Source organism: Leisingera sp., assembly GCF_982940295.1.
The window spans coordinates 1-54,611 of the sequence record NZ_CEYXRG010000016.1 but is presented as its reverse complement, the minus strand read 5'-3'; the positions used below and the strand labels follow the sequence as shown (position 1 = coordinate 54,611).

Below are 54,611 nucleotides of genomic sequence, written 5' to 3'. Positions count from 1 at the left end.
CACAGCTCAGCCCCCACCGGGCAGCGGAAGAACAGCTTGGAATGGCCGCGCAGGCTGCCTTCGGTCTCCAGCCCGTAAAGCCCGTCCGACTTGCCGGTCTTGCCCCATTTGCTGCCCTGGTCGGTGGCCACCCACAGCCGCCCCGCTGCGTCCATCGCGCTATTGTCGGGGGAGCCGAACCAGCCGTGCTGCGACGTCTCCGGGTGCCACTCGGCACCCACTGCAGCAATCTCCGGGTTGCCGCATTTCACCAGGACCGACCAGCGCCCGCTTGCAGCCGCATGGTCGCCGCCGTCCTCCCGGATCTCGATGATATGGCCGAACCGCGACTCCGGCCTCGGGTTGGCGGCATCGGTCTGGCCGGCCTTGCGCTTGGAATTGTTGGTCAGCATCACATAGGCTGTGCCGTCTCCGCGCGGCGAGGCATCCTCGGGCCGGTCCATCGGAGTGGCCCCCAGCGCATCCGCCGCAAGCCGCGCATCAATCAGCACATCCGCCTGGCTGGCAAAGCCGTTTTCTGCCGTCAGCGGGCCCTGGCCATGCACCAGCGGCAGCCAGCGGCAGGTGCCGTCTGCCTCAAACCGGGCCACGTAAAGCGTGCCTTCGCTCAGCAGCCGGGAGTTGGCCGCGCGGTCCTCTGACATCGTGCCTTGGGAGAGGTATTTGTAAACATACTCAAACCGCGCATCGTCCCCCATGTAGATCACCAGCCGGCCGTCCTGGGACAGGGTGGTTTCCGCGCCCTCATGCGCGAAACGGCCCAGGGCGGTGTGCTTCACCGGTTTGGAGAGCGGGTCCATCGGGTCGACCTCAACAACCCAGCCGAAGCGGTTGGCTTCATTGGGTTCTTTGCCGGTATTGAAGCGGTCGTGGTACTTGCCCCAGGCGTACCACATGCCGGGCACGCCGTAGCGCGCCATTTGCGCCGCCTCCGGCTGGCCGGAAAGGTCCGGCTCACCTTCGGCGTCGAGGCTGTCGGTCCAGAAATAGCCGTGAAAATTCTCCTCGGCCATCAGCCAGGTGCCCCAGGGTGTCATGCCGCCGGCGCAGTTGTTGAGGGTGCCGATAACCTCGCGCCCGCTGGGATCGGCGCTGGTCTGCATTCGCGGATGGCCTGCGGCGGGGCCGTCGATAGCCATCACCGTGTTCAAAGGCGAGATCCGGCGGTTCATCGCGCCGTCGCGCACAACGGCCCAGTTTCCTTCCGGGTCCCGGGTGATCTCCACAACGGAGCCTCCATGCGCCGCCATCTCGATCTCGGCCAGCTCGCGGGTCATGCCGGCGAACTCCGCCTTGTCCTGGCGGCCGAGGCCTGGGAACATGACCTCCTCGTTGGTGTATTCGTGGTTCACGCAGAGCAGGCCGCGGGTTCCCTCAGCGTTGAGCGGCACAAAGCCGACGTAGTCGTTGTTATAGCCGAACTGCTGCAGTTGGGCCTCTGCCGTCTGGTTCATCACGTCGAACTCCGGCGCGCCGGCCATGATCGGATCGCCCCAGCGCAGCAGGATGTCCGCGTCATAGCCCGGCGCTACATGGTGCGTTTCGTCATTGCCCGATGCCAGCTCGTCAAAGGCATAGCGGCTTCGGGCCGCAGGTGACGCAGCGCTGGCCTGGCGCGGAGCGGTCAGGGCGGAGGTGCCGAACAGCGCGGTTGCGGCAGAGGTGCCCAGCATGCCTTTCAGCATTGCGCGGCGGCCATAGCGGGCTGCGATCACATCACCGATGGTGCGGCTGGGGGCCGGGTTCACCGGAATGTCGTCGGAGGCTTCAAAAGCTTCCGCCTTGTTTCCGTTTTGCGGGTCTTTGATGATCTGCTCACGGTTCACGGGGGTCTCCGGAGTGTTAAGGGGCGTCTATGCGGTGGATGCAGGGCGGATACACCCGGATGTCTTAGGAATGGCGTGTAACACGTATGTAATCGTTAATGAAAATTAACCAAGACGTCACATTCGCGCGGGCAATCTGAAACCCCGGCCTGTCCCCGCGGGGACAGCGGATTATTCTGCCGGCCGGAAGCCTTCGATCAGCTGCCGCAGCCCGATGGCGGCGCCGGCAAAGATCGCCAGCATGGTGACCGGTGCCGAAACCGCCAGAAGAGAAAACGCACTAAGGCCCTGGCCGACGGTGCAGCCCATCGCAATCACCGCGCCCGCGCCCATGATCGCGGCGCCGATAATCTGGCGGCGCAGTTCGCGCGGGTCCTCGCAGGCCTCCCAGCGGAAATGGCCCTTGATCAGCGAGCCGAGGAAGGCGCCGGTCCAGACCCCGGCGATGGAGCCGACGGCAAAGGACAGCGGGCGCAGGGAACCGGTCATGGTCCACAGGATCGTCTCGCCCAACGGCGCGGAGAAGGAGTGGGAAACCACCGGCAGCGCCTCGAACCCTGCGGTGTTCACAAAGGTGGTTCCGGCCCATCCGGAGGTTACGGCAAGCCCCACAACCGCGGACCAGAACAGCGCCTGCCTGTCGCGGCGCAGTTCGGCATTGGCGAGGGAGAGCAGCAGGATCAGCAGGCCCGCGGCGGTGCCGATGGCGGCCAGCGGCATCCCGCTCCAGGCGGCGGCGTAATGGGCGAGGCCCGGCGGGATTTCATTGGTGACGTCCTGCTGGGCAAAGAAATAGTTCCGCACGGGGGCGAGGGGGCCTGCCAGGACGACATAGGTGGAAACGCCCGTCACCAGCACGATCACAAAGCTGCGCAGGTCGCCGCCGCCCAGCCGGGCAATTGCGCCAAAACCGCAGTTGCCGCTGAGCGCCATGCCATAGCCGAACATCAGGCCGCCCAGGATCGAGGCGGCGGGCATCCAGCGGATCGACAGGTAAAAGGACTGGCCCGCATCCACCAGGCCCAGCCCGATCAGCGCAAAGCTGGAGGCAACCGCCACACCGATGGCCACGCCCCACATCCGCATCCGCAGGGACGAGCCGCCATACAGCAGGTCTTCGATAGCTCCCAAAGTGCAGAACCGCCCCAGCCGGGCGGCAAGCCCCAGCAGCACACCGCCCAGCAGCCCGATGCAGGCGGCCAGCTGGTGTTCTGTCAGGATGTCAAACATGTCAGGATTTCAATCGGGCGTCAGCCGTCGTCCTTGCAGAACAGGTCATAGACCACTTCCAGCATCCGGCGGGGCTTGTCGTCGGCCAGCCGGTAGAAAATCGCCTTGCCTTCCCGGCGGGGAATGACCAGCCCTTCCAGACGCAGGCGGGAGAGCTGCTGGGAGACGGCGGCCTGGCGGGCCGACAACAGCTCTTCCAGCTCAGTCACGGATTTCTCGCCGGAGACCAGATGGCACAGGATCATCAGCCGTCCCTCGTGGCTGATCGCCTTGAGGAAATTGGACGCCTTGGTCGCGTTTTCGACCATCCGGTCCATCTCCTCCGGGTCCATGTCAGCGGTAAACTGTGGTAGTGCCATGTGCCGTCTCCTGAGCGGCACCGCGGTGCCGCACTCCTATCACTTGCCCCAACAGGGCGGTCAGCTGCCGCCCTTTGAGTTCGTATTATCAACAAACCCTGTATGGGCGCTTAGCAAATCTGCAAGCAAAGGCCAAAAAAAATCTTCACCCGGGTAGCCTTCGAGGCGGGCGCGCTCCTGTCCGTCTTCGACCACCAGGAAGGTCGGTGTGAACATGACCCTGCGGGTAACTTGCAGATCATCGGGCAGGGCGCGCAGATCCACCCGGCGCAAGGGCGCGTATTTGCCCTCAGCCGTTTTGGGGTAGATCGGGGCGATCTCCGCGTTCCAGCGGGCGCACCACTCGCAGCCCGGCTGTTCGACCATAACCAGTTCCGCCGCCCAGGCGGGCAGCGTTGCAAAGGCTATGGCCGCAGCTGCAGCCAAATGCCGGAAGGAGCGCATGCGTTTCATTCCATCTGTTGACGGTACCGTTAGAAACAACATAATTCGAATATGTGAATGACACAAGCCGGGCCCGGATAACGTTCGCGTAGGGCCTTTTGGGGGTGCGATGCTCGAAATTACCCTGTTTGGCGCCTTGATCGCAGGTTTGCTGAGCTTTTTCACCCCCTGCATTTTGCCGATGGTGCCGTTTTACCTGTCCTACATGGGCGGGTTGTCGATGGCAGAGCTGCGCGGAGACGGCGCGATCGCCGTGGGTGCGCAGCGGCGGCTGCTGGTGTCGGCTGTGTGTTTTGCCGCCGGGGTCACGACCGTGTTCATGCTGATGGGCATGGGGGCAACCGCGCTGGGGCAATTGTTCGGGCAGTATCTGGAGGTTCTGTCCTACGGCGCGGCGGCGCTGCTGCTGCTGTTCGGGCTGCATTTTCTGGGCGTGGTGAAGATCCCGCTTCTGTACCGCGAGGCGCGGATGGAGAGCAGCGCGGAGCCGTCCACAGTTTTGGGTGCCTATCTGATGGGACTGGCGTTCGGGTTCGGCTGGACGCCTTGCGTCGGGCCGGCGCTGGCGTCGATCCTGATGATCGCCTCCGGCATGGGTGACATCTGGCGCGGCGGGGTGCTGCTGCTGGTCTACGGGCTGGGCATGACGGCGCCCTTTGTGGTCGCGGCGCTGTTTGCCAAACCGTTCCTGGGTTGGGTCGCGCGCCACCGCAGCGCCTTTGCCTGGGTGGAAAAGGGCATGGGCGCGATGCTGGTTCTGTTTGCGGTGCTGATCGCCACCGGCGGGGTGCGGCTGATCGCTGAGGCGATGATCCGCTGGGTGCCGGGGTTCAGCGCAATCGGTTAAGTGAGGTTTGGAGGTCAACATGCTGAGAAATATTGCGAAAGTGTTAATGGCCGTGGTTCTGGCCGGGCCGCTGGCAGCGGCGGAGCTGGGCGACGACGGGCTGCACAAGACGTCGTGGATGCGGGACACCTTCAAGGACCTGCGCGAGGACCTGGAGGAGGCCAACGGCGAGGGCAAACGGCTGGCGCTGATCTTTGAGCAGCGCGGTTGCGTCTACTGCACCAAGATGCATGAGGAGATCTTTCCCCGGCCGGAGATCAACCAGTATATTGAGGACAATTTCTTTGTCGTGCAGCTGAACCTTTACGGCGACGTGGAGGTCACCGACTTTGATGGCGAGACGCTGGCGGAGAAGGACATGGCCCGCAAATGGGGGGTGCTGTTCACGCCGACGATTCTGTTCCTGCCCGAAGAGGTGGGGGACAATGCCACTGCACCCGAGGCCGCGGTGGCGATCATGCCTGGCGCATTTGGCGCGGGAACCACGCAGGACATGTTTACATGGGTCAATGAAAAGCGCTATGCGCTTGATAACGGGGAAGATTTCCAGCGCTATCACGCGCGCCGCATTCAGGAGCGCAACAATGGGTCCACAGACTGACGATTTGCGCATCATCTACAAAAATTCACAATAATGAATTTGTTGTTGCGTAGCGGGGGCGCTGTGCCCTACGGTATGCAAAGCTAAGCAAGCCGCCCGGTAAAAGCGGCAGCCAATGGGAGGAAACATGAAGCTTACATCTCTGACACTGGCGCTAAGCCTGGCCGGGACTGCGGCTTTGGCCGGGGAGGTTGCTCCGAAGGCGGTGGAGTATGGCGAGTCGGGTGAGGTTGCTGCCTCGCTGACCGGCGTGGCTGGCGATGCGGCCAGCGGGGCGGTGATTGCCGGCACCAAGTCCAAGGGCAACTGTGTGGCCTGCCACCAGGTGACAGCCCTGGCGGATGTGCCGTTCCATGGCGAAATCGGCCCGTCGCTGGATGGCGCCGGCGACCGCTGGACCGAGGAAGAGCTGCGCGGCCTGATCGCCAATGCAAAGATGACATTCGAGGACACGATGATGCCGGCCTTCTACAAGGTCGAAGGCTTCATCCGCCCGGGCGATGCCTATACCGGCGAGGCCGGGACTGAGCCGCTGCCGCCGATCCTGACGGCGCAGGAGATCGAGGATGTGGTCGCGTTCCTCGCGACGCTGAAAGAAGAGTAAGGCACGGGCGGGGGGCGTCCCGCGCTCCGCACCGATGTGAATTCAAAGGAGAGATATGATGGAGTTCTCACGCCGTGAGACCCTGGCGATGGGCCTGGGCGCTGCCGTGGTTACCGTGCTGCCGTTCCGTGCGACTGCGGCGGCGGATGACCGGATCGCCGCCTTTACCGGCGGTGCCGATATGGCCGAAGGGGGCGTGACCCTGACCGCGCCCGAGATTGCCGAAAACGGCAACACCGTTCCCGTTTCGGTCGAGGCGCCGGGCGCCACCGCGATCCTGGTGCTGGCCACCGGCAACCCGGAACCGGGTGTGGCCACCTTCAACTTCGGCCCTGGCGCAGCGCAGCAGTCGGCCTCGACCCGGATCCGCCTGGCAGGCACCCAGGACGTGGTTGCGGTTGCCAAGATGGCAGACGGCTCCTTTGCCAAGGCCAGCGCCACCGTCAAAGTCACCATCGGCGGCTGCGGCGGCTGAGGCCGCCCGCTCCCTGAACGGAATTCCTAAGGAGAATTAAAGACATGGCATCCGGTGTTAAACCCCGCGTCAAGGTCCCGAAAACCGCTGCCGCCGGTGAGGCGGTCACCATCAAGACGCTGATCAGCCACAAGATGGAAAGCGGCCAGCGCAAGGACAAGGAAGGCAACCTGATCCCGCGCTCGATCATCAACCGCTTCACCTGCGAGTTCAACGGCACCATGGTGCTGGACGTCGCGATGGAGCCCGCGATCTCCACCAACCCGTATTTCGAGTTCGACGCGACCGTGCCGGAAGCGGGCGAGTTCGTCTTTACCTGGTATGACGACGACGGCTCCGTCTACGACACCAAGAAGAAAATCGCCATCGGCTGATCCGTTCCGGATCTTCAGGCACGCGTCCTGTCCGGTTCGCGCCGGGCAGGGCAGGCACCCAAGGGAGGAAAAGGAATGAACAAAAAGGCAATCACAGCAATTGCCGCGGTGCTGGCGCTGCCGGTGGCAGCGGGCGCAGGCCCCGATGACGACAAGCTGGTGGTCAACGAGGAAATCGAGATGGTCACCAAGGCAGCGGCGCCCGCCCATGTGGCGGATGTGCTGGATGAGGTGATGTCGGGCTGGCACTTCCGCTCCGACGAGACGCAGGCCCTGCAGATGGATGACTTCGAGAACCCGGCGATGGTGTTTGTCGATCAGGCGCAGGAAGCCTGGGACACTGCCGACGGCTCCGAGGGCAAGTCCTGCGCGTCGTGCCACGGCGATGTCGAAGAAAGCATGGCGGGCGTCCGCGCGGTCTATCCCAAGTGGAACGAAGAGGCAGGCGAAGTCCGCACCTTGAACATGCAGATCAACGACTGCCGCGAAAACCAGATGGGCGCCGAGAAGTGGAAATACTCCGGCGGCAAGATGGCCGCGATGGAAGCTTTGATTTCGGTCCAGTCCCGCGGGATGCCGGTGAACGTGGCCATCGACGGCCCGGTCCAGGCGACCTGGGAGAAGGGCAAGGAGATGTATTACACGCGCACCGGCCAGCTGGAGCTGTCCTGCGCGAATTGCCATGAGGACAACTATGGCAACATGATCCGCGCCGACCACCTGAGCCAGGGCCAGATCAACGGCTTCCCGGTGTACCGTCTGAAGAACACCAAGCTGAACACCGCGCATGCGCGCTTTAAGGGCTGCGTGCGCGACACCCGCGCCGAGACCTACAAGCCGGGCTCTGCGGAATTTGTCGCGCTGGAACTCTATGTCGCCTCGCGCGGCAACGGGCTGTCGGTCGAAGCTCCTTCCGTCCGCAACTGATCTTTGCGCCCCGCGCCTGTTTCCAGGTGCGGGGCGTGTCTCTTCTAAAACATTCATTCACGTGAATATGTCGCGTGAGCATACAGGATACCGGTACACATGATCTCGCGCCGCGATTTTCTGCAGGTTTCCATGGCCGCCTCGGCCATGGTGGGGGCGTCAGGCTTTGGCAATTGGGCGCGGCTGGCTGCGCAGCAGTCGCTGAGCCAGGACCAGCTGCTGGAGTTTGACACCTTTGGCAACATCAGCCTGATCCATGTGACCGATATTCACGGGCAGCTTAAGCCGATCTATTTCCGCGAGCCGTCGATCAATCTGGGGGTTGGCGAGAACAAGGGCCATGTGCCCCACATCACCGGCGCCGACTTCCGCAAGGCCTATGGCGTCGCTGACGGCAGCCCCTCGGCCTATGCGCTGACCTATGATGATTTCTCGGCGCTGGCCGCCATGTACGGCCGAGTCGGCGGGATGGACCGGGTGGCGACGATCATCAACGCCATCCGTGCCGACCGTCCCGATGCGCTGCTGTTTGACGGCGGCGATACCTGGCATGGCTCCTACACCTGCCATCACACGCAAGGCCAGGACATGGTCAACGTGATGAACGCGCTGAAGCCGGATGCGATGACCTTTCACTGGGAGTTCACGCTGGGCAGCGACCGGGTGAACGAGATTGTCGAGGGCCTGCCCTTTGCCGCGCTTGGCCAGAACATCTTTGATGCGGAATGGGATGAGCCGGCAGAGCTGTTTAAGCCCTACAAGTTCTTTGAGCGCGGCGGCGCCAAGGTGGCGGTGATCGGCCAGGCCTTCCCCTATATGCCGATCGCCAACCCGCGCTGGATGTTCCCGGAGTACTCCTTCGGCATCCGTGACGAGAACATGCAGATGATGGTGGATGAGGTCCGCGCCGCGGGCGCGGATCTGGTGGTGGTGCTGAGCCACAACGGTTTCGACGTCGACAAGAAGATGGCCGGCAAGGTGCAGGGCATCGACGTAATCCTGTCGGGCCACACCCACGACGCGCTGCCGGAGCCGGTGCTGGTGGGCAAAACCCATATCATCGCGTCCGGTTCCAATGGCAAGTTCGTCTCCCGCGTCGATCTGGATGTGCGTGACGGCCAGCTGATGGGGCTGCGGCACAAGCTGATCCCGGTGTTCTCGGACGTGATTGCGCCGGACCCGGCGGTGGCGCAGCTGATCGAGGCCGAACGCGCGCCCTACAAGACGCAGCTGGAGGAGGTGATAGGCCAGACCGATACGCTGCTGTACCGCCGCGGCAACTTCAACGGCACCTGGGACGACCTGATCTGCGATGCGCTGCTGAGCGAGCGCGAAGCGGATATCGCCATGTCGCCCGGCGTGCGCTGGGGCCCGTCGCTGGTGCCGGGGGACGACATCACCCGCGAGGATATCTGGAACGTGACCTCGATGTCCTACGGCGAGGCCTACCGGAGCGAGATGACAGGCGAGTTCATCAAGGTGATCCTGGAGGACGTTGCCGACAACATCTTCAACCCCGATCCCTATTACCAGCAGGGCGGCGACATGGTGCGGATCGGCGGCATGGGCTACCGGATCGACATCACCAAGCCGCAGGGCGAGCGGATCAGCGAGATGACGCTGCTGAAAACGGGCGAGGCGATCGACCCGGCGAAGTCCTATGTGGTGGCCGGCTGGGCCAGTGTGAATGAAGGCACCGAGGGACCGATGATCTGGGACGTGGTCGAGGACCATATCCGCAAGCTGGGCACCGTGAGCCTGAATCCGAATACCTCCGTGCAGGTGGCGGGCGCCTAATCAGCGCCTGCCCCGGCAGGGGCAGATCACACCCGCCCTGGCGGCGGGCAGACCGAAAAAATTTTGCGCAGTTGAATTCACGAACGTGAATTTATCTATGTAAGGAGGCAAAGAAAAATGAGTGACGACGCCAAGAGCCTGGCGCCTTCGCGCCGCCAGTTCCTGACCGGGGCGGCAGCGGCTGGCGCAGGGGCAGTGGCGGCCGGGGCTGCTAAGGCAGCAACACCCGATCCGCTGATCACCGAAGTGCAGGAGTGGGCCAGCGGTCTGGGCGAGGGGGTGGATGCCACGCCCTATGGCCTTCCGATCAAATACGAAAGCGACGTGGTGCGCCGCAACGTGGAGTGGCTGACGGCGGACACCATCAGTTCGATCAATTTCACCCCGATCCATGCGCTGGACGGGACGATCACGCCGCAGGGGTGTGCGTTCGAGCGTCATCATTCGGGCGCCATCGAGCTGCGCAAGGAAGACTATCGGCTGATGATCAATGGTCTGGTCGATACGCCGCTGGTGTTCACTTACGAAGACCTGGAGCGTTTCCCGCGTGAGAACCGCGTCTATTTCTGCGAATGCGCGGCGAATTCCGGCATGGAGTGGGCCGGCGCGCAGCTCAATGGCGCGCAGTTCACCCACGGGATGATCCACAATATGGAATACTCCGGCGTGTCCCTGCGGACGCTGCTGGAGGAAGCAGGCGTCAAGCCCGAGGGCAAATGGGTCTATGTGGAAGGCGCGGATGCGTCCTCCAACGGCCGTTCGATCCCGCTGGAGAAGGCGATGGACGACGTGCTGGTCGCCTTCAAGGCCAATGGCGAGGCGCTGCGCAAGGAGCATGGCTATCCCGTCCGCCTGGTGGTGCCGGGCTGGGAAGGCAACATGTGGGTCAAATGGCTGCGCCGGGTCGAGGTCATGGACCAGCCGGTCGAAAGCCGCGAGGAGACCTCGAAGTACACCGACACGCTGGCCAATGGCGTCAGCCGCAAGTGGACCTGGGAGATGGATGCGAAATCCGTCGTCACCAGCCCCAGCCCGCAGGCGCCCATCAAGCATGGCGCGGGGCCGCTGGTGATCACCGGTCTGGCCTGGTCGGGCCGCGGCACGATCACCGGAGTGGATGTGTCGCTGGACGGCGGCAAAACCTGGGCCGAGGCGCGGCTGGCGGCGCCGGGAACGGACAAGGCGCTGACCCGGTTCTACCTGGATATCAACTGGGACGGCTCCGAGATGCTGCTGCAGAGCCGGGCCAAGGATTCTTCCGGCTATGTGCAGCCCACCAAGGCGCAGCTGCGCGAGGTGCGGGGCTTGAATTCGATCTATCACAACAACGCCATCCAGACCTGGTGGGTCAAGGCAAACGGGGAGGCGGAAAATGTCGAGGTTTCCTAACAGGCTGAACAACCGAGCAGAGGGCAGCGCCCGGCCGCGGGCGGAAAGCGAAGCGCCCGCCCATGGGGGCGGACAGGCGCTGCCCGGCCTGCCGGCCGGGCGGAACTTTCTATTGGCTGTATCGCTGGCGGCTCTGGGTGCTGGGCCTGTTGCGGCGGAGAAATTCGGCCTGGGCCGTCCGGCCTTGCCGGAGGAAATCGCGGCCTGGGATCTGGACGTGGCGCCGGATGGCACCGGCTTGCCTGCGGGCTCGGGCGATGTGTTCACCGGCGAGGAGGTCTTTGCCGAGAAATGCGCGGTCTGCCATGGCGATTTTGCCGAGGGCGTGGGCAACTGGCCCAAGCTGGCAGGCGGGCAGGGCACGCTGGACCATGAGGACCCGCTGAAGACGGTGGGCAGCTACTGGCCCTACTTGTCGACTACCTGGGATTACGTGAACCGGTCGATGCCTTTCGGCGATGCGCAGTCGCTGACGCCGGACGAGGTCTATGCCATCGTGGCCTATATCCTCTATTCCAACGATCTGGTGGATGACGAGTTCGTTCTTTCGGACGAGACCTTCATGCAGGTCGAGCTTCCGAATGCGGATGGTTTCATTCTGGATGACCGGCTGGAGGCGGAGAAGCACTTCTGGAACCCGGAGCCTTGCATGGAGAACTGCAAGGAAAACGTCGAGATCACCATGCGCGCCCTGGTGCTGGATGTGACGCCGGAGGAGGAAAGCGCAGAAGCGCCTGCCGGAGCGGCGGCCGCACAGGAAGCAGCAGCGGAAGAGGCGGTTGAAGAACCTGTTGAAACTGCTGCGGTTCTTGACCCGGAGCTGGTGGCCAAGGGTGAGAAGACCTTCAAGAAGTGCAAGGCCTGCCACCAGGTCGGCGAGGGCGCCAAGTCCAAGACCGGGCCGATCCTGAACGGCATTGTCGGTGCGCCGGCGGGGCATGAGGAAGGCTTCCGCTATTCCAAGGCGATGAAGGCCGCGGCGGAAGGTGGGCTGGTCTGGGATGAAGCTGAGCTGGCGGCCTTTCTGGCCAAGCCCAAGAAGTACATGAAGGGCACCAAGATGTCCTTTGCCGGGCTGAAAAAGGAAAGCGATATCGAGGCGGTGATCGCCTATCTGCAGTCCTATTCACAGTAAGCAGCAGCCCTGAAGGGTGTTGAAAAAGGGCGCTAAAGGCGCCCTTTTTCACTTGGGAGCCGGACCTTTTATTGCTGCGGCGGGAACACAAGGACGCTTGCGCCCTTGAAACGTTCCAGCCGGGCTTGCGGCTGCGGCTCCGGCGCGGGGCTGCGCAGGTCTGGCGGCAGATGGGCGCAGGTTTCGGGAGCTGTCCCGCAGAGGGAGACTTGGCGCCCGGTCAGAAGCTCCAGCCGGCTGGCCAGGCTGCTGGCCCGGTGAAGGCCTGCCTTGCGCGCTGCCGGGTGGTCCAGAATGCTGCCAGTGGCGTAGACCGGCCCCGGTTGCGCGGCAATGGCGGCGGCCATCGCGCGGGTCTCGTGCTGCCAGTCGCGAAAACGGGTGAATTGCACCGCGGTCTGCACCAGGTAGCTGAGCGCAACCAGCAGCACCGCATTGCGCGCCAGCCGCCCCGGCAGGCCAGGGCCGCGGCTGAGTTCCTGCGCGGCGCGCACGATCAGAACCGCATAGAGGATCCAAGTGAAATGAAAGGCCCGCACCGGGATTGTCACGCCCAGTTTCAGCACCTGCAGGGCCATCAGGGCCATCCCTGCCGCAAGCGCGGTCCAGAGGTACAGCGCTTCGAGCGGCTGGCGGCGCAGCAGCACTGCTGTGGCAGCACTCATCAGGCACAGGTGAAACAGCAGAACCGGCGTGGACTGGAAGCTGAGCTTGCCGAGCAGGACCGACAGTGTTTCTTGCAGCAGCGGCAGATGCGGCCACATCCCTGCCAGATCCCGCGCCGGGTCGGGGCTGCGGGCGGGGTCCAGCGGGATGCCAAAGACACCGTGAGCCTGCCAGTTCAGGGTATAGACCGCCAGCACGGCAGCGGCGAAACTGGCCCCGAACAGGATCACCAGACCGGTGAGATCCCGCAGCGAGCGCTGACGGGTGCTGATCAGGCAGATCGCGAACAGGATCAGCGGGAAGGTGGTGTAGGCGGTGAACGCAAGCAGCGTGAACGGCGGCAGCAGCCAGCGCAGCGCGGCTTGTGACAGCACAAGGGCGAGGCAGGCAAACAGCGCCAGCACCGCAAACCCGGGGATGAGAGTGCTGGACCAGGGCGCCATCAGAAACACCGGTGGAGCGGGCAGCAGAGTCAGAGCCAGGACAATGGTAAACCATCTGCGGTTGCCGGGCGGGGTTGCGGCGGTGGCAATAGCGGCGGCGGTCACACCCCACAGGATTTGGAACAGAACGAAATTCAGCCAGGCCGGCGTGACGACGCCGCGCAGGTGCCACAGGTAGTTGAGCCAGCGGCCTTCGGTCAGAGTTTTCTGCCAAAACCCTTCGGGCTGGGCCAACAGGGCTGGATAGTCGTCGTAACGGACTATCGGGTCCGCAAGGTTCCCCGCCGACACGGCGAGCAGCACCGGGACCGCCACGGCACCAGCAGTTAAGAACGTGCTTATGCTGCTGCCCGCCGCGCGTCTGTCTTGCGGCAGGTCGGTGACTGGGAAACGGCGCATGGAATACCTGATTGGTTAATGAAATTAAGTCGCTCCGTTTCCTGAAATGGGTGGAGGGGGAGCGGGGTTATTAAAGGGCAGCTAAAAAGTACTATCCGGCCGATCCGGCTGCTGGGGGCTTGTGCCGGACTGCAGATTCCAGCAGGTGTGGTGTCTTCTTCTTGATCTCCTTTGGCGTGTGGCTGGGGATAGAGGAAAAATCAGGCAAATATGTGGCTGGTGCTACCGTGGATTGAGAACGCAAGTAAGCGTTGCACCGCGGCATCACTGCAGTGCGCCGCCGGGGCGGGGCGCCTCAAGCTCAGCCGTTTCTTCGGGCAGAACGGCGCTCAGCTCCAGCCCTTGCGGAAGAAATGCGGGGAAGCGCCGAACTTGCGCTTGAACTGGCGCGAGAAATGGGTGGCGGAGTTGAAGCCCGAGGCCAGCGCGATTTCGGTGACGGACATCGAGGTTTCATTCATCAGCGCAAAGGCGTGGCTCAGGCGCATGTCGAAATAGACGTGCATCGGGCTTTGGTTCAGATAGCGTGAGAACAGCCGTTCCAGCTGGCGGCGGGAGATGTCGAGCCGGTCGCACAGCTCGCCGATGGACAGCGGTTCCTCGATCGATTCCTGCATCAGCTGCAGCGCATTCAGCAGGCGCTGGTTGCGGCTGCCGATGGCCACCGCATAGTTCGATTTCTGCGGCGCCGCCTGGCCGCCGGAGCGCACGTGCAGGCACATGTCGGCGACGATGATCGCCAGCTGCTTGCCGTGGCGCTCTTCGATCAGGTGCAGCATCATGTCGGTTGCGGCATTGCCGCCGCCGCAGGTCATCAGTGGGCCGGAGATTTCGAAGATATTGGGCGAGGGCTCCAGGTTCGGATAGCTTTCCAGAAAGCCCGGCTGGTTTTCCCAGTGCAGGGTGAACTTGTGATTCTTGATCAGCCCGGCCTGGGCCAGCGCAAAGGCGCCGGTGCAGATGCCGCCGATGGAGCGGCCAAAGCGGCTCTCGCGGCGCAGCCAGTTCAGGGTGACCTCGCTGGCGGCGGCGTGCGGCTCGACGCCCGCACAGACAAAACCCAGCGAATCCGAAGGCAGCGGTTGCAGCGGGGTGTCCGGCGTCACCACCATGCCGTTGGAGCAGCGCACCGGCTGGCCGTCCTCTGTCATGATGTACCAGCGGTACAGCCTGGTGCCGGTCACCTGGTTGGCGATGCGCAAAGGTTCGATGGCAGCGGCCACGGGCAGCATCGTCGCCTTGGGCAGCAGCAGGAAATAGAAATCCTGCGGCTCGCCCTCGAACGGGATGGCGAGATTGGCGGCGGCGCCTTTCTGAACGAAACTGTCATCGGCCATGACGGGACCCCAGCGCAGCACCCGGGCAGCACAGCAGCCGGGTGGAATTCGGACTTGGTTTTGCTACCTAAGGCGCTGCCGCTGGCCGCAGCCCGAGAATAGCGACAGCGTTCCTGCGGATTGCGACACCGCACGCAGGTTTGCGGCAGCGTAAAATGCCCGCCGCCCCTTGCAGGTCAAATGGGGCGATACTAAGACTCGGGTAACACTCTGTCGGGTATGGTGCCGGACATAATTCAAAGCAGGCAGGTCGAAATGATTGATCCCAGAGAAACATACATGAACACCCTGGTCCCGATGGTGGTTGAGCAGACCAGCCGGGGCGAGCGGGCCTATGACATCTTTTCCCGCCTGCTGAAGGAGCGGATCATCTTTGTGAACGGGCCGGTTCACGATGGCATGAGCTCTTTGATCGTGGCGCAGCTGCTGCATCTTGAGGCGGAAAACCCGTCCAAGGAAATCTCGATGTACATCAACTCGCCCGGCGGCGTTGTGACCTCCGGCCTGTCGATCTATGACACCATGCAGTACATCAAGCCCAAGGTCTCGACCCTGGTGATCGGCCAGGCGGCGTCGATGGGTTCGCTGCTGCTGACCGCCGGCGAAAAGGGCATGCGCTTCAGCTTGCCGAACTCCCGCGTGATGGTGCACCAGCCCTCCGGCGGCTTCCAGGGCCAGGCGACCGATATCATGATCCACGCCGAAGAGACCCTGAAGCTGAAGAAGCGCCTGAACGAGATCTACGTCAAGCACACCGGCCAGGACTATGACACCGTGGTGAACGCGCTGGAGCGCGACAATTTCATGTCGCCGGAAGAGGCCAAGGAATTCGGTCTGATCGACGAGATCGTTGAAAACCGAGCCAAAGGCGATGACGAGCAGGCCTGACGCCTGATCTTGTGAACAGCGGTGCGCCCCGCGGTGAATTTGGGGCGCACTTTCACATTGTGGCGGCCTAAGCACTGGCTTAAGCTGGCAGAAAGATGAAATGCCCCGCAGCGCGGGTGCAGCGGACCGGGCGGACTGAAAGGTAGACCATGGCGACGAATTCAGGCGGCGACAGCAAAAACACCCTCTACTGCAGCTTCTGCGGCAAGAGCCAGCATGAAGTGCGCAAGCTGATCGCAGGCCCCACCGTATTCATTTGCGATGAATGCGTTGAACTGTGCATGGATATCATCCGTGAAGAGACCAAGGCCTCCGGGCTGAAAGCCACCGACGGGGTGCCTTCGCCCAAGGACATCTGCCAGGTGCTGGATGATTACGTGATCGGCCAAGCCACCGCTAAGCGGGTGCTGTCTGTTGCCGTGCACAACCATTACAAGCGTCTGAATCATGCGCAAAAAGCGGGTTCGGACATTGAACTGGCAAAGTCGAACATCCTGCTGATCGGCCCCACCGGCTGCGGCAAAACCCTGCTGGCCCAAACGCTGGCGCGGATCCTGGATGTGCCCTTTACCATGGCGGATGCCACCACGCTCACTGAGGCCGGTTACGTGGGTGAGGACGTGGAGAACATCATCCTGAAGCTGCTGCAGGCGTCGGAATACAACGTCGAGCGCGCGCAGCGCGGCATCGTCTATATCGACGAGGTCGACAAGATCACCCGCAAGTCGGAAAACCCCTCGATCACCCGCGACGTGTCGGGCGAGGGTGTGCAGCAGGCACTGCTGAAGCTGATGGAAGGCACAGTGGCTTCCGTTCCGCCGCAGGGCGGGCGCAAGCATCCGCAGCAGGAGTTCCTGCAGGTGGACACAACCAACATCCTGTTCATCTGCGGCGGCGCCTTTGCCGGCCTCGACAAAATCATCGCGCAGCGCGGCAAGGGCTCGGCGATGGGCTTTGGCGCGGATGTGCGCGACAACGACGACCGCGGCGTTGGTGAGATCTTCCAGGACCTGGAGCCGGAAGACCTGCTGAAATTCGGCCTGATCCCGGAATTCGTCGGCCGTCTGCCGGTTCTGGCGACGCTGGAGGACCTGGACGAGGACGCGCTGGTCACCATCCTGACCCAGCCGAAAAACGCCCTGGTCAAGCAGTACCAGCGCCTGTTCGAACTGGAAGACACCGAGCTGGACTTTACCGACGAGGCGCTGAAGGCGATTGCCCGCAAGGCGATCGAACGCAAGACCGGCGCCCGCGGCCTGCGCTCGATCATGGAGGACATCCTGCTGGATACAATGTTCGATCTGCCGGGCATGGACAGCGTGACCAAGGTGGTCGTGAACGAAGAGGCGGTGACCTCGGAAGCGCAGCCGCTGATGATCCACGCGGATGCCGAGAAAGAGCCGGCATCGGCCGGGTAACCGGATAGAGCTTGGTTCAAACGGCGCGGTTTCTTCCGCGCCGTTTGTTTTTTGGAGGACGGCTTGGCTTGGGGGCTCTGCCCCCGCAGCAGCACGCCGCTGCTCCCCCGGGATATTTTCAGCCAGAAGAAGGTAAAGGGCTATGATCAAACGGATTTCCTCCGGCGGTGAATTCGAGGCCAAGATCGGCTATTGCCGCGCCGTAGTTGCGGGCGGTTTTGTGCATGTGGCCGGAACGGTAGGGCAGGGCGAGGATGTGGTGGCGCAGTGCCGGTCGGCACTGGACACCATCGCTGCGGCGCTGGAGAAGGCAGGGGCCAGCTTTGCGGATGTGGTGCGGGTCAACTACTACCTGCCGGACGCGGCAGAGTTTGAGCCCTGCTGGCCGGTTCTGGCTGAGACCTTTGGCGCCAACCCGCCGGCGGCAACGATGATTGAGTGCAACCTGATCGATCCCAAGTTCCGCATCGAGATCGAGGTGACAGCGCTGGCACCGGCGGAAATCTGAGGCGCCGGATGCCCCGCAGACGGGGCTGAGGCAAAACTGCCCCTTCCCGCCGGGACTGCTCCAGCGAGGGCGCAAGCCACTGGACCTTGGCGGGAAATTGGGCCATATCAAGGTCGGAAAACTCCGGAGGCATCCATGGGAATCCTGAACACTCTTCTGCGCGCTGTGACCTGGTGGAACGGCTCCACCCTGAACACCCGGATCTTCACCGCCCGCAAGGGCATCAAGGTGGGGGAAGACGATCAGGGCAACGTGTTCTACCGCAATGCGGACGACAGCAAGCGCTGGGTGATGTTCAACGGCGAAGTGGAAGCCTCGCGCGTCAGCCCCGATTGGCACGGCTGGCTGCACCGTACCTTTGACGAGGTGCCGAGCGAGAAGCCGCTGAAACACAAGGCCTGGGAAAAGCCGCACCAGGAAAACCTGACCGGCACCATGATGGCCTATGCGCCGGCTGGCTCTATCCGCGCGGGCGGCGAGCCCAAGGAGCGCCGCGATTACGAGGCCTGGGTGCCTGAATAAACATCTGCCAGAAGGCTGGTTACATGTCCCACAATCCTACTGAAGTTTTTGCCGGCGGTGTTGTGCTGGCCGCCGCGGTTGCGTTTGCCGTTTATGCAGGGCAGGCGGCGGGCCTGTCGCGCGCCGGCGCCACCTATGACCTGAGCGCGTCTTTCCGATCGCTGGAGGGCGTCAGCGTCGGCACCGATGTGCGGCTGGCGGGCGTCAAGATCGGCACCGTGACCGGCGTCGATCTGAACCCCGAGACTTTCCGCGCCGATACCCGGTTTTCGGTGAAGCAAGGGATCGAAATCCCTGATGACAGCGCGGTGGTGATTTCTTCCGAAGGTTTGCTGGGCGGCAATTTCGTCGAGATTATGCCCGGCGGCTCTCAGTTTGCCTTTGAGGCAGGCGACGAGATCGAGGACACGCAAGGTGCGGTCAGCCTGATTTCGCTGCTGGTCAAATTCGTCGCAGGCGGCGGGGAAGAGTCGTGAAACGCCTGGCCGCAGCCCTGACAGCCGCTGTGCTGGCGCTGCCTGCGGTGGCGCAGGAGCAGGCGGCGCAAGGGACCGCAGCGGTGCTGCGGGCGCTGGACAAGGTCAACGGCCACAGCATGGATGCCGAAGTCGCCGTTGGCGCCAGTGCGGAGATGTTCGGAGTTCTGGTCACCGTGTCCGAATGCCGGTATCCGGCGGACAACCCGACAGGGGACGCCTTTGCCTATCTCACCGTGCGTAACCCCGATGACGGCGCGGTGCAGTTCGAGGGCTGGATGATCGCCTCCAGCCCGGCGCTGAACGCGCTGGACCACAGCCGTTACGATGTCTGGGTCATCCGCTGCAGCAGCAGCTGAGGCGAAGGCACCGCGGGGCGGGTGAAATCCGCATCCTGAGACAAGGCTTCCCGCAGCAGCGCGCGGTAGCGGGCGCGGCTGACCTCGATACCGCCGAGCGAGGCCAGATGCGGGGTCAGGAACTGGGTGTCGCATAAGGTGAATCCCGCCTGCACCAGCCGGTCGGTCAGATAGGTCAGCGCCACTTTGGAGGCGTCGCGGCGGCGCGAGAACATGCTTTCACCGAAGAACGCACCGCCCAGCGAGACGCCATAGGTGCCGCCGGACAGCACGCCCTGATGCCAGACCTCCAGTGAATGGGCGTTGCCCATCATGTGCAGTTCCAGATAGCGGTCACGGATTTCGGCGCTGATCCAGGTCTCGGCCCGGTCGGCGCAGCCGTCGACCACCCCGGCAAAGTCGCGGTTCACAGTGATTTCAAAGCCGCCGTTGCGGATGCGCTTGGCCAGGGAGCGGGAGATGCGGAAACCGTCCAGTGGCAGGATCCCGCGCCGCTTGGGATCGACCCAGAACACGTCCGGGTCGTCGCGGTGTTCGGCCATCGGGAAAACACCGGCGGAATAGGCGTGCAGCAGAAGGTCCGCAGTCAAGCTCATGGTGCTGGCAGTATAACGGGAAAATGCAGGGAAAAGTAAAACGGGGCGCCGCCAATGGCGCGCCCCGTCAGATGTCAGGCCGGCGTGTTCTCTTCCAGCCAGCGTTCCAGCCAGTGGATGCCGTAGTCGCCGGTGTGGATATCTTTCTCCTGCAACAGCGCATGGAACAGCGGCACGGTGGTGTCGATACCGTCGATGATCAGCTCGCCCAGGGCGCGGTTCAGGCGCGCCAGTGCTTCGGTCCGGTCGCGGCCGTGCACGATCAGCTTGCCGATCAGCGAGTCGTAGTAGGGCGGGATCGAATAGCCGTCATAGAGTGCCGAATCCATCCGGACACCCAGGCCGCCGGGGGCGTGGTACTGGGTGATCTTGCCCGGGCAGGGGGCAAAGTTCGGCAGTTTCTCGGCGTTGATCCGCACTTCGATGGCGTGGCCGTTGATCTCCAGGTCGTCCTGGGTGAACGACATCGGCAGGCCTTCGGCTACCCGGATCTGCTCGCGCACCAGGTCGACACCGAAGATCGCTTCGGTCACCGGGTGCTCCACCTGCAGGCGGGTGTTCATCTCGATGAAGTAGAACTCGCCGTCTTCATACAGAAACTCGACGGTGCCGGCGCCGGAATAGCCCATCTTGCCAATTGCGTCGGCACAGATTTTACCGATCCTGGCGCGCTCTTCCGGGGTGATGCAGGGGCCGGGGGCCTCCTCGAACACCTTCTGGTGGCGGCGCTGCAGGGAGCAGTCGCGCTCAGCCAGGTGGATACCGGTGCCCTTGCCGTCGCCAAAGACCTGGACTTCGATGTGACGCGGCTTCTGGAGGTATTTCTCCATGTAGACTTCGTCATTGCCGAAGGCGGCCTTGGCCTCGGAGCGGGCGGTGGAGAAGGCTGAGGTCAGCTCTTTCTCGTCCTTGGCCACCTTCATGCCGCGGCCGCCGCCGCCGGCGGTGGCCTTGATGATGACCGGGTAGCCCATGTCCTTGGCGGCCTTTTTGGCCGCGGCAATGTCGGGCACGCCGCCGTCGGACCCGGGAACCACCGGAATGCCGAGGTTCTTGGCGGTTTCCTTGGCGGTGATCTTGTCACCCATGATGCGGATATGTTCGGCCGAGGGGCCGATGAACGTCAGCCCGTGGTCCTCGATGATCTGCACGAAGTTGGCGTTTTCCGACAGGAAGCCGTAGCCCGGGTGGATCGCCTGGGCGCCGGTGATTTCGCACGCCGAGATGATGGCGGGAATCGACAGGTAGCTTTGCGCGCCGGACGGCGGGCCGATGCAGACCGATTCATCGGCCATGCGCACGTGCATCGCGTCGGCGTCGGCGGTGGAATGCACCGCGACCGACTTGATGCCCATTTCCCGGCAGGCACGGATCACGCGCAGAGCGATCTCGCCGCGGTTGGCAATCAGGATCTTGTCAAACATGGCAGATCCTTATTCGATGATGACCAGGGGCGACCCGAATTCAACGGCAGCGCCATCTTCGACCAGGATGCGCTTCACGGTGCCTGCCTTGGGCGCCGGGATGTGGTTCATGGTCTTCATCGCCTCGACGATCAGCAGGGTGTCGCCTTCGCTGACTTGCTTGCCCACAGAGATAAACGCGGGCGCGCCCGGCTCAGCCTGCAGGTACACGGTGCCGACCATCGGCGAGGTCACGGCGCCGGGGTGGCTGGCCGGATCGTCGTTGGCGGCGGCAGGCGCGGCTGCGGCAGCCGGAGCTGCAGCGGCAGCAACCGGGGCGGGGGCGGCGGCGGGCACTGCCATCTGCACCGGCGCGGCAGCCATCGCGGTCTGGCGCGAGACGCGGACATTGAGGCTGTCCTCCTCGCCGTATTCCCGCTTGACCTGCAATTCGGTCAGATCGTTTTCGCGCAGCAGTTCCGCCAGCGCCTTGATGAATGCCACATCCGCTTCGTGAGATTTGTTCGTCATTTTGTCCTCAAGCCGGTTCCGACACGCCCGCCCAGGCCCATGAGGCCCGGCAGGCAGGAAATTAGCGCGCTTATAGGGCAAGGATTACCGCAAGGAAAGCGCTGTCGATGCTTGCCGTAACATGGAGGCGGATTGACGGATTTGCAATTGCCTGCCGCTTTTTGTGCCCTACAGCGGCATTCCGGTCAGTTTAGCCACCAGTTCCGGGAGCTTGCGGGCGCCGAATTTTTGCAGCAGGCGGGCGCGGTGGGTTTCCACCGTGCGGTAGGACAGATCCAGCTGCTTGCCGATTTCCTTGGCCGACAGCCCCTTGCAGGTGAGGATCGCCACTTCGCGCTCCCGCGGGGTGAGGGAGACCACCGGGCGGTCCTCGGAGATATCGGCAAAGGACCAGATGCCGGTCTGGAACGGCGCCCCTGGCGTGACCGAACGGCCGCGCACCCGGCACCAGAACAGCTCCCCGGCGCGGCGGCGCATGATGCGCTCGTCGCTGTAGCTGCCGCTTTGCGCTTCAGGCTGTTGCAGCAGGGCGCCGATGCGGTTGAAATCCTCCTGGCTGGGGTAGAGTCCGGCTACCAGCATCCCGGTATAGTCCGCGGGAGCGCCGCCGAAGGTGGCGGCAAACTGCAGATTGCACCGCGTGATGACGCGGCGTTCCAGCACGGCGAGGCCCACGGGGGCATGGTCAAAGGCAAGATCGCTCATATGGTATTCTTAGCCCGGTTATTCCGGTAAATTGAAGGGGTTGCCGTGACGCGCCTTGTGGCGGGCAATTGGGCACCGGGAGGAGCAGATGAACATAGCAGTGTGGCTGCAGCGGATGGCAGCGGCGGAGGGCGGGCGGCCTGCGCTGTTTCTGGGGCAGGAGCTGGTGGCGGATTATGCAGAGTTCCATGCGCGGGCGGCGTCGGTGGCGGGCTGGCTGCTGGCGCAGGGCGTCTCACCCGGCGACCGGGTCGGCATCTTCATGAAGAACTGCCCGGACTACCTGAGTGCGCTTTACGGTATCTGGTATGCCGGGGCGGCGGCTGTGCCGATCAATGCCAAGCTGCACGGCAAGGAGGCAGAGTTCATCCTGCAAAACTCAGGTGCAAAACTGGTGTTCACCTCTCCGGGGCTGACCGAGGCGGTCGCGGAAACCGGTGCCGCTGTGCGCTGCGTGGATATTGCCGGCGCTGAATACGCGGCAGCGTTGGATGCCGGACCGGTGGCGGAGCCTGCCTCGCGTCTGCCGGAGGACCTGGCCTGGCTGTTTTATACCTCGGGCACCACTGGGCGGCCCAAGGGGGTGATGATCACCCACCGGATTCTGACGGCCATGGCCATCGCCTATTTCGCCGATGTGGATCAGGTGAGCGCCGATGATCACGCGCTATATGCTGCGCCGATGAGTCATGGGGCGGGGATCTATGCGCTCCAGCATGTTCTGGCAGGCGCCCGCCATGTTTGTCCCGAGTCGGGCGCATTTGATGAAACTGAGATCTTCGGCCTCGCCGCTCATTTCGGGCGCGTCCACATGTTTGCAGCACCCACGATGGTCACAAGAATGACCTCGGAAGCCAAACGGCTGGGCCGCAAGGGGGAGGGGCTCCGGACCGTGGTCTATGCCGGCGGGCCGATGTATGCTGTTGATATCATCGAGGCGGTGGATCATTTCGGCCCCGTTTTTGTGCAGGTCTACGGACAGGGTGAATGCCCGATGGCCATCACCGCGCTGCCGCGCCATGACGTGCAGGACCGCACGCATCCGCGCTGGCGCGAGCGGCTGGCCAGCGTCGGCAGGGCGCAAAGCGTGGTGGAGGTTCGGATCGGCACACCGGAGGGGGAGTTCCTGCCCGCAGGCAGCCACGGCGAAATCATGGTGCGCGGGGATGCTGTGATGCCGGGCTATTGGCAGAACCCGGAGGCGACAGAGAAAACACTGGTCAACGGCTGGCTTATGACCGGCGATATGGGGGTGCTGGACGAAGACGGCTACCTTACGCTGCAGGACCGGTCCAAGGACATGATCATCACTGGCGGTTCCAATGTCTATCCGCGCGAGGTGGAGGAGGTGCTGCTGATGCACCCGCAGGTGCGCGAGGTCTCGGTGGTGGGGCGGCCTCATGCAGACTGGGGCGAGGAAGTGGTGGCCTTTGTCGTTGGGGATGCGCCTGATGCGGAACTGGATGAACTATGCAACAGCCGGATCGCGCGGTTCAAACGGCCCAAGGCGTATTTGCGGATTGAGGCGTTGCCCAAGAATAATTACGGCAAGGTGCTGAAGACGGAACTGCGGAAGCTGGTCTGACCTTGGATCAGGCCGGCCGGGCAGCGGCGGTGCCTTCGCCGCGGCCGGTCTGGCGCTGGCCCATCATGGTGTCGATCAGCAGGCTCATCAGCTCGGCCCGGTTGGCGGTGCCGGACTTGCGGTATATCGCATTAAGCTGCGCTTTGACGGTGCCTTCGGCACTGCCGCGCATGGCGGCGATTTCGGCGGTGCTGAGGCCCTTGACCAGGAACGTCGCAACATCCAGCTCGGCAGGCGTCAGTTTCCAGGTGGCGAACTCCGTGTCGATCACCTCCTGAATCGCGGCTTGTGCCGAACTCAGGCTTTCCTCCAGATGCGCTTTGCGCCGCAGCAGCCACATCAGAATGCGGGTTTCGATCACGATGGCTGCGGTCAGCGCCAGCGCGGCAAGCCCTTCGATATAGGTATGGCTGCGTTCGCCGTCGTCGGTCTCGCCTGCCTCGAGTCCGCTGAGATCCGCAATCACATCGCCAAGGAACACCGCCGCGCAGAGGGCCTGCACGGCGATGACGGCAATCAGGATCCAGGGTTTGGCCGGGTCTTGCCGGTTCTGGCGCATTGTCAGGTCTCCGCTGAGGTGCCGGGCATCTCCTTGTAGCCAGTGACCATCGCACGCGCCAGATTGACTTTGGTCCGGCGGCTTTCGAACAGCATCGCTGCCACATGCAGAACGATGGAGATTTCGGCCCAGGAGACCAGCATTTCGTGCAGCTCTTCCGGCCATTCGACGCCCCAGAATGGGGTGGTCGTCATCAGATAGCCGGTGAAGGCGATGGCGCTGATCGTCAGCAGCAGGTTGTAGATCATCAGCGCGCCCAGCGGAGAGTGGCCGGGATGCCGCCGGATCCGCCCCGTGGCGATATCGCTGAGCTGGCCGGCCGCAGCACCGGCATCAGGCGGAAAGCTGGAGAACCGCGCATAGCGGCTGCCGATCACCCCCCAGATCACCCGGATGCCGATCAGCGCGGCAATGGCGTAGCCGATGTAAAGATGAAGATCGCCCTCCGGATCGGTGAACAGCGCATTGGCGGCAAAGCCCGCGGCCAGCGACCAGTGAAACAGCCGGACCACAGGGTCCCAGACGTATGTGCGGCGCATTTCAGCCCTCCTATCAAAGCGGGCGCCGGGAGTTGGCGCCCGGTGTGCTGGTCTGTAGGGCTCAGTCGTTTTCTTCGATCTTCACCACCTCAAGCTTGCCGTTCAGGTAGACCTCGTATTTCTTGCCGTCCTTCAGGGCGTAGGCTTCGTACTGGCCGTCTTCGCTTTCGATCTTGCGCACGTCATAGCCCTGCGCGGTCAGCAGATCGCGGATCTTGGCCTGGGTTTCGGCGCTGGGTGTACCGTCGGAAGCAAATGCCGCCGCGGCGGGCAGGGCGAGGGCAAGGGCGAGGAGTTTCAGCGAGTGGCGCATGGGGTGTCCTTTCTGTGTCCTGTCAGGTGCCGTGCCGGAGTGGCGCGGGCTGTGGCAGAGACATCGCGTCCGGAGCGGCTGCGAAGAATAGGCGCCAAGTTGGAAGGGTGCAGAAACCGGGGCCGTATAACCGGGGTTTATTGCGGCAAAAACTGATGTTTACGGCTTAGGCGCAGCAGTTTGCAAAAAAGGCCGGCTCAGGGGAGAGCCGGCCTCAGTCTGCCAATGCCGGCACGCGGGTGGCCGGCAAGACGGAGATGTATGGCTTGGCGCGCGCCTCAGATCGCCAGGTATTCGGCGCGCAGCTCTTCGTTGGCCAGGACCTCGGCGGCGGTGCCGTCAAAGACGATGCCGCCGGTATCGAGGATCACTGCACGGTCCGCCAGTTCCAGGGCGCGGACTGCGTTCTGCTCGACAATGATGGTTGTCATGCCCTGTTCCTTGATGTGGATGAGGGTCTTTTCGATTTCGTCGACGATTACCGGCGCCAGGCCCTCGTAGGGTTCATCCAGCAAGAGCACCTTGATGTCGCGGGCCAGCGCCCGGGCAATCGCCAGCATCTGCTGCTCACCGCCTGACAGGGTCACGCCCTCCTGCTTGCGGCGTTCGCCAAGGCGCGGGAACAGGTCATAGAGGCGCTCCAGCGACCAGCCGATGGGCGGCGCGATCTGCGCCAGCTGCAGGTTTTCCTCGACCGTCAGGCCGGGAATGATGCGGCGGTCTTCGGGCACCAGGCCCAGTCCCTCGGCGGCGGCCTCATACGACGTCATCTTGTGCAGCGGCTTGTGGTCCAGCCAGATCTCGCCGCGGGTCACCATCGGGGAGCCGGTGCGCGCGATCGAACGCAGGGTCGAGGTCTTGCCCGCGCCGTTGCGTCCCAGCAGCGCCAGGATCTCGCCCTCGTGGACGTTGAAGTTGATGCCCTGCACGATGTAGCTCTCGCCGTAGTAGGCGTGCACATCCCAGACCGACAGGAAGGCCGGGGCGGTGGATGCCACATTGGCGTTCTTGGAGAAATCGGGTTTCACATTCATGGTGTTTCTCCTTTACGCGCTCTCGCCCAGGTAGGCTTCACGCACCTTCGGGTTGCCGCGGATGTTTTGCGGATCGTCCTCGACCAGCGGCGTGCCCTGGGCCAGAACCGTGATCCGGTTGGCGAGGCTGAACACCACATGCATGTCGTGTTCGATGATGGCGATGGTGATGTCACGCTCGTCGCTGATCTGTTTCAGCAGGTCGATGGTGTTGTTGGTATCGGCTCGCGCCATGCCCGCGGTCGGCTCGTCCAGCAGCAGCAGCCGCGGCTCCTGGCTGAGGCACATGCCGATCTCCAGCCGCCGCTTGTCGCCGCGGGACATGGCGGCGGCGTGCATGTGCCGCTTGTCTGCCATGTTCATCTCTTCCAGCATGTGCTCGGCCTTTTCCAGAATGTCCTTCTGCCGCAGCACCGCGGACAGTGCGTTCAGCTCGAACGCGCCGTCCCGCTTGGCGAAGCAGGGGATCATCATGTTTTCCAGCACCGTCAGGTCGCCGAAGATCTCAGGCGTCTGGAACACGCGGCTGATGCCCATCTGGTTGATTTCATACGGCGCGCGGCCCAGCACCGACTGGCCGTCGAACATGACGGATCCGGTGTCGGGGATCAGCTTGCCCACCAGGCAGTTGAGCAGGGTGGACTTGCCTGCACCGTTCGGCCCGATGATCGCATGGACCGAGTTTTCCTGGACGCTGAGGTTCACATCGGACAGCGCCTGCAGGCCGCCGAACCGTTTCCCCACGTCTTTGACTTCAAGGATACCCATTGTTCTGTCTCCTTATTCCGCGGGGTTGGTTTCGCCAGAGGCGTTGCTGTCTTTGGCCTTGCGGCGGCTGAGCCAGCCCTTGATCCGCTGGCCGCCTTCGACCAGGCCGCCGGGCAGGAAGATCACCACCAGCATGAACAGGATGCCGAGGGTCAGGTGCCAGCCCTTGCCGATGAAGGGGTGGATCAGGAACACCACCGCGTCCTCCATTCCGTCCGGCAGGAAGCTGAACCAGGTGTGCAGGACGTTGTCGTTGATCTTGGAGAAGATGTTCTCGAAGTACTTGATGAAGCCTGCGCCCAGAACCGGACCGATCAGCGTGCCGGCACCGCCCAGGATGGTCATCAGCACCACCTCGCCGGAGGCGGTCCACTGCATCCGCTCAGCGCCTGCCAGCGGGTCCATCGAGGCCATCAGCCCGCCTGCAAGACCCGCGTACATGCCGGAGATCACAAAGGCCGCCAGGGTGTAGGGCCGGGTGTTGAGGCCGGTGTAGTTCATCCGCTGTTGGTTCGACTTCACTGCCCGCAGCATCATGCCGAAGGGCGAGCGGAAGATGCGGATCGCCAGGTAGAAGGCGGCCAGCATGACAAGCGCGCAGAGGTAGTAGCCAGCGTTGAACTGGAAGGCCCAGGGACCCACGGCGAGTTCAAAGGTGGAGCGCATCTCCAGCCCGAACAGGTTGGTCACGGGGATCGAGCCGTCGGCGGTGGCGGAGACGCCCAGGATACGGGGGTCTTCCAGCGTCAGCTGCAGGCCGGTTTCGCCGTTGGTGATCGGGGTCAGCACCGAATAGGCGAGGTTGAAGGACATCTGCGCAAAGGCCAGCGTCAGGATCGAGAAGTAAATGCCCGAGCGGCGCAGGCTGATGAAGCCGATGAGCAGCGCAAACAGGCCCGCGACGATCACCGACAGAACGATGGCCGGGATCACGTTCATGCCGATGAGCTTGAACATCCAGACGGCGGAGTAGGAGCCGACGCCGAGGAAGGCCGCATGGCCGAACGACAGGTAGCCGGTGAGGCCGAACAGGATGTTGAAGCCGATAGCGAAGATCCCGAAAATCACGAAGCGCTGCATCAGGTCCGGATAGCCCGCGTTGAACTGCGCCATGGCGCTGCCGGCCGGGAAGGGGTTCAGGATGAAGGGTGCAAACAGCGTCAGGATGGCGACGATGATCAGCAGGGAAGTGTCTCTTTTGTCCAGTCCGAACATGTCTTAGTCCTCCATCACGCCTTTGCGGCCCATCAGGCCCCGCGGGCGGGTCAGCAGAATGATGATTGCGACCACATAGATGATGATCTGGTCGATGCCGGGGATCAGCGACTTGATCTCGTTCATCGAGGCAAAGCTCTCCAGAATGCCCAGCAGGAAGCCCGCCAGCACCGCGCCGGGCAGGGAGCCCATGCCGCCGACAACCACCACCACGAAGCTGAGGACCAGGAAGTCCATGCCCATGTGGTAATTAGGCGAATTGATCGGCGTGTACATGACACCGGCCAGGCCGGCGACGGCGGCGGCGATTCCGAACATAATGGTGAAGCGGCGGTCGATGTTGATGCCCAGAAGGCCCACTGTCTCGCGGTCGGCCATGCCCGCGCGCACCACCATGCCGAAGGTGGTGAATTGCAGGAAGCTGAAGATGCCGCCGATGATCAGCACGGCAAAGAAGAAATAGACCACGCGCCAGACAGGATAGATGATGTCCATGCCGATCACGGCACCCAGGTTCACCACGCCGTTCAGCGCGTCCGGCGCCGGGGTCTGGATCGGGTTGGCGCCGTAGAAATACTTGACCACTTCCTGCAGCACGATGGCGAGACCGAAGGTCACCAGGATCTGGTCGGCGTGGGGGCGCTTGTAGAAATGCTTGATCAGCCCGCGCTCCATCACATAGCCGACGCCGATCATGATCGGGATGGCAAAGAGGATCGCCAGCGGCACCGCCCAGTCGATGATGGCACCGCCGAACTCGGGGCCGAACCAGGCCTCGACATAGGGGGTCTTCACCTTGAGCGGGTTGCCGAGGAAGTCGGTCTGGGTCTCGTCGACCACCTCATAGCTGAGGTTCAGAATGCGTTGCAGGGTAACGGCGCAGAAGGCGCCGATCATGAACAGGGCCCCATGGGCAAAGTTCACCACGCCCAGCGTGCCGAAGATAAGTGTCAATCCCAGCGCGATCAGCGCATAGGCCGAGCCCTTGTCGAGCCCGTTCAGGATTTGCAGGAGAATGGCGTCCATGGGTCCCACCGTGCGTCAGGTTCGGGATGGCCCGTCCGGCGGGGGAGCGGACGGGCCGGTTGGGGCAGCCGGATTCCGGTACGGAATCCGGCACGGAATTTTTTCAAAATTCCGGCGCCCTGTGGCTGGCTTATGCGCCCGGGTTGCAGGCGCCCAGGTTGCCGCCAGCGAACATCGGGTGATCCGGTGCGTATTCCACCTGTGCCCGCGGGGTGACTTCGACCACTTCCAGAAGGTCGAATTCAGAGGTCGGGTTCTCTTTCCCGCGCACCACCAGAACATCCTTGAAGCACTGGTGGTCTTCGGCACGGTAGAGCGTTGGGCCGTTGCCCAGGCCGTCGAACTCATAGCCTTCCAGCGCTTCCACAACGGCGCAGGGGTTGAAGCTGCCTGCGCGCTCGACCGCATCCGCGTAAAGCAGGGTCTGCACATAGCAGGTGTGCGCGGCCTGGCTCGGCGGGAAGCCGTATTTGGTGCCGAAGGACTTCACGAAGGCCTTGGAACCCTCGTCCTGCAGCGTCCAGTGCCAGTTGGTGGAGCCATGGATGCCCTTCACGTTGGCACCGGCGCCTTTGGCCATCAGACGGGAGTAGAGCGGCACGACAATCTCGAAGTTCTTGCCGTTCACCACCTTTTCGCGCAGGCCGAACTGCACCGCGTTGGTCAGCGAGTTCACCATGTTGCCGCCATAGTGGTTCAGCACCAGCACGTCGGCGCCCGAGTTCAGCACCGGAGCGATGTAGGAGGAGAAGTCGGTGGCGGCCAGCGGTGTGCGGACCTTGTTCACGGTCTGCCAGCCCAGCGCCTCGGTGGCGGCGGCGATCGATTCCTCCTGGGTCCAGCCCCAAGTGTAGTCGGCTGTCAGGTGATAGGCGATACGGTCGGTGCCATAGAGGTTCTTGAGCACCGGCGCCAGCGCTGCACCCGACATGTAGCCGTTGAAGAAATGGCGGAAGCCGTTGGCCTTCTTGTCCTTGCCGGTCGTGTCGTTGGAGTGGGTGAGGCCCGCCATGAAGATCACGCCTGCCTCTTGGCAGAGGCCCTGCACGGCGATTGCCACACCGGAGGAGGAGCCGCCGGTGATCATCACCGCACCGTCCTTCTCGATCATCGACTTGGCGGAGGCGCGGGCGGCGTCGGATTTGGTCTGGGTGTCGCCGGTGACGTATTCCACCTTCTTGCCCAGAATGCCGCTGCCCTGCAGCGCCTTGGAGCTGAAGGTGTTCATCATGCCGCCGTCGCCGCCGCCGTTCAGATGCTCGACCGCCAGCTCATAGGCGCGCAGCTCGTCTGCGCCTTCGTCGGCATAGGGGCCGGTCTGCGGCACGTTAAAGCCCAGGGTGACGGTGCCGCCGGTCGGCTCATTGGTGAAAGCGGCGGCGGAAGAGGCGGTAAAGATCGTCGGCAGTGCCACACCGGCGCCTGCGAGTGCGCCGGTCCTCAGGACACCACGACGCGAAACGTCAAATTTAGACATGTATTCCTCCCTAATATGATTGGTGCCTTGCAGCTCCTCACTTCTGCGCGGTACCAGCACTGTTCGTGCAAAATCAGTATGAGAGCGTCATGTAAACCCAAGCAATAAAACCCTTTTGCAGCTTGAAAATTCTGTAAATAAATGAACAATATTCCGCGGCATACTGTAAACAAAGTTATATTGCGTTGCAGAAAGCCCTTGAATTGGAAGTGTTTTGGGAGGCCCGCCTGAATGGCACGCGATACCCTCACTGGCAGCCGGATCCGCGAGCGCAGGCTCATCCTTGGATTGCGCCAGGCCGAATTGGCGCGGGAGGCAGGGATTTCAGCCTCTTATCTCAACCTGATTGAGCACAACCGGCGCAGAATCGGCGGCAAGCTTCTGGTCGGCATTGCCGGGGTTTTGGGGGTCGAGCCCTCGATGCTGAGCGAGGGGGCGGAGGCGGCGCTGATCTCCACCCTGCGGGAGGCGGCAGCAGACAGCGGCGTGCCGGTGGCGGAGCTGGACCGGGTGGACGAATTTGCAGGCCGCTTTCCCGGCTGGGCCGAGGTGCTGGCCTCCGGCCACCGCCGTATCGCCACGCTGGAGCGGACGGTGGAAACCCTGTCGGACCGGCTGACCCATGACCCCAATCTGGCGGCCTCGGTGCATGAGGTGCTGTCGACCGCCGCCGCGATCCGCTCCACCGCGTCGATCCTGGCGGAAACCGGTGAGCTGGAGCCGGAATGGCGCGACCGCTTTCATAAAAACCTCAACGAGGATTCGCTGCGGCTGTCGGAAAGCAGCCGGGCGCTGGTGAGTTTTCTGGATGAGGGGGATACCGGCGAGGACCGCCGTGGCATGCCGCAGGAGGAGGCCGAAGCCTTCCTGCAGGCCAGCCGTTTCCACTTCCCGGCACTGGAGGAGGACGCTGCTGCACCGGAGGATCTGGTGCGGGACGCTCCCGAGCTGGTAAGCGAAGCCGCCCGCAGCCTGGCCCGCGCTGCGCTGGAGCAATACCAGGCAGATGCCCGCGCCATGCCGCTGCCGGCACTGTCGCGCCAGATACGCTCGGGCGGGCTCGACCCGGTGGCGCTGGCGCGGCAGTTCGGTTGCAGCCTGCCAGTGGTGCTGCGGCGTCTGGCCGCGCTGCCGGAGGAGGTGCTGGGGCGGGAAGCCGGGCTGGTGATCTGCGATGCCTCCGGCACGCTGTTGTTCCGCAAGCCGGTCACTGGCTTTGCCATGCCGCGCTTCGGGGCGTCCTGTCCGCTGTGGCCGCTTTATACTGCGCTGGTGCGCCCGCATGTGCCGGTGCGGCGCAGCGTGGTGCAGCAGGGGCGCAATGCGGCGGCCTTTGATTGCATGGCGGTCGCCTGGCCACTGGAGATACCGGATTTCGGGGCTGACCCGCTGTACCGGGCGGTGATGCTTATTCTGCCCGGCGGCCAGGAGGCACAGGACCCGCAGCCGGTGGGCGCCAGCTGCCGGGTCTGCCCGCGTCAGGGCTGTCCGGCCCGGCGCGAGCCGTCGATCCTGAAGGAAGAGTTTTGACAGCCGTATGGCCGCGGGGCTAACCTGCGCAAAAAGGAATGCGTACCCGCACCGGCTTGTCCGGCAGGGCGCGCCGGGAGGAAATTCTGCTGATGGGCAGGCATGTTGTACTGATCGAAGATGAGCCGAATATCACCGAGGCCATCCGGTTTCTGCTGACCCGGGACGGGTGGAGCGTGGATGCGCACACTGATGGCGCCACCGCTGTCGAGGTGATCCGGGATGCCGATCCCGACTTGGTGATTCTCGATCTGATGCTGCCGGGCAAGAGCGGGCTGGAGATTGTCCGCGAACTGCGCGCCGAGAGCGCCATGCAGACGCTGCCGGTGCTGATGCTGACCGCCCGCGGCCAGATGCGCGACCGCGAGATGGCGGAGAAAGCGGGCGTCACCCGTTTCATGACCAAACCCTTTTCCAATGCCGAGGTGCTGACCGCAGTGCGGGACCTGCACGCCCAGGCCGGGCAGGGATGACCCGGGAGGGCGGCGCCAAAGAGCAAACGGGCACCCGCGCGGAGCGCCAGACTTACCGCCGCCGCCGCCTGATGGATATCGCCCGGCTGCTGCCGGTGCTGGGGGCGCTGCTGCTGGCGCTGCCGCTGTTGTGGCCTGAGGCGTCCACCCATCCGGCGGCCCGGGACGGGGTCAGCATGTCTTCGGCCGTTATCTATGTGTTTTCGGTTTGGATCGGGCTAATCGGCGCTTGTTTCGTCTTCAGCATGGCGGTGCAGCGATGGGCCGATCACTGGACCGGCGGAGGGCCGGACGGGGCAGGGCTGCCCGGTGACCGGCCGGATCACGGGGAGGACGGCTGATGGCCTCCCTCAACGTGCTGGCCTTTGTCTGCCTTGCCTATGTGGCGTTTTTGTTCTTCATCGCCTTCTGGGCCGACCGGATGGCCTCCCGCGGCCGCAGTGCGGCCTGGATGCGCTCGCCGCTGATCTACACGCTGTCACTGTCGGTCTATTGCACCGCCTGGACTTTTTACGGCGCGGTCGGCTACGCAGCGCGCTCCGGGCTGGAGTTCGTGACCATCTACCTCGGCCCTTCGCTGGTCATGATCGGCTGGTGGTGGGGCCTGCGCAAGCTGGTGCGGATCGGGCGCAGCCAGCGGATCACCTCCATCGCCGACCTCATATCCTCGCGCTATGGCAAGTCGAACCTGCTGGCCACCGGGGTGACTATCCTCGCGGTGATTGGTGTAACGCCCTATATCTCGCTGCAGCTGCAGTCGGTGACCCTGTCCTTTGCCATCTTCGCCGAGGCCGATCCCATACGCGGCTATAACGAGACCTCGACCGTGTTCTGGGTGGCCGCCGGGCTGGCGGTGTTCGCAATCCTGTTCGGCACCCGCAACCTCAACGCCAATGAGCGCCACCACGGGGTGGTGACCGCCATTGCGCTGGAAGCCATCGTCAAACTGGCCGCACTGCTGGCAGTGGGGGTGTTTGTGGTCTGGGGTGTGGCGGGCGGTGTCGGCGAGACGCTGGAGCGTATCGACGCGTCGCAGATCGGCCAGTGGAACGTCGACGGCAGCCGCTGGGCCACCATCACCTTCCTGGCCGCTGCCGCCTTTGTCTGCCTGCCGCGGATGTTCCAGGTGATGGTGGTGGAGAATGAGGACGAGCGCCACCTGCGCATCGCCTCCTGGGCGTTCCCGCTCTATCTGCTGCTGATCTCCATGTTCGTGGTGCCGATCGCCGTTGTCGGACTGGAACTGCTGCCCGCGGGTGCCAACCCGGACATGTTCGTGCTGACGGTGCCCCTGCAGCAGGGGCAGCAGGGGCTGGCTGTGCTGTCTTTCCTCGGCGGCTTTTCCTCCGCGACGTCGATGGTGATCGTGGCGGCGATGGCGCTGTCGACGATGGTGTCGAACCATATCGTGATGCCGGTCTGGCTGCGGCTGCAAAGCCGCCAGGCCTCGGTTTCCGGCGATGTGCGCGACGTGGTGCTGTTCTCCCGCCGGGTGTCGATCGCCGTGATCATGGCGCTCGGGTATTTCTACTATCACCTTTCGGGCGGCGCTGCGGCGCTGGCGGCCATCGGCCTGATCTCCTTTGCCGGTGTGGCGCAGATCCTGCCGGCGCTGGTTGGCGGGCTGTTCTGGCGCGGCGCCACCCGCAGCGGTGCCTTGGCCGGTCTCACCGTGGGATTTGCCATCTGGCTCTATACCATGCTGCTGCCCGCACTGGGCGGCGGGCTGCTGCCGGAACACATACTGCGCGAAGGGCTTTTCGGCCTCAGCTGGCTGCGGCCCGAAGCGCTGTTCGGGATCGAGGGAATGGACCCGACGGTGCATGCGGTAATGTGGTCGATGAGCCTCAATGCCACGGCCTTCTGCCTGGTCTCGCTGATGAGCTTCCCCAGCCCGCTGGAGCGGCTGCAGGGCGCGCAATTCGTCAATGTCTTTGACCATTCCGCGGGCCCGCGCGGCTGGACCGGTTCGGTTGCGCAATCCGAGGACTTGATGATCATGTCGCAGCGGATCCTCGGGGCCTCCGAGGCGCAGGCCTTCTTCCAGCGGGAACGTTTGCGTCAGGGCGGCCGCGGCCCGCTGCCGGAGCCGACGCCTGCCTTCCTGGAGCGGCTGGAGCGCGAGCTCAGCGCCTCTATCGGGGCGGCGGCGGCGCACGCGATGATCGGCCAGATCGTCGGCGGCTCGTCCGTCTCGGTGCAGGATCTGCTGGCAGTGGCGGATGAGACGGCGCAGATGCTGGAATACTCCAGCCGCCTTGAGGCGCAATCTGCGGAGCTGTCGGCAACGGCTCGCAAGTTGCGGGAAACAAACGAGAAACTTACGCAGATTTCAGAGCAGAAAGACGCGTTCCTCAGCCAGGTGAGCCATGAGCTGCGCACGCCGATGACGTCGATCCGGGCGTTCTCTGAGATCCTGCGCGATGACGCCCAGCTCAGCCCGCATGAACAGCGCCACTATGCCGGCATCATCCATGACGAGACGCTGCGGCTGACCCGGCTGCTCAACGACCTTCTGGACCTCAGCGTGCTGGAGAACGGCCAGGTGAGCCTCAACATGACGGCAGGCACCCTGACGGAAGTGCTGGACCACGCGGTCGCCGCTGCTCTGGCGGGGTCAGACAGGCCGCTCAAGGTGACCCGCAGCCCCGAGGCAGAGGCATACCGCATCTCCTCAGACCTCGACCGGCTGGCGCAGGTGTTCATCAACCTGATCGCCAACGCTCAGAAATACTGCGACGCGGACGACCCGGAGCTGACCATCTCCACCACCGCCGCCGGCGGGCGGTTGCATATTGATTTCACGGACAATGGCAGCGGCGTGCCTGCGGATTTCCAGCAGATGATTTTCGAGAAATTCTCCCGCGTCAGCCCTGAACGCGCGGGCGGGGCCGGGCTGGGTCTGGCGATCTGCCGCGAGGTCATGCAGCGGCTTGGCGGCGATATCCGCTATCTGCCTGGGCGCAGCGGCGGCGCTTTCCGGGTTTCCTTACCCGCCGCGGGCGAAAAGGCGGCGTAACCTGCGCGGGAATACAGAAGTTGTTAACCTCCTTTCGGGTAAAACCAAGGAAACGGGACGCGTATGGGGCAGGTTAAACAGCCTATGTCTGAGACAGAAGCAGCACAGGCGGGCAGCGGTAAGCAAAGTGTGCTTGCACGCAAGCTGGCAGCAACCAAGGAAGGCGCCGGGGCGATCAACAGCTCCCTGACGCTGAAGGCGTTGCGCCGTTCTGTCGCGCGCGCGGCTGCGGATCTGTGCGAGCTGCCGATGGCGGTGCTGGCGGCCCGCCAGTGCAATCGCATCCCTGAGGATCTTGCCCAAAACCTGTCCGACAAGGATCTTCTGGTGGTGCTGGATTGCCCGAACGGGCGGATCGGTGCGGCCAGCATGGACGCGGCCACCGTGACCGCGCTGATCCAGCAGCAGACCATTGGCGCGGTGATCGGCAAGGCGCCGGCTGAACGCGTCTATACCCCCACCGATGCTGCCATGACCGCCGAATTTCTGGAACGCACCTTTGCCAAGGTCATGTCGATGCTGGACGGCCACGCGGATCAGGCCATCTTCTCCGGATACCGCTTTGGCGCACAGGTTGACAACGTGCGCAGCCTGGTGCTGGGGCTGGAGGCTGAGGATTACCGGGTGATCGAATTGAACCTGGATCTTGCCTGCGGCGCCATGCAGGGCGTGATGAAGCTGATCTTGCCGGAACCCACCGCTGAGGAACTGCAGGACGGTCAGGGCGGCGGCTCCCAGGGGCCGTCACTGGGCCGTAACCTCGATTCAATCCGCGCTGAGCTGACGGCGGTTCTGTGCAAGATGCGCGTGCCGCTGCGCGACTTTGCCGGGTTGAAGGTTGGCGACACGCTGCCGCTGGATCAAGCCTACCTTTATGAAACCGATTTGCTGACCATCGGCGGCAAGCCTGTTGCGCAGGGGCGGCTGGGGCAGATGAACGGGGCCCGTGCGGTCCGTCTGAACCAGCCCAGAACCACGCTGGTCAGCGATGCCGGCGCGGACGATATGGCCTTCTCCGACGGCGCTGGCATGGAAGCGATGCCGGATGGCCCGCCGGCGCTCGGCATGGGCATCGCCGACCAGGGGCTGCAGGACCCGATGGAAGATAACGGACTGCCCGCGCTGGAGGCAGCCCCGGCGCTGGATGGCGGCGGAATGAGCGGCGGTATGGGGGCAATGGATGCCGGCTTGGATGGCTTGGACCTGTCCGGCCTCGACGGCGATGGCGGGCTGGGCATGGATGGCCTGGACGGCGGCTTGCCGGACCTTCCCGACCTGCCGGATCTGCCTGACTTGCCTGCCGCCGACCTCGGCGATTTCGAGTCGGGCGATGCGGCAGCAGAAATCTCGCAGCTGGCCGGCCTGGACAGCGCGCTGACGGAAAACGGCTGATTGAAACAGCTGGAACTGCCTGGTCGCGGCCTTGCTCAGGCGAATGGCCCGCAGCCCTATACGCCAGACCAGTAAAAGTCCTGGATACGGTCCCCCGCACCGGCCGGCAGCCCGGAAGCGGTTGAGGCATGGCGCGCCCGAAGCGATGCCAGACGTTCAGTCCCTTCCTCTAAACGATCGCGGCGCCTTCCGCCCGCACCCATCAGCGCTGACAGGAGGCGCCCCTTTCATTGCCGCTCGGTGCGCGGTGTCCACTTTGGGTCAAAGAGCTGAGTGCTTGGAAGCGCCTGCCATGCTGGGGCAGGCACACTTCCGGTCCACGGCTCAGCGGCTTGCCAGTGAATCCAGCGCAGGGCGCAGCCCATCCAGCTGATAGCCAGCCGCGCCGGTTTTCTCCAGAATATCGTCCGCGCTCATGTCGCTTGCCTGGCTCAGGGCCCAGACCACAGAGCTGCGCGTGCCGGAGGCGCAATAGGCCAGCACCGGGCCTTCGCCGCCCTCATACAGCTCCCGCTGCAGCGCCACGTTTTCCGGCGTCATGGTCTGATGGGTCAGAGGCAGAACCTCAAACCGCAGCCCCACGGCCTCTGCCGCGGCACGGATCGCCTCGGCCTGATGGCTGGGCGGCACTTCTTCATCCGGGCGGTTGCAGATCACAGTCTTGTAACCGGCGGCGGCAATGGCGGGCAGATCCTCAGCCGAGATCTGCGGCGAGACCGAATAGCGGGGGGTGATTACGCGTGCTTCCATGGGTGAGTCCTTACGCGTTTGCGGCGCCCCGGTCCAGATGCCGGCTGACCGCAGGGGCGGCTATCATGCCGCAGGCCATCGCCGCCAGGAATAGCGCGCCCTGCCAGCTGTTATAGCTGAGCGAGGCCATTGCCGGGCCGGGGCAGAGGCCCACCAGGCCCCAGCCGATGCCGAACAGCACCGAACCAAGGACAAGCCGCCGGTCCAGCTCTGCAGAGGGCGGGGAGGGGAAACTTCCGCCGGCGGCGGGTTTGCGGCCTGCGGTCAACCGCCATGCCAGCGCCATCGGCAGCAGCGCCCCGCCCATCACAAAGGCCAGGGTGGGATCCCAATGGCCGAAGATATCCAGGAAGCCCTGCACCTTGGCGGTGTCAGTCATCCCGGACAGCATCAGTCCTGCCCCGAACAGGCTGCCTGCAAGCAAAGCCAGGATAATACGAAGCATCAGATCACCCCCAGCATCTGGCGCAGCACCGCGAGTGTGAGGACGCCCGCCAGCATGAAGACCGCAGTGGCCGCAATCCCGCGCAGGGACAGGCGGGAAATGCCGCAGACCCCGTGGCCGGAGGTGCAGCCATTGGCAACGCGCGTGCCGATGCCCACCAGCAGGCCGGCCAGCACCAGAACCGCAGCATTGCTTGTGACATGGGTATCCGGAGTGCCGCCAGTCAGCAATGCGATCAGCAGCGGCATACCAATCACTCCGGCGATGAAGGCGATCCGCTCTGCCGCGGTGTTGCGGCCGCTGCCATCCAGCAGCCCGCCCAGGATGCCGCTGGCACCCATGATCCGGCCGTTGCCGAGCAGATACACTGCGCCGCCAAGCCCGATCAGCAGGCCGCCGCCCAGTCCCCAAATCCAGTCTGCTTGCATTGTCTTTCTCCGTCTGGCCCGGTCAGATCTTGTTCACCGGGATCTTCAGGAACACATCGCCCTGGTCATCCGGCTCAGGCATCTGGCCTGCGCGCATGTTCACCTGCAGTGAAGGCAGGATCAGCCGCGGCATTCCCAGCGTCGCATCGCGGGCGTCGCGCATTTCGACGAATTCCTCGATGCTGCGGCCCGCGCCCACATGCACGTTCAGCGCTTTCTGCTCGCCCACGGTGGTTTCCCAGGCATAGTCGTCGCGGCCCGGTGCCTTGTAGTCATGGCCGACGAAGATCCGGGTTTCATCCGGCAGCGCCAGGATTTTCTGGATGGAATTGTAAAGGTCGGCAGAGGAGCCGCCTGGAAAATCGCAGCGGGCGGTGCCGAAGTCGGGCATGAACAGCGTATCGCCGACAAAGGCGGCATCGCCGATCACATAGGTGAGGCAGGCCGGCGTATGGCCGGGTGTATGCAGCACCTCGCCGCGCAGCTGGCCGATCATGAAGCTGTCGCCTTCGCGGAACAGCTGGTCGAACTGGCTGCCGTCGCGCTGAAACTCGGTGCCTTCGTTGAACACCTTGCCGAATGTGTCCTGCACCACGGTAATCTGGTCGCCGATGCCGATCTTACCGCCCAGATGCTCTTGCAGATAGGGGGCGGCGGACAGGTGGTCGGCATGCACGTGGCTTTCCAGGATCCACTCCACCCGCAGCCCCTCGGCCTTGACCCAGGCGATGATGGTGTCGGCGGAGGCAGTGCTGGTGCGCCCGGCCGCGTGGTCAAAGTCCAAGACTGAGTCGATGATGGCGCAGGCCGTGCCTTCCGGATCGCGCACTGCATAAGACACCGTGTTGGTGGCTTCGTCGAAAAAAGCTTTGACGGCGGGGGTCATTTGTCAGTCTCCCTGGATGATGGGAAATCATATATTGATTTGAGAATGTGTTTCAAGGCCGCCAGTGCTGAGAGCGGCAGGTGCCCTTCAAATCATCGCAGCAGTCTGATGTGTGTCAAGGTAGGCGATGCGGCGCGGCGCTAGCATCCCGGGGTGTTTAGTAAAGCCGCAAAAGCGGCAGCAGGCCGTAAAAGATGCGCAAATTTACGGCATGGAGAACAATTTTTGCGGGATTTCGTATTCCTGTTGCGAAATACTGTCAAAATCGCAGGACGTAGGGAGGACTGCTTATGACAATGGACGATCTGTTTCACACCGTCGAACAGCTGGAAAGCAGAATTCAGCGGGAGACCGGAGCCACCCGGCTGGCGATGCGGCCCGAATTCATCCGGCTTTTGGATCACATGCGCAAAAAGGGCGCAGAGGTCCCGCGCCGGTTCCGCCGGCTGGAAGCCGCGCTGTGCGAAGAGGCGGTGGAAGAGATGTTCGACAATATGCCGGTTTGACGGCAGGGGCGACCCAGGCTTCAGCCCAGGAAAATTCCCACCATCACCAGCATCAGGCCCAAAACCGACAACAACAGGGCACCCAGATTATAGGGCAGCACCGATTGCACCACAGCACGCAGCGCGTCGTCATCCAGGTTCTGGCGGCGGGCGCGTGCGACCTTGATGATGCACCAGACCAGCCCAAGCAGCCCGGCAACGGACAAGGCGGCTCCGGTCCAGACAATTAGATCGAACATAGGCGTGCTCCTGCGGGTTTTTCGCTGCGCCGCGCCTAGCTGATCCGGACCGCGCGTGCAAGCCGTGCAGGCGCGGGTGCCGGAATTTGCCGCTTGGCGCGGCTCTGCCGCTTTCCCGGCTTGCGGCGCGGCGGGCGGGACGCTATCCCCTTGCTCCGACAGCAACAGACAGCATGTGCCGACGGAGCCGCAGATGGACATCACCGAAGACGAAAAGAGCGAAAACTACCGTGTGACCGCTGGCGAACTGCGCCAGTTTATCGAGCGGTTCGAGCGTCTGGACGAAGAGAAGAAGACCATCGCCGAGCAGCAGAAGGAAGTGATGGCCGAAGCCAAGGGGCGCGGCTATGACACCAAGGTGATGCGCAAGATCATCGCCCTGCGCAAGCGCGACGAGAACGACATCGCCGAAGAAGAGGCGGTGCTGGAAATGTACAAGGAAGCCTTGGACATGAAATAAAAGCGCTTACACGTGCTTTTAAGAACAAGTTCTCGGTAAGAGGGTTCATGTCGACAGCTGGCCCGGAATAGCGTCGCCCACAGATGGCGCAGTTGTTCCGGGCGAGCGGGCAACGAACACTCAAGTTATGTGTTGAGGGATAAACCCTGGCTGCTACTCGCGACTAAGCGGGTACCACCGGGGAATGTCTGACGCGCTTGTAGAAGCAACAAAAGGCAGATCCTCTCCTTAAGGCCCGCACTTTTGTTTTGGCGCCTTCGGCGCCGGAAGAAGTAAGGTCTGCTCTAGATAGATCATTGCGTCATTTTGGTTGTGATGTGGTCTTTGCTGGTTGGTACGGTTTCTTTCGTAAAGCGTTGGGACTGGATGGCGCGGGCAGCATTCCTACGACTGAAATTGAAGTCTGTCTGTTATGTCTATTCGAAGGTGCTGTGAAATGCGTGTCAGCATGGAACGCTCACACTGCAGATTTAGAAGTCTGATCGAAAATAGACAAAGAACGCCGTACACCGCTGCGGTAGGGCTCTAGGGAGCTTCCTGGGTTTCCTTCACAACCCTGACAGACAGTTCCTTGGCTGATCCAACCTGAACCTAGGCTGATTTGGTCCCCTTCAGCTAACTTCCCATGTCCGTCCCTGAAATTGGGCCAAGACAGAGGCTTGGAGTGCCCCATCTGAACTGGCCCACTGTTATGTTTAGGTAACGGAGGACTGAGAATGGCGAACAAGCGACACAAGCCGGAGGAAATAGTTCGGAAGCTGCGGCAGGTTGATGTGCTTGTCGGCCAGACCCGCCTTTTGCCCTTGCAGCTATTGCTACCGCAGAAACCCCTCGCTCCCGCAGCTCGAGGTTTCCGGCCGCGCGGCGAACTTCCCGTTTGCGGTCATTCGGGTCCGCGGAAATCGGCGGAGCGCAAACCGCCTTTCGCTGCAGTCATCTCAGACAAACGAGGCGCGGAGCAAGCGGCCAATTGGAAGACCAGACTAGTTGCAAGCAGGTAAAGTCTGGTAATTCTCTACGTCGCAGCGATTGGCATTGTTGAACCTGAACCAATTAGTACTAAGCCGGCTGCACAACCGTGACACCAAAACAGGTCCAGACGATGGAACACGTCAGGCAGGGGCTGTGCTTTTAGCGGCCAAGTAACATTCTAGCCAGTCCCAGCAGAAAACCTGAATTCTTGCCTTGTCGACAGCCTTTGGATTCAAGCAGCTTTCAAACCAGACACCTTCGAGGAATACCAAGAGGAAAGTAGCGAAAGTATGCGAATCTACAGATATTTTGCGTTCTTCGATAAGGCCTTGAATAAGGAGTTCGAAGGCTGCCCGCTGCTCCTGAAACGTTTCCTCAAAAGCAGATTTTAGAGCCGGGTTTGTCTGTGAAAGGCTCCAGAAACCTGTGTAGGTTCCAATAACGCCGTCGTTTGACCATTCGTTTGAAAAGTACAGCTGAAACAGCTGTTTCAGCCGCTCTTCGGCACTCAGTTCTGTGTTGCCGGTGATTGCGCGGACTTCGGCAAGGTATTGCTTTGCCATGTCCTGGTAGGCCTCGAGGAACAGGCTGTCCTTGCCGTCAAAGTAGTGGGTGAGCAGGCCCGGGGAAACCCCCAGGTCCTTGCAGATTTCCCGGACGCCAGTGCCTTGGGCACCGTATTTCGCAAGCGAATCCCTGGCTCCTTGCAGCATCAGCCGACGCCGGTCTTCGGGGTTTAGGCGCTGTCTCTTCTGGTTGGCCAAGGTTGATCCATCCCTGCCTGTTTTCGGGTAATTGTATACTTGTACAGCAACCGGCGGGAAGTGCAAACCATTTGCCCGTCACTGAAAATACTCAATTGTACAACTGAGTAGTAAGCCTTCACGTTAGCTGTGCATGTGTCCAATAGTTTGTGGCAGCACAGTTGGAATCGCAAACAGGAGCATGGGGATGTCTGCCAAAATCGAATCTTTTCAGGTGTCTGGCACGCAACTGGAGATTTGCTGGGCCGACACCGGCCGGGTCGCCCGCTATCCGGCGGTTTGGCTGCGCGACCACTGCCATAGTGCCCGCAGCATGAATCCGGAATCGCTGCAGCGGTCAGTTGACACCTTTGCAATTCCCGGTGATCTGGCACCTGTTTCCGCGCGGCTGGAGGCCGGGACGGTTGACGTGGCCTGACCGCAGGAGGCTGACGAAAGCGAGTACCCGGTATCCTTTCTGGAGGCTATGGCAGGACCGGGCCTGTGGCAGGAGGACCGTCCGAAGAGCCTGTGGATGGCGGCGGATCTGGAGGATGGGCTGTGGGCGATGTCCAACGATGCGGTGATGGCGGAGGACAGCAGCGGCTTGGCGGAGTGGCTGGATCTCGTCGACCGCCACGGGAATGCACTGGTGACCGGCGTCCCTGCCACTCCGGAGGCCACCGAGGAACTGCTGAAGCGGGTGGGCTATATCCGCCAAACCATTTTTAGCGGCTTCTGGGACTTCACCGCCAACAAGGCCTTTGCTGATACCGCCTATTCGACAGTGGAGATCGGCCCGCACACCGATGGCACCTATGCCATCGACTCTCCCGGCTACCCGTTGGAGGAGTTCGAAGTTTAGCCCCGGAGACTCAGCGAACGCCCAAGGGCCGCCAGATTTTCTCCGGCGGCCTTTTTGCGTTAGCACGGCGACTGGTGGAAGGCCGGGGGCTATGCGGAAAGGGCCACCGATACTGGGCAGCTGTCCTCCTGCGTGGTCGGAACTATCTCAACCGCCAGCCCGAATTCAGCGGCGGACAGGGCGAGCCACTCCCAGAGGCTGGCGGCATGGCTGGCCGGGATCAGCAGATCGAACTCCGAAGCGGAACAGCGGCGCAGGTGCAGCCTGGTGTGGGCCATCAGGGTGACGGCGCTGTGGCCGGGCCGGAAGCGGTCCAGATCCAGAACGCATCCCTTGGCCATCAGTGCGCAGGAGGCCGCGCCGCCAATCTGCAGCCGCAGCATGCCGCCGCCGGCGCTGCTGACGGCGGCATGCCTGCCAAGCGACTGTTTCAGCTCCTGCTCCAGCGCAGGGGCAGGGCGCGGGCTGATCAGGTGCCAGCAGTTGCTGGCCGCCCAGGCCAGGCAGTTGCCGCCAGCCACGCCGCTGCGTCCGGGGCTGGGCAGGTAGTTGAAACCGAAAGGTGCCAGCGCGGCGCCGGCGGCCGCTGCCTGGTCCCGGAAGGGCATGATCCGCAGCACGGTGGTGCCAGTCACGATCCGGACCTTCACCCCGGCAGGGCCTGCGGCGGGAATTCCGGCCAGGTCCAGGCCTTCGAGGCAGAACAGGGGGCTGGCTTCAGCTGCGCACACGGGCATTCTCCGGATCATAGAAATGGTGGGACACAATGGTGGCCGGGACGGGGTCTTCGCCATGCAAGGGGTCAATGATCTCAACCACCTCGCCCAGCCGCTCGCGCCCGCGTCGCACCAGGGCGATGGCGATATGGCTCTTCAGTGTCGGGCTCCAGGCGGCGGAGGTGATATAGCCGTCGTCGCTTTCCGGCACGAGGGGGGCGCCTCTTGCAGTGATATGGGCGCCCTGGCGGAAGCTGTGCGAGGGATCCAGGGGTTTCAGCCCCACCACCACTTCGCGGTCCGGATCGGTCAGCCCCGGACGGCTGCTGAGGGCGCGGCCGACAAAGTCCTTCTTGGCGGACATCATCATGCTAAGGCCCAGGTCCGCGGCGGTGGTGAATTTGTTCAGCTCCGAACTGACATGGCCCTTTTCGATGCGCAGCACGTCCAGCGCCTCGACCCCATAAGGCGTTATGCCGAACTCCGCACCTTCGCGCTCCAGCGCCTCGGCCAAGGGGCGGCCATAGGGGGACGGCACATAGATTTCATAGGCCAGCTCGCCCGAGAAGGAGATCCGGAACAGCCGTGCGGGCACGCCGTCCAACACGGTGCATTCGCGCGCCGCCAGGAAGGGCAGGGCGGCATTGCTCACATCCAGTTCCGGGGCGATCCGGGCCAGCACGTCACGGGCGCGGGGGCCTGCCAAGGTGATGCCGGCCCAGTCCTCGCCGGCGTCGGCAAAAACAACGTCCAGCTCCGGCCAGAGTACCTGAAGGCAGTATTCCAGATGGCTGATAACACTATCGGATTCTGCCGATGTGGTAGTGATGAAGTAGTGATCCTCAGCCAGCCTCGAGACGGTGCCGTCGTCCATCACGATGCCGTCCTCGCGCAGCATCAGCCCGTAGCGTGACTTGCCCACCGGCAGCTTGGCGAAGCCGTTGCTGTAGACCCCGTCGAGAAATGCCGGAGCATCGGGGCCTTGCAGGTCGATCTTGCCCAGCGTGGAGACATCGCAGAAACCGACCGAGCTGCGCACGGCCTGAACCTCGCGGCTGATGGCCTGGCTCATGGTCTCGCCGGGTTTGGGAAAATACTGGCTGCGGTGCCAGAGGCCGGATTCGATGAACACCCCGCCCTTGTCCTCGACCCAGCCATGCAGCGGGGTGCGCAGGATCGGGCGCCAGTGCCTGCCGCGGGAACGGCCCGCCAGCGCGCCGAGGCTGACCGGGCGGTAGGGCGGGCGGAAGCCGGTGGTGCCGACCTGGCCCATCGGCTTGTCCAGCGCCTTGGACATGGCGGCGATACCGTGGATGTTGGAGGTCTTGCCCTGATCGGTGGCCATGCCAAGGGTGGTGTAGCGTTTGACATGCTCGACCGAGCGGTAGCCCTCGCGGGTGGCCAGCGAGACGTCTGCCGCTGTCACGTCATGCTGCAAGTCTATGAATTTCTTTGACTTCCCTGCGCTGGTCTCGAAATAGGCGAAGTTGGCGGCGCGCGCTTCATTGGCCTCCAGATAGCTGTGGTAGTCCGCCAGATTGGCGCTGTCCGGGGCGGCAAGGCGTTTGCCGGCGGCCTCACCCGCCATCCGGCCGTGGGTCAGGCAATCGTCGCGGTCGTCCAGCCCGGCCAGGCTGCCAGTGCAGAGGAAGTCGGCGCCCGCCATGTCCTGCGGCAGGAAGGCCTGCAGGCCGTCGCTCCAGCGCGGTTTCTGGCCGCGTTGTGCCAGCAGCTGCACCGCCGGGTTCCAGCCGCCGGAGACGCAGACCGCGTCGCAGTCCAGCTTGCGGCGGCTGCCGTCCTTGTGGCGCAGGGTGACGCCGGTGACCGCGGTGCGGCCATGCACGGTTTCGATCTCATCGCCGTTGCGGGCGTCGGCCACCGCGGCGACGGTCACGCCAGCCGCCCCCAGCGCCTTGGCCAGGCCTGCGGTGCTGTCGTTGGTGGTGAAGATCACCGCGCGGCTGCCGGGGCGGACGCCGTAGTCGCGCAAGTAGCGCTCGGCGGCGGAGGCGAGCATCACGCCGGGGCGGTCGTTGTTGCCAAAGACCAGCGAGCGTTCATGGGCCCCGGTGGCAAGAACCACCTGGGAGGCCACGATCTTCCACATCCGCTGGCGCGGCTGATGGGCGGCGGGGACGGGCAGGTGGTCGGAGACCTGCTCAACTGCGCCGAAGGTGTTGTTGTCATACCAGCCGAACACCATCGTGCGGGGCAGGATACGGACGTTCTCCAGCGCCTCCAGTTCGGCGATGTCCTGTTCCAGGCCGGTGCTGTCAAAACCGCCAAGGCGGGGGTGTTCCTCCACCAGGGTCACCCGGGCGCCGCCTTGGGCGGCGGCGCGGGCGGCGCTGAGGCCTGCGGCCCCGCCGCCGATCACCAGGATATCGCAGTGGTGGTGGATCTTCTCATAGGTGTCGGGGTCGATGCTGCCGGACAGGCGGCCCATGCCTGCGGCGCGGCGGATCACCGGCTCATAGAGGCCGGTCCAGAATTTTGCGGGCCATTTGAAGGTCTTGTAGTAGAACCCCGCGGCAAAGAACGGTGAAAACAGCTGGTTCACCGACAACAGGTCATAGCGCAGCGAGGGCCAGCGGTTCTGGCTGGCGGTCTCCAGCCCGTCAAAGAGCTCCACCATGGTGGCGGGGATGTTGGGTTCCTGGCGGGCGCCGCTGCGCAGCTGCACCAGGGCGCTGGGTTCATGCGGGTCGCAGGTGAAGATGCCGCGCGGGCGGTGGTACTTGAAGCTGCGCGCGACCAGGCGGACGCCATTGGCCAGGAGGGCAGAGGCGAGGGTGTCGCCCTCAAAGCCGCTGTAGCGCTTGCCGTCGAAGGTGAAGCTGATGGGCTTGCTGCGGTCGAGGCGGCGGCCTGTGCCATTCAGCCGGTGGGTTTGGCGGGTCATCGCTGCACCTCCCCGCCGGGACGGGTCTGAATGGCCTGAGTGATCTCATGGGTGACGGTGTTGCGGTCGACAACCAGCCAACTGCCGCAGCCCTGGGCGTGGCGCCAGTGTTCGCGGTGGGGGCCCTTGGGGTTGTCACGCAGGTAAACGTAATTCACCCAGGCCTCCATCGGGGCGTCTGCGGCGGGGCGGGTGAGGGTGGCGTCGCCGCGGTAGGTGAATTCTTCCAGCGGGCGGTCGCCGCACAGCGGGCAGGGGATGCGCATGGGGTGTCAGCCCTCCTCAGTGATGGTTGGGGAAGGGGCCGCCGCCGGTGGCATCCACCGGGCGGCCTTCGGCAAAACGGCCGAGGTGGAACGGCGCGTTGTACTTATGCGGCGCGTCGTTGGCGACGGTATGGGCAAAGCACCAGGCAGCGCCGGGGATTGCCTTGAAGCCGGTGTAGTTCCAGCCGCCGTTCAGATAGAGACCCTCGACCTGCGTCTTGCAGATGTACGGCGAGCCATCCATCGTCATGTCGACCACGCCGGCCCAGTGGCGCAGCAGGCGCACCCGGCCCAGGCTGGGCAGGAACATCATCATCGCCTCGGCCACGTCCTCGACAATCGGCAGGTTGCCGCGCTGCGCAAAGCTGTTGTAGCCGTCAAGCATGCCCCCGAAGACCAGGCCGCCCTTGTCGGACTGGCTGATGTAGAGGTGGCCGACGCCAAAGGTGGCGACAGTGTCGACGCAGGGTTTCACCGCCTCGGAGACAAAGGCCTGCAGCTTGTGGCTTTCGACCGGCAGCTTGACCCCGGCCATCTGCATCACCTGGCTTGTATGGCCCGCCACCGCGACGGCGACCTTGCCCGCGCCGATGCGGCCGCGGGTGGTCTCCACCCCGGTCATGCGGCCATTGGCGTCACGCTCGAACCCGGTGACCTCGCAGTTCTGGATGATATCGACGCCCAGGCGGTCGGCGGCGCGGGCATAGCCCCAGACGACGGCATCGTGGCGGGCATTGCCCGCGCGCGGCTGCAGGAGGCCGCCCAGCACCGGGAAACGGCCATTGTTTTCGTCAACCAGCGGCATCATCTCCAGCACCTGCTTGCGGTCCAGCATCACCGCGTCGACGCCGTTCATGATCATCGCGTTGCCGCGGCGCACCGCCTCGTCGCGCTGGCTGTCGGTGTGGAAGATGTCGAGCACGCCGCGCTGGGAGAACATCACGTTGTAGTTCAGCTCCTCGCTGAGGCCCTCCCACAGTTTCAGCGACCACTCCAGCAGGGGGATTTCGCTGTTCAAGAGGTAGTTGGAGCGCACGATGGTGGTGTTGCGGCCAACGTTGCCGCTGCCGATCCAGCCCTTTTCCAGCACCGCCACATTGGTGATGCCATGGTTCTTGGCCAGGTAATAGGCGGTCGCCAGGCCGTGGCCGCCGCCGCCGATGATCACCACGTCATAGTGTTTCCGTGGTTCCGGATGGCGGAAGGCCTCGGGCCAGCCCTGATGGCCGCGGAGGGCCTGTTTCACCAAGGATGTGATCGAATACTGCATCGTCTCCGGCGCCCGTTACAGGCTTCGTTGTGCTGGGAATTTTACCGGACGATGATGGAGCGGCGGGGGCTGCCGCTGACAGGGCAAAAAAATTCAGTGGTGGCACAAAATAAATCTTCAATTGAGAAATCAGTCGCTTGCCGTCAAATTGGACGGACCCGGAATATCGGTGGATAGAACCATGAAGAGACGGCTTCCCCCTTTCGCTGCAGTTAAGGCTTTTGAGGCGGCGGCGCGCCACTGCAACTTTCAGCTGGCTGCCGAGGAACTGGGCATCTCGGCCTCAGCCGTCAGCCATCAGGTCAAGGCGCTGGAGGATTTCGTGGCGCTGCCACTGTTCATCCGGCGCAACAACCGGCTGATCCTGCGTGAAGAAGGCCAGGCCTATTTCGAACGCCTGAGTGTTGCGCTGGATGGGATCGAGATGGCTACGGATGCGCTGGCGCGTTCAACCGGGCGGTCGCAGCTGACGCTGAACCTGTTCCCATCGCTGGCCGATGTGTGGCTGATTCCGCAGCTAGGGGATTTTCATCAGAAGCACTCCGATATCGCCGTCCGGCTGAGCACCTCCGAGCTGGGGGGGGATGGTTTGAACCGGGAGGCGGATTTTGCCCTGGTCTATCTGCCGAAGGACAAGGTGCCGGAGAATGCCGCGGTGCTGTTTTCCGATGATATCGTGCCGGTGGCGTCGCCGGAGTATCTGGCGGCGCACGGGCATATCGAAGGCCCGAAGGATTTGCTGCAGCACACCCTGATCGCCAGCCTGTCGGAAGATGAGGAATGGAAGTCCTGGTTCGAGTCGCAGGGGGTCGCGGATCACCGGAATGCACGCTACTTGGAGCTGGACATGTGCTCCAGCTGCCTGAAAGCGGCCAAGGAAGGGCTGGGAATCACCATGGGCCGCAGGCCGTACCTGGATCATGATCTGGCGGCCGGCCTCCTGGTGGCGCCATTGCCGGCGGTTGTTTCCACCGGCTGGTGCTTGGCGCTAGTGACCACCCCCCGCGGCGCTGGCTTGCCGTATGGACCGCGCTTCCGGAATTGGATGATCACGGTGAGCGGCGAGTCCGGGAAATCCTGGGCGGCGCTCGGTTGAGCCAGGCAGGCTGCGGGACGCTTTACTGTACGATTGAGCAATAAGGATTGCGCGAGGTTAATTTTCGTGCTTACTTATTGTACAAGTGAACAGTATATAGCTCTCCGCAGGAAGGAAGCCATGACCCGAACCACTGCACGCAGACGCGCCCGCGGCGGCGCCCGGCCGGACCGCAGCGGCGGTGCTGTAACCCAGTCGCCCTGGACCCAGGTGCGCTACCGCACTGCCCCCACAAATGTGCTGAGTGCCGATCAGGTGGAGGCGATCCACGAGGCCTCGCTGACGATCCTGGAGGAGATCGGCGTCAAGGTGCTGGACCCCGAGGCGCGGCGCTATCTGCAGGAGGCCGGGGCCAAGGTGGACCACGGCGAGGAGATGGCCTGGCTCGACCGCGGGCTGGTGGAAGAGAAGCTGAAGCTGCCGCCGTCGTCTTTTACGCTGCACGCCCGCAACCCGGCGCGCAATGTGCAGCTAGGCGATGACTGCGCGATCTTTGCCTCAGTCGGCGGCCCGGCCTTTGTCTCCGATCTCGACAAGGGGCGGCGTCAGGGCACCTATGCGGAGATGTGTGATTTTATCCGGCTGGTGCAGAGCCTGAACATCCTGCATCAGGAAGGCGGCGGCCCGTTCGAGGCGCTGGACCTGCCGCAGGAGAGCCGCCACCTGGACCTGCATTTCGCGCAGATCACCCTGACCGACAAGAACTGGCAGCCCTGGGGGCTGGGCGCCGACCGTGCCCGTGACGGGCTGGAAATGGCGGCGATCTCCTTGGGCTGCGCGCGCGAGGATCTGATCGGCAAGCCGGTTTTCACCACCGTGATCAACACCAACTCGCCGTTGCAGATCGACGGGCCAATGGGGGAGGGGCTGATCGAGATGGCCAAGCATGGCCAGCCGGTGATCATCACGCCCTTCACGCTGGCGGGGGCGATGTCGCCGGTGACGATTGCGGGTGCGCTGACCCAGCAGAACGCCGAGGCGCTGTCCGGCATCGTGCTGGCGCAATGCGTGCGGCCGGGCACTCCGGTGATCTATGGCGGCTTCACCTCCAACGTGGATATGAAAACCGGTTCACCGGCCTTTGGCACCCCGGAATACACCCTGGCGGCGCAGGCCACCGGGCAGCTGGCGCGCCGTTACGGCATTCCGTTCCGCTCCAGCAATGTGACCGCCTCCAACGCGGTGGATGCGCAGGCGGCCTATGAAAGCCAGATGTCGCTGTGGGGCGCGATGAGCGGCCATGTGCATCTGCTGAATCAGGGCGCAGGCTGGCTGGGCGGCGGGTTGGTGGCCTCCTTCGAGAAGCTGATCATCGATGCCGAGATGCTGCAGATGATGGCGGCGGCGCAGCAGCCGTTCGAGGTGTCCGATGCCGCCATCGGCCTGGATGCGATCCGCGAAGTGGGCCCGTGCGGCCATTTCTTTGGCACCCAGCACACGCTGGATCGCTATGAAAGCGCCTTTTACACACCGCTGGTGTCCGACTGGGACAATTACGAGAACTGGAGCGACCGCGGCAGCAAGGACAGCGCGCAGCGCGCCAACGGGATCTGGAAGCAGATGCTGGCCCAGTATGAGCAGCCGCCGATCGACGCGGCCATCGAGGACCAGTTGAAGGATTACATGGCCCGCCGCAAGCAGGAGATCCACGGCAGCGCGGCCTGACCTGCGAACACCTCTCCCAGCCTTGTGCGGCAGCGGAGCTGCATGAGGTCTTACTGCCCGGCTTCCCCATGGCCGGGCAGCTTTTTTATGGGCTGCTGCAGGCTGCCTGTGCCTGGCACTCCCTTTCCGCACTCCTTCCGGACTTGGCCCTCAGCCGCAGGCTGCGGCTGCGCCGCTTTGCGGTGCAAATGGCGGCAGGCGCGCAGTCGGGAAACGAAAAGAACCGGAGCAGGCCCGATGGGCGCTGCTCCGGTTCGCGGGGCTGGATGCGGTGAGGATAATGCCCCAGCCCCTTCCGGTATTGGCGGCGTGTCAGCTGCGCATCCGCAGGCCCTCGGGGTCGACCGGCGGGGCGGTCAGCAGTCGCGCATTGCACCGTTTGCCCACGATGTCGATCTCATATTCGGCGTTTGCGTCGATGGCGTTGGGGTAGAGGTAGCCGAGCGCCAGGCTGGTGCCCGCGCAGTAGCCGTAGCCGCCGGAGCTGGTGTAGCCCGCCAGCTTGCCATTGAGGAACACTGGCTCGCCGCCATAGGCGTCGGCCTCATCCGCGTCGACGGTGAATTGCACGAAACATTCCCGCGGCCCGGCCTCCTTGGCGGCCAGGGCAGCCTCGCGGCCGATGAAGTCCCCTTTGCCGTAGCGGACAAAGCGTGCCAGTGCAGTTTCGTGGGCGTAGTAGTCGGAGGTGAGCTCCATGTTCCAGCCGGCAAAGCCCTTTTCCAGCCGCAGCGCCATCAGCGCGTGGCCGCCTGCGAGGGTCAGGCCATGGGGGGCGCCCGCTGCCAGGATCTCCTCGAACAGCGTGCGCTGGTATTCCATCGGCATGTAGATCTCGTAACCGCATTCGCCGGTGTAGGAGACCCGGATGACAAAGGCGCCGGGGCAGGGGCCCAGCTCCATCTCGCGGCCCGACAGGAAGGGGAAGTCGGCGCTGTTGAAGCTGACGCCCGGGGCGACGGCAGCCATGATGGCCTTGGCGTTGGGGCCGGCCACATGCAGGCCCGCATAGCGGTTGGTGAGGTTTTCATAAGCGACGCCGGATTCGGGCATGGTCTCCAGGAACCAGCGCTCGTGGATTTTCTCCATCGACCCGGAGCCCAGCACCAGGCAGCTGTCCGCGCTGAGGCGGGTGACGGTGAAATCGCCGATCACCTTGCCTTGCTGGCTGAGCATCGGGCAGAGCGCTGTTTTACCTATCGCCGGGATCCTGTTGGCCATGATGCGGTCCAGATAGGCCACGGTACCGGCGCCGCTGAAGCGGTATTTGCCGTAGCTGGTCAGCTCGAACAGGCCGGCGGTCTCCCGCACGGCGTGCGCCTCCCGGGCCACGGCTCCGAACCAGGCGGGGCGCTCGTAGGAATAGCTCTGCTGCCGCTCGGCGTCGTTGGCGGCAAACCAATAGGCGTCTTCCCAGCCGCAGGTCTCGCCGAAGACCGCGCCTGAGTCTTTCAGCCGGTCGTAGATGGGCGAGGTCTTCATCGGGCGGGCTGCCGGGAAGGTCTGGTAGGGGTAGATGCGGCTGGAGCGGTTTTCGTACCAGTATTTGGTCATCTGCTTGGCATAGCGGCTGCCGGCATAATCGCCGTAGCGGGCCACGTCCCAGAAGCTGACGTCCAGCGAGGGCTCGCCGTCGATGATCCATTCCGCCAGCACCTTGCCGATGCCGCCGCCCTGGTTGAAGCCGGTCATTACGCCGTTGGCGCAGAAATAGCCCGGCTTGCCAGGGTAGGGGCCGATCAGCGGGCCGAGGTCGGGGGAAAAGATCATCGGGCCGTTGATGACGCTCTTGATGCCGGCATCGGCGAGGCTGGGGATCAGCTCGACCGCCTGCAGGAATTCATCCTCCATGCGGCTGAGGTCGTCGGGCAATAGCTCGTGGCCGAAGTCCAGCGGGGTGCCGTCTTCGGCCCAGTGGATGCATTTGCTCTCATAGGCGCCGATCAGCAGGCCCTTGCCTTCTGGGCGCATGTAGAGGTTGGCATCGGCGTAGGAGAGCAGCGCGTGATCGCTGCCGATGTCGGCCATTTCGGGTATTTCTTCGGTCACCAGATAGTGGTGCTCCACCGGCATCAGCGGCAGCGTGATGCCTGCCAGTGCCGCCACTTCGCGGCCCCAGAGGCCGGCGGCATTGACCACGTAATCGGCGGTGATGGTGCCGTTTTCAGTCACCACGTCCCACTTGCCGTCGTGGCGCTGGTTGGTTTCCAGAACCGGGGTGTGGCGGTGGATTGTGGCGCCATAGTTGCGCGCAGCCTTGGCAAAGGCATGGGTGACGCTGGCCGGATCGCAGTAACCTGCGGTCTTTTCGTGCAGGATCGCGGTCAGATCATCGGTGTTGAGGGTCGGAGCAAGCTCCTTGGCGCGCTCCGGGGAGATGAATTCGGATTCGATGCCGTAGCGCTTGCCGAAGGCATGGGCGATGGCCAGCGTCTTGATCTCTTCGGCGTCCTTGGCGACCAGCAGCTCGCCGTTGTAGTGCAGGCCGCAGTCCTGACCGCTTTCGCGCTCCAGCTCCGGGTAGAGGTCGATGGTGTACTTTTGCAGAACCGCAGCGTTGCCTGGGGCAGTCAGGGTGAACAGGTTGCCGGCCGCGTGCCAGGAGGAGCCTGCGGTCAGTTCCTGCCGTTCCAGCAGCACCACATCCTTCCAGCCCCGTTTGGCCAGGTGGTAGAGGATGCTGCAACCGACGACCCCGCCGCCGATAATGACCACTCTTGCTTTCGTTTCCATTACGCTCGCCCTGCCGTCGCTGAGGTTTCGGTTGAAAAACTGTCGAGCAGGGGGCGGGTGAACTCAAACAAATTAAATTGCGGGGTCCTCAAATTTGATTCTGCGGCCGAATCCGACGGTGTAATTTTCTTGGTGACGAACGAAATTTATTTAGTTGAGATGAATCCATTGCTGCCGGATCGTTAGGGGACCACGACCCGACGGCCGGTCAGGGAACGGCATCACGGCAGCTCGCAAGACTAGGCCGTTCCGGGTGCCGGGGCGGCAGTTGGGTCACCGGAATGTCCAATTCTAGCGCCTGCAAGATTCTGCGGTGCCTGCTGAAGATACCTACACGGCGCTTGGGAGAAATTGGGGCGCTTTCTCCAACCGGAATTAGCGTCAATGCCAGAGAGGAATGAAAATTGTACATTCAAAGCGAAGCTGGCAAAGGCCTGGCGCTCAGCGCCCCGGCTTCGCTTTATGTGGGGCTGCTGG

The 54,611-nt window shown here is 63.6% G+C and carries 56 protein-coding genes (1 of these 56 running past the window's edge); 27 read left to right on the top strand and 29 right to left on the bottom strand.

Annotation, left to right across the window (positions count from 1 at the left end; translation table 11 throughout):
• The 4 genes from AC4HIX_RS14875 to AC4HIX_RS14860 form a co-directional block, all read right to left on the bottom strand.
• Positions 1 to 1,826, bottom strand: partial view of a PhoX family protein gene (locus AC4HIX_RS14875; protein ID WP_490399521.1) — the 5' portion only. Its footprint begins 208 nt before the window's first position; 1,826 of the gene's 2,034 nt are visible here — the first part of the coding sequence; its start codon is at positions 1,824 to 1,826; its stop codon lies beyond the left edge, outside the window.
• A gap of 171 nt (positions 1,827 to 1,997) precedes the next feature.
• On the bottom strand, positions 1,998 to 3,056 hold the full coding sequence (locus tag AC4HIX_RS14870) for a YeeE/YedE family protein (protein ID WP_490399520.1): 1,059 nt from the start codon (positions 3,054 to 3,056) through the stop codon (positions 1,998 to 2,000).
• A 20-nt stretch (positions 3,057 to 3,076) separates the two neighbouring features.
• Positions 3,077 to 3,415, bottom strand: coding sequence for an ArsR/SmtB family transcription factor (locus AC4HIX_RS14865; protein ID WP_475051393.1), 339 nt, complete (start codon positions 3,413 to 3,415; stop codon positions 3,077 to 3,079).
• A gap of 60 nt (positions 3,416 to 3,475) precedes the next feature.
• Positions 3,476 to 3,859 (bottom strand): hypothetical protein, encoded by a 384-nt coding sequence (locus AC4HIX_RS14860; RefSeq protein WP_490399565.1) that lies wholly within the window; start codon positions 3,857 to 3,859, stop codon positions 3,476 to 3,478.
• A 109-nt stretch (positions 3,860 to 3,968) separates the two neighbouring features.
• Between AC4HIX_RS14860 and AC4HIX_RS14855 the strand changes: the two genes are divergently transcribed.
• The 9 genes from AC4HIX_RS14855 to AC4HIX_RS14815 all read left to right on the top strand — a co-directional run bounded on the left by AC4HIX_RS14855 (position 3,969) and on the right by AC4HIX_RS14815 (position 12,008).
• Positions 3,969 to 4,706, top strand: coding sequence for a cytochrome c biogenesis CcdA family protein (locus tag AC4HIX_RS14855; RefSeq protein WP_490399519.1), 738 nt, complete (start codon positions 3,969 to 3,971; stop codon positions 4,704 to 4,706).
• A 19-nt stretch (positions 4,707 to 4,725) separates the two neighbouring features.
• On the top strand, positions 4,726 to 5,307 hold the full coding sequence (locus AC4HIX_RS14850; RefSeq protein WP_490399518.1) for a thioredoxin family protein: 582 nt from the start codon (positions 4,726 to 4,728) through the stop codon (positions 5,305 to 5,307).
• 127 nt (positions 5,308 to 5,434) lie between these two features.
• Positions 5,435 to 5,911, top strand: coding sequence for a sulfur oxidation c-type cytochrome SoxX (gene soxX / locus AC4HIX_RS14845; protein ID WP_490399517.1), 477 nt, complete (start codon positions 5,435 to 5,437; stop codon positions 5,909 to 5,911).
• Positions 5,912 to 5,969: 58 nt separating this feature from the next.
• Complete coding sequence (gene soxY / locus AC4HIX_RS14840) at positions 5,970 to 6,386, top strand: thiosulfate oxidation carrier protein SoxY (protein WP_475051397.1); 417 nt, start codon at positions 5,970 to 5,972, stop codon at positions 6,384 to 6,386.
• 44 nt (positions 6,387 to 6,430) lie between these two features.
• A complete protein-coding gene (gene soxZ, locus AC4HIX_RS14835; protein WP_475051398.1) occupies positions 6,431 to 6,760 on the top strand; it encodes a thiosulfate oxidation carrier complex protein SoxZ in 330 nt (109 codons plus the stop codon).
• A gap of 75 nt (positions 6,761 to 6,835) precedes the next feature.
• Positions 6,836 to 7,687: a sulfur oxidation c-type cytochrome SoxA gene (gene soxA / locus AC4HIX_RS14830; RefSeq protein ID WP_490399516.1), complete on the top strand. Its 852-nt coding sequence runs from the start codon at positions 6,836 to 6,838 to the stop codon at positions 7,685 to 7,687.
• Positions 7,688 to 7,786: 99 nt separating this feature from the next.
• Positions 7,787 to 9,484, top strand: a complete 1,698-nt coding sequence (gene soxB / locus AC4HIX_RS14825) for a thiosulfohydrolase SoxB (protein WP_490399515.1) — start codon at positions 7,787 to 7,789, stop codon at positions 9,482 to 9,484.
• A 117-nt stretch (positions 9,485 to 9,601) separates the two neighbouring features.
• Positions 9,602 to 10,873 carry a sulfite dehydrogenase gene (gene soxC, locus AC4HIX_RS14820; RefSeq protein ID WP_490399514.1) on the top strand — a complete coding sequence of 424 codons (1,272 nt, stop codon included), beginning with the start codon at positions 9,602 to 9,604 and terminating at the stop codon, positions 10,871 to 10,873.
• Positions 10,857 to 12,008, top strand: a complete 1,152-nt coding sequence (locus tag AC4HIX_RS14815; RefSeq protein ID WP_490399513.1) for a c-type cytochrome — start codon at positions 10,857 to 10,859, stop codon at positions 12,006 to 12,008. The genes soxC and AC4HIX_RS14815 overlap by 17 nt, the downstream gene beginning before the upstream one ends.
• Before the next feature lie 68 nt (positions 12,009 to 12,076).
• Here AC4HIX_RS14815 and AC4HIX_RS14810 read toward each other — a convergent pair whose 3' ends face one another.
• Positions 12,077 to 13,516: a hypothetical protein gene (locus AC4HIX_RS14810; protein WP_490399512.1), complete on the bottom strand. Its 1,440-nt coding sequence runs from the start codon at positions 13,514 to 13,516 to the stop codon at positions 12,077 to 12,079.
• A gap of 329 nt (positions 13,517 to 13,845) precedes the next feature.
• The gene (locus tag AC4HIX_RS14805; RefSeq protein WP_490399511.1) at positions 13,846 to 14,853 is read right to left on the bottom strand and encodes a GlxA family transcriptional regulator; all 1,008 of its coding nucleotides are present in this window, start codon (positions 14,851 to 14,853) and stop codon (positions 13,846 to 13,848) included.
• Positions 14,854 to 15,108: 255 nt separating this feature from the next.
• Here AC4HIX_RS14805 and AC4HIX_RS14800 point away from each other — a divergent pair, with 255 nt between their 5' ends.
• From AC4HIX_RS14800 to AC4HIX_RS14775, 6 genes are all read left to right on the top strand, one after another.
• Entirely contained in the window at positions 15,109 to 15,741 is a 633-nt protein-coding gene (locus tag AC4HIX_RS14800) for an ATP-dependent Clp protease proteolytic subunit (protein WP_058287204.1), read from the top strand.
• 149 nt (positions 15,742 to 15,890) lie between these two features.
• Complete coding sequence (clpX, locus tag AC4HIX_RS14795; protein ID WP_490399510.1) at positions 15,891 to 17,159, top strand: ATP-dependent Clp protease ATP-binding subunit ClpX; 1,269 nt, start codon at positions 15,891 to 15,893, stop codon at positions 17,157 to 17,159.
• A gap of 142 nt (positions 17,160 to 17,301) precedes the next feature.
• Positions 17,302 to 17,667, top strand: a complete 366-nt coding sequence (locus tag AC4HIX_RS14790; RefSeq protein ID WP_490399509.1) for a RidA family protein — start codon at positions 17,302 to 17,304, stop codon at positions 17,665 to 17,667.
• A 135-nt stretch (positions 17,668 to 17,802) separates the two neighbouring features.
• Complete coding sequence (locus AC4HIX_RS14785; protein WP_027237966.1) at positions 17,803 to 18,189, top strand: NADH:ubiquinone oxidoreductase subunit NDUFA12; 387 nt, start codon at positions 17,803 to 17,805, stop codon at positions 18,187 to 18,189.
• A 23-nt stretch (positions 18,190 to 18,212) separates the two neighbouring features.
• Positions 18,213 to 18,665, top strand: coding sequence for an outer membrane lipid asymmetry maintenance protein MlaD (mlaD, locus tag AC4HIX_RS14780; RefSeq protein WP_490399508.1), 453 nt, complete (start codon positions 18,213 to 18,215; stop codon positions 18,663 to 18,665).
• On the top strand, positions 18,662 to 19,024 hold the full coding sequence (locus tag AC4HIX_RS14775; protein ID WP_475051417.1) for a DUF2155 domain-containing protein: 363 nt from the start codon (positions 18,662 to 18,664) through the stop codon (positions 19,022 to 19,024). Before mlaD ends, AC4HIX_RS14775 begins: the two co-directional genes overlap by 4 nt.
• Here AC4HIX_RS14775 and aat read toward each other — a convergent pair.
• The 4 genes from aat to AC4HIX_RS14755 all read right to left on the bottom strand — a co-directional run bounded on the left by aat (position 18,988) and on the right by AC4HIX_RS14755 (position 22,259).
• A complete protein-coding gene (aat, locus tag AC4HIX_RS14770) occupies positions 18,988 to 19,620 on the bottom strand; it encodes a leucyl/phenylalanyl-tRNA--protein transferase (RefSeq protein ID WP_490399507.1) in 633 nt (210 codons plus the stop codon). The genes AC4HIX_RS14775 and aat overlap by 37 nt on opposite strands.
• Positions 19,621 to 19,694: 74 nt before the next feature.
• On the bottom strand, positions 19,695 to 21,044 hold the full coding sequence (gene accC / locus AC4HIX_RS14765) for an acetyl-CoA carboxylase biotin carboxylase subunit (RefSeq protein WP_490399506.1): 1,350 nt from the start codon (positions 21,042 to 21,044) through the stop codon (positions 19,695 to 19,697).
• Between the two features lie 9 nt (positions 21,045 to 21,053).
• The gene (gene accB / locus AC4HIX_RS14760) at positions 21,054 to 21,554 is read right to left on the bottom strand and encodes an acetyl-CoA carboxylase biotin carboxyl carrier protein (RefSeq protein ID WP_490399505.1); all 501 of its coding nucleotides are present in this window, start codon (positions 21,552 to 21,554) and stop codon (positions 21,054 to 21,056) included.
• A 168-nt stretch (positions 21,555 to 21,722) separates the two neighbouring features.
• A complete protein-coding gene (locus tag AC4HIX_RS14755; protein WP_490399504.1) occupies positions 21,723 to 22,259 on the bottom strand; it encodes a LuxR C-terminal-related transcriptional regulator in 537 nt (178 codons plus the stop codon).
• Positions 22,260 to 22,347: 88 nt separating this feature from the next.
• Between AC4HIX_RS14755 and AC4HIX_RS14750 the strand changes: the two genes are divergently transcribed.
• Positions 22,348 to 23,844, top strand: a complete 1,497-nt coding sequence (locus tag AC4HIX_RS14750; RefSeq protein ID WP_490399503.1) for an AMP-binding protein — start codon at positions 22,348 to 22,350, stop codon at positions 23,842 to 23,844.
• Positions 23,845 to 23,851: 7 nt separating this feature from the next.
• Here AC4HIX_RS14750 and AC4HIX_RS14745 read toward each other — a convergent pair whose 3' ends face one another.
• The 8 genes from AC4HIX_RS14745 to AC4HIX_RS14710 all read right to left on the bottom strand — a co-directional run bounded on the left by AC4HIX_RS14745 (position 23,852) and on the right by AC4HIX_RS14710 (position 30,775).
• On the bottom strand, positions 23,852 to 24,403 hold the full coding sequence (locus AC4HIX_RS14745; protein ID WP_475051428.1) for a helix-turn-helix transcriptional regulator: 552 nt from the start codon (positions 24,401 to 24,403) through the stop codon (positions 23,852 to 23,854).
• A gap of 2 nt (positions 24,404 to 24,405) precedes the next feature.
• Entirely contained in the window at positions 24,406 to 24,942 is a 537-nt protein-coding gene (locus AC4HIX_RS14740; RefSeq protein ID WP_490399502.1) for a cytochrome b/b6 domain-containing protein, read from the bottom strand.
• 61 nt (positions 24,943 to 25,003) lie between these two features.
• Positions 25,004 to 25,255, bottom strand: coding sequence for a PepSY domain-containing protein (locus tag AC4HIX_RS14735; RefSeq protein WP_490399501.1), 252 nt, complete (start codon positions 25,253 to 25,255; stop codon positions 25,004 to 25,006).
• A 278-nt stretch (positions 25,256 to 25,533) separates the two neighbouring features.
• Positions 25,534 to 26,289, bottom strand: a complete 756-nt coding sequence (locus AC4HIX_RS14730; protein ID WP_421056005.1) for an ABC transporter ATP-binding protein — start codon at positions 26,287 to 26,289, stop codon at positions 25,534 to 25,536.
• Positions 26,290 to 26,301: 12 nt separating this feature from the next.
• Positions 26,302 to 27,057, bottom strand: coding sequence for an ABC transporter ATP-binding protein (locus AC4HIX_RS14725; protein ID WP_475051434.1), 756 nt, complete (start codon positions 27,055 to 27,057; stop codon positions 26,302 to 26,304).
• A 12-nt stretch (positions 27,058 to 27,069) separates the two neighbouring features.
• Entirely contained in the window at positions 27,070 to 28,272 is a 1,203-nt protein-coding gene (locus AC4HIX_RS14720) for a branched-chain amino acid ABC transporter permease (RefSeq protein WP_490399500.1), read from the bottom strand.
• 3 nt (positions 28,273 to 28,275) lie between these two features.
• A complete protein-coding gene (locus AC4HIX_RS14715) occupies positions 28,276 to 29,298 on the bottom strand; it encodes a branched-chain amino acid ABC transporter permease (protein ID WP_475051437.1) in 1,023 nt (340 codons plus the stop codon).
• A gap of 130 nt (positions 29,299 to 29,428) precedes the next feature.
• Positions 29,429 to 30,775: a substrate-binding protein gene (locus AC4HIX_RS14710; RefSeq protein WP_475051439.1), complete on the bottom strand. Its 1,347-nt coding sequence runs from the start codon at positions 30,773 to 30,775 to the stop codon at positions 29,429 to 29,431.
• Positions 30,776 to 31,006: 231 nt separating this feature from the next.
• On the opposite strand from AC4HIX_RS14710, the gene AC4HIX_RS14705 reads away from it, so the two are divergent.
• The 5 genes from AC4HIX_RS14705 to AC4HIX_RS14685 all read left to right on the top strand — a co-directional run bounded on the left by AC4HIX_RS14705 (position 31,007) and on the right by AC4HIX_RS14685 (position 37,189).
• Positions 31,007 to 32,305 carry a short-chain fatty acyl-CoA regulator family protein gene (locus tag AC4HIX_RS14705; protein ID WP_490399499.1) on the top strand — a complete coding sequence of 433 codons (1,299 nt, stop codon included), beginning with the start codon at positions 31,007 to 31,009 and terminating at the stop codon, positions 32,303 to 32,305.
• Between the two features lie 92 nt (positions 32,306 to 32,397).
• Positions 32,398 to 32,778 (top strand): response regulator transcription factor, encoded by a 381-nt coding sequence (locus AC4HIX_RS14700; protein WP_490399564.1) that lies wholly within the window; start codon positions 32,398 to 32,400, stop codon positions 32,776 to 32,778.
• The gene (locus AC4HIX_RS14695) at positions 32,775 to 33,119 is read left to right on the top strand and encodes a hypothetical protein (RefSeq protein WP_490399498.1); all 345 of its coding nucleotides are present in this window, start codon (positions 32,775 to 32,777) and stop codon (positions 33,117 to 33,119) included. The genes AC4HIX_RS14700 and AC4HIX_RS14695 overlap by 4 nt, the downstream gene beginning before the upstream one ends.
• Complete coding sequence (locus tag AC4HIX_RS14690; RefSeq protein ID WP_490399497.1) at positions 33,119 to 35,797, top strand: ATP-binding protein; 2,679 nt, start codon at positions 33,119 to 33,121, stop codon at positions 35,795 to 35,797. Before AC4HIX_RS14695 ends, AC4HIX_RS14690 begins: the two co-directional genes overlap by 1 nt.
• A gap of 84 nt (positions 35,798 to 35,881) precedes the next feature.
• Positions 35,882 to 37,189 carry a FliM/FliN family flagellar motor switch protein gene (locus AC4HIX_RS14685; RefSeq protein ID WP_490399496.1) on the top strand — a complete coding sequence of 436 codons (1,308 nt, stop codon included), beginning with the start codon at positions 35,882 to 35,884 and terminating at the stop codon, positions 37,187 to 37,189.
• A gap of 324 nt (positions 37,190 to 37,513) precedes the next feature.
• Here the strand turns inward: AC4HIX_RS14685 and AC4HIX_RS14680 are convergent, their stop codons facing one another.
• The 4 genes from AC4HIX_RS14680 to AC4HIX_RS14665 are packed head-to-tail and all read right to left on the bottom strand — an operon-like array spanning position 37,514 to position 39,698.
• Positions 37,514 to 37,939, bottom strand: a complete 426-nt coding sequence (locus tag AC4HIX_RS14680) for a protein tyrosine phosphatase family protein (protein WP_490399495.1) — start codon at positions 37,937 to 37,939, stop codon at positions 37,514 to 37,516.
• Between the two features lie 10 nt (positions 37,940 to 37,949).
• Positions 37,950 to 38,384, bottom strand: coding sequence for a DUF6691 family protein (locus tag AC4HIX_RS14675; RefSeq protein ID WP_490399494.1), 435 nt, complete (start codon positions 38,382 to 38,384; stop codon positions 37,950 to 37,952).
• Positions 38,384 to 38,812: a YeeE/YedE family protein gene (locus AC4HIX_RS14670; protein ID WP_490399493.1), complete on the bottom strand. Its 429-nt coding sequence runs from the start codon at positions 38,810 to 38,812 to the stop codon at positions 38,384 to 38,386. The genes AC4HIX_RS14675 and AC4HIX_RS14670 overlap by 1 nt, the downstream gene beginning before the upstream one ends.
• Positions 38,813 to 38,834: 22 nt before the next feature.
• Entirely contained in the window at positions 38,835 to 39,698 is an 864-nt protein-coding gene (locus tag AC4HIX_RS14665) for an MBL fold metallo-hydrolase (protein WP_490399492.1), read from the bottom strand.
• 290 nt (positions 39,699 to 39,988) lie between these two features.
• Between AC4HIX_RS14665 and AC4HIX_RS14660 the strand changes: the two genes are divergently transcribed.
• Positions 39,989 to 40,204 (top strand): hypothetical protein, encoded by a 216-nt coding sequence (locus AC4HIX_RS14660; protein ID WP_475051454.1) that lies wholly within the window; start codon positions 39,989 to 39,991, stop codon positions 40,202 to 40,204.
• A gap of 20 nt (positions 40,205 to 40,224) precedes the next feature.
• Here the strand turns inward: AC4HIX_RS14660 and AC4HIX_RS14655 are convergent, their stop codons facing one another.
• Complete coding sequence (locus tag AC4HIX_RS14655) at positions 40,225 to 40,443, bottom strand: hypothetical protein (protein WP_490399491.1); 219 nt, start codon at positions 40,441 to 40,443, stop codon at positions 40,225 to 40,227.
• 193 nt (positions 40,444 to 40,636) lie between these two features.
• On the opposite strand from AC4HIX_RS14655, the gene AC4HIX_RS14650 reads away from it, so the two are divergent.
• Positions 40,637 to 40,903, top strand: a complete 267-nt coding sequence (locus tag AC4HIX_RS14650) for a DUF2312 domain-containing protein (protein WP_475051459.1) — start codon at positions 40,637 to 40,639, stop codon at positions 40,901 to 40,903.
• Positions 40,904 to 42,015: 1,112 nt separating this feature from the next.
• Here the strand turns inward: AC4HIX_RS14650 and AC4HIX_RS14645 are convergent.
• Entirely contained in the window at positions 42,016 to 42,639 is a 624-nt protein-coding gene (locus tag AC4HIX_RS14645; RefSeq protein ID WP_490399490.1) for a TetR/AcrR family transcriptional regulator, read from the bottom strand.
• Positions 42,640 to 42,826: 187 nt separating this feature from the next.
• Between AC4HIX_RS14645 and AC4HIX_RS14640 the strand changes: the two genes are divergently transcribed.
• Both AC4HIX_RS14640 and AC4HIX_RS14635 read left to right on the top strand, forming a co-directional pair.
• Positions 42,827 to 43,057 carry a gamma-butyrobetaine hydroxylase-like domain-containing protein gene (locus AC4HIX_RS14640; protein WP_490399489.1) on the top strand — a complete coding sequence of 77 codons (231 nt, stop codon included), beginning with the start codon at positions 42,827 to 42,829 and terminating at the stop codon, positions 43,055 to 43,057.
• 48 nt (positions 43,058 to 43,105) lie between these two features.
• Positions 43,106 to 43,483, top strand: coding sequence for a TauD/TfdA family dioxygenase (locus AC4HIX_RS14635; protein WP_490399488.1), 378 nt, complete (start codon positions 43,106 to 43,108; stop codon positions 43,481 to 43,483).
• An 89-nt stretch (positions 43,484 to 43,572) separates the two neighbouring features.
• Here AC4HIX_RS14635 and AC4HIX_RS14630 read toward each other — a convergent pair whose 3' ends face one another.
• From AC4HIX_RS14630 to AC4HIX_RS14615, 4 genes are read right to left on the bottom strand one after another with little or no spacing between them, the layout of a single operon-like run.
• On the bottom strand, positions 43,573 to 44,214 hold the full coding sequence (locus AC4HIX_RS14630; protein WP_490399487.1) for a sarcosine oxidase subunit gamma: 642 nt from the start codon (positions 44,212 to 44,214) through the stop codon (positions 43,573 to 43,575).
• Positions 44,201 to 47,104 (bottom strand): sarcosine oxidase subunit alpha family protein, encoded by a 2,904-nt coding sequence (locus tag AC4HIX_RS14625; protein ID WP_490399486.1) that lies wholly within the window; start codon positions 47,102 to 47,104, stop codon positions 44,201 to 44,203. The genes AC4HIX_RS14630 and AC4HIX_RS14625 overlap by 14 nt, the downstream gene beginning before the upstream one ends.
• Positions 47,101 to 47,370, bottom strand: a complete 270-nt coding sequence (locus AC4HIX_RS14620; protein ID WP_490399485.1) for a sarcosine oxidase subunit delta — start codon at positions 47,368 to 47,370, stop codon at positions 47,101 to 47,103. Before AC4HIX_RS14620 ends, AC4HIX_RS14625 begins: the two co-directional genes overlap by 4 nt.
• A 16-nt stretch (positions 47,371 to 47,386) precedes the next feature.
• Entirely contained in the window at positions 47,387 to 48,640 is a 1,254-nt protein-coding gene (locus tag AC4HIX_RS14615; RefSeq protein ID WP_490399484.1) for a sarcosine oxidase subunit beta family protein, read from the bottom strand.
• A 181-nt stretch (positions 48,641 to 48,821) separates the two neighbouring features.
• On the opposite strand from AC4HIX_RS14615, the gene AC4HIX_RS14610 reads away from it, so the two are divergent.
• Together AC4HIX_RS14610 and AC4HIX_RS14605 are read left to right on the top strand one after the other, a co-directional pair.
• Positions 48,822 to 49,736, top strand: a complete 915-nt coding sequence (locus AC4HIX_RS14610; RefSeq protein WP_490399483.1) for a LysR substrate-binding domain-containing protein — start codon at positions 48,822 to 48,824, stop codon at positions 49,734 to 49,736.
• Between the two features lie 120 nt (positions 49,737 to 49,856).
• Positions 49,857 to 51,401: a trimethylamine methyltransferase family protein gene (locus tag AC4HIX_RS14605; RefSeq protein ID WP_490399482.1), complete on the top strand. Its 1,545-nt coding sequence runs from the start codon at positions 49,857 to 49,859 to the stop codon at positions 51,399 to 51,401.
• Between the two features lie 312 nt (positions 51,402 to 51,713).
• On the opposite strand, the gene AC4HIX_RS14600 is transcribed toward AC4HIX_RS14605, so the two are convergent.
• Positions 51,714 to 54,134 (bottom strand): FAD-dependent oxidoreductase, encoded by a 2,421-nt coding sequence (locus tag AC4HIX_RS14600; protein ID WP_490399481.1) that lies wholly within the window; start codon positions 54,132 to 54,134, stop codon positions 51,714 to 51,716.
• Positions 54,135 to 54,611 lie beyond the last annotated feature (477 nt).

Coding starts and splice junctions, on each gene's coding strand:
- AC4HIX_RS14870 (WP_490399520.1), bottom strand. CDS start 3,056: ATGTTTGACATCCTGACAGAACACCAGCTGGCCGCCTGCATCGGGCTG.
- AC4HIX_RS14865 (WP_475051393.1), bottom strand. CDS start 3,415: ATGGCACTACCACAGTTTACCGCTGACATGGACCCGGAGGAGATGGAC.
- AC4HIX_RS14860 (WP_490399565.1), bottom strand. CDS start 3,859: ATGCGCTCCTTCCGGCATTTGGCTGCAGCTGCGGCCATAGCCTTTGCA.
- AC4HIX_RS14855 (WP_490399519.1), top strand. CDS start 3,969: ATGCTCGAAATTACCCTGTTTGGCGCCTTGATCGCAGGTTTGCTGAGC.
- AC4HIX_RS14850 (WP_490399518.1), top strand. CDS start 4,726: ATGCTGAGAAATATTGCGAAAGTGTTAATGGCCGTGGTTCTGGCCGGG.
- soxX (WP_490399517.1), top strand. CDS start 5,435: ATGAAGCTTACATCTCTGACACTGGCGCTAAGCCTGGCCGGGACTGCG.
- soxY (WP_475051397.1), top strand. CDS start 5,970: ATGGAGTTCTCACGCCGTGAGACCCTGGCGATGGGCCTGGGCGCTGCC.
- soxZ (WP_475051398.1), top strand. CDS start 6,431: ATGGCATCCGGTGTTAAACCCCGCGTCAAGGTCCCGAAAACCGCTGCC.
- soxA (WP_490399516.1), top strand. CDS start 6,836: ATGAACAAAAAGGCAATCACAGCAATTGCCGCGGTGCTGGCGCTGCCG.
- soxB (WP_490399515.1), top strand. CDS start 7,787: ATGATCTCGCGCCGCGATTTTCTGCAGGTTTCCATGGCCGCCTCGGCC.
- soxC (WP_490399514.1), top strand. CDS start 9,602: ATGAGTGACGACGCCAAGAGCCTGGCGCCTTCGCGCCGCCAGTTCCTG.
- AC4HIX_RS14815 (WP_490399513.1), top strand. CDS start 10,857: ATGTCGAGGTTTCCTAACAGGCTGAACAACCGAGCAGAGGGCAGCGCC.
- AC4HIX_RS14810 (WP_490399512.1), bottom strand. CDS start 13,516: ATGCGCCGTTTCCCAGTCACCGACCTGCCGCAAGACAGACGCGCGGCG.
- AC4HIX_RS14805 (WP_490399511.1), bottom strand. CDS start 14,853: ATGGCCGATGACAGTTTCGTTCAGAAAGGCGCCGCCGCCAATCTCGCC.
- AC4HIX_RS14800 (WP_058287204.1), top strand. CDS start 15,109: ATGATTGATCCCAGAGAAACATACATGAACACCCTGGTCCCGATGGTG.
- clpX (WP_490399510.1), top strand. CDS start 15,891: ATGGCGACGAATTCAGGCGGCGACAGCAAAAACACCCTCTACTGCAGC.
- AC4HIX_RS14790 (WP_490399509.1), top strand. CDS start 17,302: ATGATCAAACGGATTTCCTCCGGCGGTGAATTCGAGGCCAAGATCGGC.
- AC4HIX_RS14785 (WP_027237966.1), top strand. CDS start 17,803: ATGGGAATCCTGAACACTCTTCTGCGCGCTGTGACCTGGTGGAACGGC.
- mlaD (WP_490399508.1), top strand. CDS start 18,213: ATGTCCCACAATCCTACTGAAGTTTTTGCCGGCGGTGTTGTGCTGGCC.
- aat (WP_490399507.1), bottom strand. CDS start 19,620: ATGAGCTTGACTGCGGACCTTCTGCTGCACGCCTATTCCGCCGGTGTT.
- accC (WP_490399506.1), bottom strand. CDS start 21,044: ATGTTTGACAAGATCCTGATTGCCAACCGCGGCGAGATCGCTCTGCGC.
- accB (WP_490399505.1), bottom strand. CDS start 21,554: ATGACGAACAAATCTCACGAAGCGGATGTGGCATTCATCAAGGCGCTG.
- AC4HIX_RS14755 (WP_490399504.1), bottom strand. CDS start 22,259: ATGAGCGATCTTGCCTTTGACCATGCCCCCGTGGGCCTCGCCGTGCTG.
- AC4HIX_RS14750 (WP_490399503.1), top strand. CDS start 22,348: ATGAACATAGCAGTGTGGCTGCAGCGGATGGCAGCGGCGGAGGGCGGG.
- AC4HIX_RS14745 (WP_475051428.1), bottom strand. CDS start 24,403: ATGCGCCAGAACCGGCAAGACCCGGCCAAACCCTGGATCCTGATTGCC.
- AC4HIX_RS14740 (WP_490399502.1), bottom strand. CDS start 24,942: ATGCGCCGCACATACGTCTGGGACCCTGTGGTCCGGCTGTTTCACTGG.
- AC4HIX_RS14735 (WP_490399501.1), bottom strand. CDS start 25,255: ATGCGCCACTCGCTGAAACTCCTCGCCCTTGCCCTCGCCCTGCCCGCC.
- AC4HIX_RS14730 (WP_421056005.1), bottom strand. CDS start 26,289: ATGAATGTGAAACCCGATTTCTCCAAGAACGCCAATGTGGCATCCACC.
- AC4HIX_RS14725 (WP_475051434.1), bottom strand. CDS start 27,057: ATGGGTATCCTTGAAGTCAAAGACGTGGGGAAACGGTTCGGCGGCCTG.
- AC4HIX_RS14720 (WP_490399500.1), bottom strand. CDS start 28,272: ATGTTCGGACTGGACAAAAGAGACACTTCCCTGCTGATCATCGTCGCC.
- AC4HIX_RS14715 (WP_475051437.1), bottom strand. CDS start 29,298: ATGGACGCCATTCTCCTGCAAATCCTGAACGGGCTCGACAAGGGCTCG.
- AC4HIX_RS14710 (WP_475051439.1), bottom strand. CDS start 30,775: ATGTCTAAATTTGACGTTTCGCGTCGTGGTGTCCTGAGGACCGGCGCA.
- AC4HIX_RS14705 (WP_490399499.1), top strand. CDS start 31,007: ATGGCACGCGATACCCTCACTGGCAGCCGGATCCGCGAGCGCAGGCTC.
- AC4HIX_RS14700 (WP_490399564.1), top strand. CDS start 32,398: ATGGGCAGGCATGTTGTACTGATCGAAGATGAGCCGAATATCACCGAG.
- AC4HIX_RS14695 (WP_490399498.1), top strand. CDS start 32,775: ATGACCCGGGAGGGCGGCGCCAAAGAGCAAACGGGCACCCGCGCGGAG.
- AC4HIX_RS14690 (WP_490399497.1), top strand. CDS start 33,119: ATGGCCTCCCTCAACGTGCTGGCCTTTGTCTGCCTTGCCTATGTGGCG.
- AC4HIX_RS14685 (WP_490399496.1), top strand. CDS start 35,882: ATGTCTGAGACAGAAGCAGCACAGGCGGGCAGCGGTAAGCAAAGTGTG.
- AC4HIX_RS14680 (WP_490399495.1), bottom strand. CDS start 37,939: ATGGAAGCACGCGTAATCACCCCCCGCTATTCGGTCTCGCCGCAGATC.
- AC4HIX_RS14675 (WP_490399494.1), bottom strand. CDS start 38,384: ATGCTTCGTATTATCCTGGCTTTGCTTGCAGGCAGCCTGTTCGGGGCA.
- AC4HIX_RS14670 (WP_490399493.1), bottom strand. CDS start 38,812: ATGCAAGCAGACTGGATTTGGGGACTGGGCGGCGGCCTGCTGATCGGG.
- AC4HIX_RS14665 (WP_490399492.1), bottom strand. CDS start 39,698: ATGACCCCCGCCGTCAAAGCTTTTTTCGACGAAGCCACCAACACGGTG.
- AC4HIX_RS14660 (WP_475051454.1), top strand. CDS start 39,989: ATGACAATGGACGATCTGTTTCACACCGTCGAACAGCTGGAAAGCAGA.
- AC4HIX_RS14655 (WP_490399491.1), bottom strand. CDS start 40,443: ATGTTCGATCTAATTGTCTGGACCGGAGCCGCCTTGTCCGTTGCCGGG.
- AC4HIX_RS14650 (WP_475051459.1), top strand. CDS start 40,637: ATGGACATCACCGAAGACGAAAAGAGCGAAAACTACCGTGTGACCGCT.
- AC4HIX_RS14640 (WP_490399489.1), top strand. CDS start 42,827: ATGTCTGCCAAAATCGAATCTTTTCAGGTGTCTGGCACGCAACTGGAG.
- AC4HIX_RS14635 (WP_490399488.1), top strand. CDS start 43,106: ATGGCAGGACCGGGCCTGTGGCAGGAGGACCGTCCGAAGAGCCTGTGG.
- AC4HIX_RS14625 (WP_490399486.1), bottom strand. CDS start 47,104: ATGACCCGCCAAACCCACCGGCTGAATGGCACAGGCCGCCGCCTCGAC.
- AC4HIX_RS14620 (WP_490399485.1), bottom strand. CDS start 47,370: ATGCGCATCCCCTGCCCGCTGTGCGGCGACCGCCCGCTGGAAGAATTC.
- AC4HIX_RS14615 (WP_490399484.1), bottom strand. CDS start 48,640: ATGCAGTATTCGATCACATCCTTGGTGAAACAGGCCCTCCGCGGCCAT.
- AC4HIX_RS14610 (WP_490399483.1), top strand. CDS start 48,822: ATGAAGAGACGGCTTCCCCCTTTCGCTGCAGTTAAGGCTTTTGAGGCG.
- AC4HIX_RS14605 (WP_490399482.1), top strand. CDS start 49,857: ATGACCCGAACCACTGCACGCAGACGCGCCCGCGGCGGCGCCCGGCCG.
- AC4HIX_RS14600 (WP_490399481.1), bottom strand. CDS start 54,134: ATGGAAACGAAAGCAAGAGTGGTCATTATCGGCGGCGGGGTCGTCGGT.